Below are 56,419 nucleotides of genomic sequence, written 5' to 3' on the forward strand. Positions count from 1 at the left end.
TCTTGGCCTGTAAACATTCTTTTACTCAACAAGACCATCCCCCATATATTTAGTTAATTCTAAGTATACATAAAAGTACCCTATAGAGAGACTTTTTTTAAGTGTCTACTCTATAGGGTACATTTTAGAATGGAAAGGGAGCTATTTTGCTAGTATTCACTTAACAGTCTAAAGGCAGCCATCAGGTGTCTTTAGCAGTGTTGATTGTAGGCGTTTGTTAGGTTAGCAAGTATTTCTTCTGGCTCATGATCTTCAATATCGTCGCGAGGGATGAAATGAAGTACTTTTCCATTTTCCACAAGGGCCATAGAAGGGGAGGAAGGTTCATATCCTTCGAAGAATTCCCTCATTCTATTGGTTGCCTCACGATCTTGCCCGGCAAAGACGGTAACGGTGTTTGCTGGTACCTTTTCATTACGTAATGATTCAATGGCAGATGGACGAGCCAATCCAGCTGCGCAGCCGCATACAGAGTTTACTACTACAAGAGATGGACCCTCTGCTTTTTCCATAAATTGATCGACGTCTTCTGGAGTAGTTAGCTCCTGAAAGCCGGCGTTTGTCAGCTCATCACGCATTGGCTGCGCCATTTGCCTCATATATTCTTCATATGCGTTCATGAATGTATCCTCCTTAAACCGATTAGGAATCGGTGTTTTTTCTTGCCTGAGTCATTTGATGCCAGACAGATCCTTTTGCTTCTTCGCCGCCTTCAATACGCTGTAAGGCCATTTTTGCTTGCATCCGCACTTCAAATTCTGGATCCTCAATGGTTTCTTGTAGTGCCGGAATTGCGGTTTCATCTCCAGCTTCATATAGAAACATGGCAGCCCGCCAGCGGACTAGCTTATTTTTATCGTATAAGGATTCTATCATCTGCGGGGTAGCTTCCGCCAGCCCAATGTCTGAGATGCAATCTCCTGCCGTTCTTCGCACAGTTACTGATTTATCCTGAAGAGCCTTATACAAATAAGGGAGTACTTCAGGCTCTTCAATCATGCCTAAATATGCTGTTGCAAGTCGTCGGATAGAAGCTTTTTCATCCTCTAATGCTTTATCTAATATAGGCAAATCCTGAAATGTAGGCTTCATTCGATCAAGAGCTGCGTATCTAACCTTCCAGTCTGGGTCATCCAACGTCGATAAGGTGATAGGTTGGTTGTCCAGAGAAGAGGTCTGGTGATCTCCAGGGTCTACTTCGAATGCTCTGGAAACTAACTCCTTCAGTCGTTTCTCATCATAACTTGCCGCAAGTTCCTCTGAAACTTCTTCTCCTACTTCTTCCATCTCTCCATATCGTGGATTTTGTTCCAGCCATTGGCGCTCCATAACCATATTAGCTGATGCATTCGAAGCTTCCAATGCAGCATTCATAAACCTTTCTGGGAGACCTACTCGCTTTTCTTCCTCTCCCTTTTCGAGCTTTACCTGCATAGGAATCCCTCTGAACATTTGAATGAAGACCTTCACTTCGCCGAAACTATCGTCTTCTGTTTCTTGACTAGATTCGGAGCTATCCCCATTTATCTCTGATGTTCCAAATACTTCTCGAGCAGCTGGGAGAATTGCTTCCCATGCAAATTTCGGATTACGATCTAAGGCGATAAAGTCCATAACATGATAAAGACTTTTTACTCCTTCAATAGCAAGTAGGTGCACTACATGTTCCGGTGCATTGTCTAAATTGTCACCCTGTTTATAGTTGTGTGTTTGCCCGTCAGGTAACGTTTCACTCAAATTAATTTTCATCGAGTTGGGGCTTGGTGTTGGTTCAATCGATACAATATTCATCTAGACCCCCCTTTAAACTGATTTCTACTTGTGATTTTAACAAACTATGCCATCACATTCCATTACAATGAATGGCAGCTAAATTGTCTAACCATTATGTGGTATAAATACTCAGCATGCAACAGCCTATGTTGGGCAGCATGCTGTTATAGATCGGAAGAAAAAATCGTGTTCTGATGCTCATCAATCACTTGGCAGCAGCATTTTTATACGAATTGGAAATGTATGGACCAAAGTTAAAACATATAATCTAAGTTCTAAAAAGTCCCTGATCCACTTGAGAAATGAAAGAGTTTTATTATCATAATAGTACTTGTTAAACAGTCTGAATTAAAATCCTTCTTCTGAAAGGCATGTTTATACAAGGAAAAGGAACGGGAACAAATGGGAATAACTACTAACTTAGGAGGCAAAGGATGACAGAGAAACGCTTAAACACTTTAAAACCTGGAGAACATTATACAGCTCAAGAATTGGACAGCTTTGTAAGCACGACAGATGTTGTTCTTCTATCTAGTAACGAGAATCAGCTATTCACTGAGCCTGATAGGGAATATAAAGTTACTATGGAATTAGACGGATTCTTCGAGCATTCCTCTGAGGATGGAGAAAAGTATTTCCGTGATAAGAAAACATATGTAGTAGAAAAAGCATAACAGGATTCACTTATCAAGATAAGCGCCACGGATTTATCCCGGGCGCTTTTTTTGTTTCTATAATCAAGTAGATAGATGGGTATGACATCTACCTAACATTGAAAAATTTTTTAGGATAATATATCCCCTGTTAATAGGGGGTTACTCTATAGATTATGCTGCTAAGCATATAGAACTATGTCCTTTTTCTGATAGTTTTGAATTGATTATTTTGGCAGATTACGTTAGTATCATGTTGTATCAACTTTTTATGCAGATTGTTTACTGTGTACAAAAAATATTGTATAATTTTTGTCGGTTGTAATGAGAATAATAACCTCAAGGGTTTTTATTGTAGTTACTAAAATTATTAGGAGGGACATAATGAATAAGTGGAAAAAATGGATTCCAGCTTTATTTTTAGGAATGCTCTTATTATTAGCAGCTTGTGGCGGTGACAGCTCCGGAGAAGGAGAAAGTACAAGTGGTGATGGTAGCGGAGAAGGATCTGAGGAAAATGCAGATTCTGGTGAAAAAGGCGAAATTAACATAGGCTTAAATAACTGGGCGGAAAACGTAGCCGTCTCCAACATGTGGAAAGTTATTTTAGAGAACAAAGGATACACAGTAAACCTTACCCAGGTAGAGAAGGGTGCCCTATATACAGCACTAGAAAGTGAAGATTTAGATGTAGGATTAGAAGTTTGGTTACCAAATACGGATAAACCTTTCTATGACAAATTTAAAGATGATTTAGCTTGGCATGAGGATTGGTTCGAAGGAACTGAGTTAGGGTTATATGTACCTAGTTATATGGAAGACATCAACACGATGTCAGACCTTAAAGGCAAAGCTGATCAGTTTGACGGTAAAATCGTAGGAATTGATGCTGGATCTAGTCTTGTATCACTGACACAAGAAGCGTTACCACTATATGATTTAAAAGATAGCTATGAACTTCAGACCTCTTCTGGTCCGGTAATGACACAGGAGTTAGGGAAAGCAGTAGAGGATGAAGAACCAATTGTGGTTACGCTATGGAAGCCGCATTGGGTGTTTGCAGAATATGATGTAAAACTATTAGAAGACCCAGAAAAAGTATATGGTGAAAAGGAGAACATTAATTGGGTTTCTCGTAAAACCTTTGAGGATGATTTGCCTGAGGTAACCAAAACCTTGAACAACTGGATGATGGATGACGAAAGTCTTGGAAGCCTAATGAACATGGTAAAAGAAGAAGGCGAAGAGGCTGGAGCTAAGAAATGGGTCGAAGAAAACCAAGATAAGGTTGATGAATGGACAGCACCTCTTAGCGAATAATGCTACATTGATAAAGGTAAAGCCTGCTCTTATTAAGAGCAGGCTTATTTATTGTAGAAATCAAATTTTCGTTCCAGGTATTCCTGGAATGTAGCGATAAGAACACATAAAGGCCAATAAATAAAGGCAACGAGTAAATATAGGGTCATGGAGTCCGCTGTTCTGCCAATAACGGTTTGTGCTTTTTGAATCATTTCTGGTACAGAGATAACAGCTGCTAAAGAAGTCGCTTTTACTAGGTCCAGAAAGACATTTGTAAGAGGCGGCATCGCTACTCTTACTGCCTGAGGAACGATAATGTACCAAAGCGTCTGCCATTTACTAAACCCTAGTGCACGTGCTGATTCCCATTGCCCCTTAGAAACGCTTCCTAAGGAGGATCGAATAATTTCAGCAATATAAGCTGCGCTATTCATCCCGAATGCTATAATCGCTGCGGTGATAGCTGATAGAGTGAGACCAATAAACGGTAACCCGAAGTAAAGGATGAATAAGAATACAAGAATCGGAGTGCCTCGCATGAAAGAAATATATAGTCTTGTTGGCCATCTGAGAAACAGACTGGAAGAGGTTCTTCCTAAAGCGAGAAAGAAACCAAGTATTAAGCCAATTGCCATCCCCGCGAAAGAGATGGCAACAGTTAGAGGCAAACCTTCCAGTACTAAAGGGAGACTTTCCCAGGCAAGCTTTGGATTGAATAGCTTATCAAATTCTATTTCTTGGAAGATAGTGAATGTAAGCATAAGCTACCCTTATTCGTAATTTACTTCTTCAAAGTCGCCTTCAGGTTTTTTAGAGGCATCTTGACCATTAAAGAATTTCTTCGATATTTCTGTAAGAGTTCCATCCTCATGCAGCTCCGCAATGGCTTCATTTATTTTCTTCTGAAGCTCCTGATCCTCTTTCCCCATCATGATAGCTTGCTTAGAAGGATTCATCTTAATGTCCGGATGGAGAGTTAAATCAAATTGCGGCATCGCTTCTAGTGCTAAAGACTGTAGGTAGTAATCATTAATAATTAAATCTGTTCGCCCATTATCTACATCACGAAGGTACACATCATTCGTTGCATTACCATAAGTAACGACCTCTGCGCCATAATGCTCCGCTAGCTGGCTGTAGCCTGTGTTCGCTGCTCCCCCGGCTTTTTTACCTTTCACATCTTCAATAGACTCAATACCACTTAAGTCTTCTTCCCGAACAATCATTGTTGTATAGGAATATTTATATGGATCACTGAAGGAATATGTTTTCTTTCTTTCTTCCTTAATACCAATGTCGTTTATTGCAGCGTCAATTCGACCGCTTTTAAGTGCTGCGAAAATGCCATCAATACCGATCTCTTCAAATGTAACTTCAATATCTAATTTTTTTGCAACCTCGCGCATTACTTCAATGTCGTACCCGGTCAATTCATTGTTTTCTTCTTTATGATAGGAAGTAGGGTAAAGGGTACCAGATGTACCAACTACTATCTCGCCCTCTTCATTAATCTTATCCCAGGTCGTTTCCTTTTCTGATTCCTTGTCCGCTGCTGATTCAGAATCAGTTTCGTTGTTGCTTCCACATGCTGATAGAATAAGTACTAATGCTAGTGCAACAACAGAAACCCAATTAAAATTTTTGTGCATCTTTTATTTCCCCCTTATATCTTGATGTCAATACCTTCATTACTATAGCAAGCCAAAATAGTTATTTCAAGTACATCCGTTTATCTATTGAAAACTATTATCAATGGTAGAGAAGACAAAAAAAGAAAGGCAAGCCCATACATCAAGGGCATGCCTTTCTTTCTTTTATGCCTCGGCGTATTTTTTCATCCGCCTATCATCTTTCCTGTCTTTTACTACGAGTACCGCATGGATAGCTCCAGGAACCCAGAAGATTATGGTTAATATAAGATTTAATAACGCTTGAAATGGTCTGCCTACGAATAGGACAGCAATCGGCGGAAGAATAATCGCTAATAAATATAACATGGTGTTTAACCTCCTACTCTAAGTTGTCCATTATACCATACCCTCTCATAGGCTTTTTTAAGCTTCCAGCATTAAATTCCTCTGTATCAAGGCGTAATGGAATGTTTTATTTATATATAGTCATTTAACCAAGTGTTCCCTTTAATAAGTGAAAGACTATTATTACACTCCGGAGCTTATCCTCCCTCTCCAGGAGAGAATTGCAAAAAATTCAACCCCACCAAAAAAATCCATTATATGAATATATGTTTTATCTCTGTCAATCCAGGTTACATACATACCAGTAAACAAATTTATTCCCTTCTAAAGGAGTGGCACATATATGTCTATGGAAAAAGAATTAAAGAAACTAGAAAATTATTATGTAACAAAACCGGATGGTATTCTCACTATGTATCTAAATACCGACTTAGCCGACCCTGAACAGCAGGGAGGAGAATGGAAAATCCATTTTAAAAACGGAATGAATAACTTCGACCATTATTTAATGGAGAGTGGAGACAAAGACGAAAAGCGTAATTTCCGTGCAATTAAAGAGAAATTAGAAACCTACATTCAGGATTACGAACGTAACCTATCTAAAAGTCTGATTGTATTTGCATCAAGTGACGGGGAGCTATTCTTCGCACAGCCTGTACAAATGCCGGTGAAGACAGAGTTTTTCTGGGAGGATCATCCTGTTTTAGATCAATTACACCAACTAACAGAACAGTTCCCTAAAACTGGTGTGGTACTAGTGCAACAAGAAAACGTGAAAATACTAGAAGCCGAGCTTGGTGCTCTTCAAGATACAACCCACTATGAACTAGACCTTAATACAGAGGACTGGAGAGAAGCGACTGGACCTCACCAAGCTCAAGCTACAATGGGCAAAGGCGGTAAAAATCCTCAAAAAGAAGAATTTGAGGACCGGTTTAGAGCACACCAGCAACGTTGGTATAAGCGTTTAGCACCAACCTTGGACAAGATGGCCAAGGATCGAAATTGGCAGGAGATTTATCTAGTTGGTGCTAGAGAAGAAGCAGAAGAAATTGAATCCAATATGAATAAACCAGTTAAAGAAGTTGTTAACAAGAACTTATTAGAGCATGAAGAAACGAAAGTGTTAAATGAAGTAGTATTATAAAGGTATCGTAATAATAGTAAAAGGGACTCGATGCAACCTAGGATCGAGTCCCTTTTTATGGCTTAGAATCTATCATTTAGGACGTATTATCAACAATTCCTTTTATATTACACAACGATTCTAACTATGTTAAGATGATAATACTTATTATATAACAAAAATGAGCGAGGAGTATGACATGTATATTGTAGACTCTACCGTAGTCGTTCCTGACCATAAGGCAGATGAGCTTATTTCTATTTATCAAAATCGTTCCAGAAGCGTAGATCAGTGGCACGGATTTCGTTCGTTTCAATTACTGCAAAATGACAAAAAACCCGGAGAACTGACGGTGCATATGGAATGGGAGTCTAAAGAAGACTATCTTCAATGGGCAATGAGCGAGGAATTTCAAAAGATTCATGAATTAGAGAAGCATTATCCTGATAAGGAATTAGCTAACATTCCTCCCAAAGTATCGAAATATAAGGTAGTGGCAAAATGAAGCAGGCTTTACAAGACAAAATAGTGGAAGCTGTAGTGGCAGAAATATATGCAGCTTATCCACAATTACAGGAGGCATTTGGAGAGAGAGGTCGGCGGAAGACTATAGAGGATAACTATCACCATTTGCATCATCTTGAAACATGCTTCGAATTAAGGGACTATACATTTTTTCAGGATTATACTGCATGGCTTCAACGTGTACTGACCAGTAGAGGAGTCAGTACAGAGCTTATTATTGATAATTTTGAGAGGCTATCTCGTCATATGGAAATAGAGACAGCACTATCGAAGGAAGAGAGCACTCTATACCAGCACTATTTGGAGCAAGCTATTAGCTTTCTGCAACATCAGGGCAATAGCGAACCTCATTCGTAGCATGCAGCCATACGTGGCTCATAATGGATTAGGACAGTAGAGGAGGCAGATGATGGACCATTCGAACACGATAGCCAGACTTTTTTTGGATGGTAAGGAAGAGGAGGCCTATCATTTTTTACAAACAGCGCAAACTCCGTTCGATCGGCTGCAATCTTTTGAGCAAGTATTGACCCCTGCCATGTATTATATTGGTGAGCTATGGGAGAAAAATGAGATTACAGTTGCTGATGAACATCTTGCAACAGCCGTGTGTGATTTTCTATTATCCAAACTAGATAGTAGAGTAGAGAGTGCTGGACGCGAAGGAGACAAGAAGGTTCTGTTATTCGGAGTAGAGGAAGAGCAACATTATCTTGGTTTAAAAATGGTTGCTTCTGTATTCAGGGAGTATGGGTGGAAAGTGAGATATTTAGGACCAAACTTGCCCATAGATCATGCTAAACAGCAGATAGATGTATATAAACCAGACGTAATTGGTATTTCCGCTTCTTTATCCTATCGGCTGCCCACATTGAAAAATGTAGTGGCTTCCCTCATAAGCCTAAACTGGAAACCAACCATCTTACTCGGGGGAAGAATGACAAAGGAATATGATTTGTCAGCTATGTTTGCTAACGAAGTACTCATTATGGATGGGCTGGAAACGTTACAATATTGGCTGGAAGAGGAGCAGACGAAAATTGATGCGACTAGTTAACAATCAGATGCCATTACCGTACTTTAAGATTGATAAAAAATATCATATTATTGATTATTCTCCAGAAGCAATGGAAGCCTTCTCCTTTCAATCCTCTATCCTCGATTTTGTTGAGGAGGGGAGCAAATCAAAAGTGGAGAAATGGGTTACGCACACCGAACCTAAACACGCTATTGAATTAAATGTTGTAATGAAAGATGGAGGGATTTCCCTTGCTGATGCGTATGTGAATTGGATGAACGATTTACATGCCGAGGTTATTCTTATGGAAAAGCAAAAGCAAAATGAAGGTGTACAGAGCATGCTGCAACGTTTACAGGAACGTTTAAACGAGACAGATTTTGCTCTTTTAGAAGAGAAGGAAAAGGTAGAAGAAACGTTACGTGAAAACTATCAGTTATCTGCTCCCTGTATAAGGCTAACTAACCAAACATCCTTCGTTCCCTTGTTTGGAAATTTAAATGAGCAGAAAATGTCGTTTGTTAAAAATCAAATTCTTCATAGTGCCCACAGTAAAGAAAGTGAGCGCATGTTATTTGATTTTACTGCCGTAGGAGAAATAACATCAGAAGGCTTTACTCAGCTTCAGGATGTATTCACCAGTATTGAATATATGGGAAAATCGATAATAGTCATTGGTGTAAAGCCACCCCATGCGAGACAAATTCATCAATTTAAGATGCACACCACCACTACATTTCTCCATTCTCTAGAGCAAGCGATTCATCAATACTGCACGTAAAAAAGCCTTTATCCAGCACACTGTGGATAAAAGCTTTCTTACTTATATATCCATGAAAAGTAATAAGATAATCATCACGGTAGCAAGCCCAATTAACAGGGAAGATAAAACATACCATAGGGCTAATCGATATTGACGATTCTCTACTAGGTGAATGGTTTCTTTACTAAAGGTGGAGAACGTAGTATATGCTCCACTAAATCCAATTCCACCTAAATACCATATATGAGAAGGGATCATCTCCTTATCGTACAGAACAAATAAGATAGCTAGCAGAAGAGAACCGAAAATATTGGACATCCATGTACCAACTGGTAATTGAGCCTTTCCTGTGTTCCATTTTTGTCCCATAAGGTATCTAGCTAATGATCCCAACCCTCCGCCTAAAGCAACTAAAAGGAAATTCATACGCTTTTTCCTCCTATACGTGCCATTCTGAACCCAGCCCACGCTAAGGAAATTCCTCCAAAAATACTAAGGAAAATATATAATAGTGCCTGTCCACCTAAGCCGTTAATCCACAAATCAATCGTTTCTATGGTAAACGTAGAAAATGTAGTAAAAGCACCAAGTAACCCAGTGCCAAGCCCAATTCGAGTAGAAGTCGATAGACGGGAGGACAAGTATGGGTGTGCCATCAAATATGTTAATAAGAAGCATCCTAACCAGTTTGCCGTTAACGTTTCATAAGGGAAACGGTAAGTAGTAGATATAGACAAAGAGAGTCCATATCTAGCAATTGCTCCTAGGCAGCCTCCTACAAACACGCTGACATAAGCATTCATTCTGGTCATCCTCCTCTAGTTGCAATATTTCTTATTCTAGTTCGTTTATGCCTGTGATTGAATGCAAGCAGGACATGTGCCATATATCTCAAACTTATGATTTTCAATAGCGAAATTAGTAAGCTCTTCGCCAACCTGCTGCATCGGGCAAGCATGGACTTCTTTCGTCAAGCCACATGTTCTGCATATAAAATGATGATGGTGATCTGACACACATTTTATACGGAAATGCTTCTCTCCTTCTAGCTCTGTTTCTTCTAGGATGTCTAATTGGACAAAGAGATGAAGGTTGCGATAAATAGTATCAAAGCTAATGGTATTATAGGTTTTCCTTAACTCAGATAACAGATCCTTAGCTGTACGATACCCATCTTGTTCCTCAAAGTAATGGAGTATATCCTCCCTCTTACCTGTGTACTTATACCCCGCTTGCTTTAATATATCGATCCCGTGCTTTCTATTCATGAGGTCACCTTCTTTAAGGAAAGTTGTTTTACCTTTCGTACGCTCAAAGTGATAATGAGAATAAGAATGGCTGTTATTACTATCGTACCACCAGGTGGTATTTCAAAGTAATAGCCAGTAACTAATCCTGTTACAACGGAAATTTCGCCAAATATAATAGAATACAGTATAGACTGTTTGAATCCTTTAGCTATACGGATGCTGGCAGCAACTGGTAAAGTCATGAGTGCTGAAACGAGTAATACTCCGACAATCCGGATGGAGGCTGCAATAACAAGTGCTGTTAAAATAATAAATAGAAAATGAATTCTTCTTGCATGAATACCTGAAACAACCGCATGTTCTTCGTCGAAGGAAAGCATAAATAACTCTTTAAAGAACATGATAACTAGTAGTACAACTAAAATGGATACTCCTAATATAGTCCACAAATCCTGACGGCTTACGGCGGATACAGAGCCAAAAAGATAATTAAATAAGTCTGTATTAAACCCATCTGCAATGGAAATAAATATAGCGCTTAGACCTACCCCTCCTGATAAAATAATAGGGATAGCCAACTCTTGATAGGCTTTATATACCCTCCGCAGTTGTTCAATGAATATAGATCCTAATACAGAAAACCCCATCCCTGTATAAAATGGAGTAAGAGCAAAGCCACCCATCTTCTTATCTAGCATTAGGCCAAATGCGATTCCTGACAACGTTACATGGGACAAAGCATCAGCAAGCATGGACAGTCTTCTAACTACAACAAATGTACCTAATAAAGGTGCAATTAATCCTACTAATAGCGCTGTGAAAAATGCGTTTTGTAAAAATTCATACTGCAAAAAGCTTGAAATCATAGTGGGCCTCCTAGTGCTCGTGCTTGACGATGTTTACCTCATGTCCGTATATATGAGAAAAATCATGATCATTTAATTGATTAAAGGATTCGGTGTCTCCATGAAAGTGTATATGTTTATTTAGACAAGCTATATCGGTTGCATAAGAAGTCATAGTGCCGGTGTCATGCGTAACAAGGAGCAAGGTAATTCCTTTATTGTAATTTAATTCAGCGAGCATTTCATAAAAACGCTGAACGTTCTCAGAGTCTACTCCAACAGTGGGTTCGTCTAAGATAAGAAATTCCGGTTCGCTCACAAGTGCTCTCGCAATAAACACTCGTTGTTGCTGTCCCCCAGATAAATCCCCTACATTTTGATGCATATAGGCCGACATATCAACTAAGTCTATTGCTTCTTTAATTTTATGCTCATGTTGTTTCTTGAAGAAACGAAGGTATCCAACTTTTGAAGTTAAACCCATAGACACTACTTCATATACCGTGGCAGGAAATCCACTATTAAAGCTATTCGCTTTCTGAGAGACAAACCCGATTTTGTCCCAATTTTTAAATTTCTCAATAGGTGTGCCGAACAGGTGAATAGAGCCCTGTTTATAGGGTAATAAGCTAAGGATGATTTTAATTAATGTAGTCTTACCAGACCCGTTTGGTCCAACCAAGCCTACAAAGCTTCCTTTTTCAATAGTGAAGTCGATGTTTTCTAGTACTCTTTTTTCCTGGTATGCATAGGATAAATCCCTTATGGTTAATATCGAGTCTTTTTCCATGCTGGTACCTCCTTTATTAAAACAACTACAGTTACAGAACGCTTCATAATGGAACTATGTAATTCTACCGTAATCATTCCGGTTTGTAAATAAGAATCGTTCCGATTTATGTCCGGAACGTTTATTGTTCTTTTGGGATATGTGTGAATAGGAGGAAACTTATTCGTATCAGGATTTGCTAGAAAAGCAGTAGATGTTAGGTTGATTTTTATAGCGGGTGCTAATGAATGACTTGGCTGCAAGTAGGTCCGATTGGTTTAGTAAAGCAAGGTTTGGCCAGCTTTTGTTCAATACGATGTGGGGTTGAAGTGAAGCAAAGCAGAGCAATTTCCCACTAATCAACTCGTCTTTTCCGCAAGGGTATTTAACACTTTACATTCAATTTTCCTGATAGAGGAAATCGTGGACATGCCATTTCACTTTTAGCTAAGCGGATTAATTTAAGGAAGAGAGTGGGAATGGGAACAACCAAATTAATACTAATGCGAGCGGAACGGAGAGTATGATGGCAATGAATGGACGTTTGAAATGGACAATCAGCATCGTAAACATGAGCAGGTTAAACCAAAAAGAATGGAATAAACTCCAGCCATGATCATAGACAAACATATCCCATAACGAACTAACCCACTCGAGTGCAGTAAAACACACACTCCAGGCGAGTACATACATTACAGCTGGAAAAAGGTGGTTTGGGAAGTAGCCGATAAATATAGTAATAGCGATAGGCATTACTATAAATGTAAAGGCTAATTCAATAAAAGTATGATTCAAAAAGGACAAGCTTTTACCCTTATAGGACCACAACACATAATCATAATAAAGAAAGTTGTACACGAGATTTAAAAGAATGTAATACTGCACAGTTGTGTATGCTTGATGAATATATTCCTTGTTTAAGAGAAAGAAACCTGTGACGACCCACACGAATATAATTCCAATTACATACATAGCAACTGCTCCTTGTTTTTATAGGAATAATCACCATAAATTACATAAAAAATACATGTAGAGTTCAGGGAGCGATAGAAAAGGTGCTAACTACCTATTTCCTTTTACGAATCCATAAATAAATAGCCATTGATAGATAGGTGCCATGTAAAAGAAGTAAAAAATACAGTACTTTCATAGACGACTCCTTACTTCAGCTTGTCCAGTGGAATGGGGAAAAACTGAATTAACACGATTGTTATGATGATGGACATCAAAAAAGCCACCATAGGTTTAAGGAAGTGAAGCCTTATCATGAAGAACATTAGAACATTAAACCATAAGGAATCTAGTACCCCCCACCCGTTATCGTACACAAACATATTCATTCTATAAAAAAGGAATTCAATAAAGGTAAAGAATACGACCCACCAGCCCAAGTACCAAATCTGATGCCCTCTGGAGACTGGAAAGTATTTCAGGTACACTACCACTGCAATAGGAAGAATGATAAACGTAAAGGAGAGTTCAATAAAGGTGTGGTTTAGGACAGGTGTGGTAATTGCCTGATATTCCCACAATGTATGATTATAATAAAGAAAATTATAGACTAAATTGAAAATGATGAAATATTGTACGGTTTGATATGTTTGTTGAATGATAGCTTTATCAAGGAAAATGAGTGCAAATAATATCCAAACCATTACAACCATTAATAAGTACATGAATTTGCCCCCTTAACTCCCTTTTCTTCCCATTTAATTAGTATGGACATGCATAAGCAGGTAAATACCCATAATGCTGAAATGCAAAGGGGGAAGGGGAAGCTTTCGTCTACATTTATGTTTCACTTATACCAACAAGGGTATGCTGTTACAGAAACCAAGGTTAGGAGGGTTAGAGTGTTTCATTATACTGTAGAAACATCTAAATCTGTGCAGGTTGCAGTACAGGACGTTCAAGAAGAGCTTCAAAAAGAAAAGTTTGGTGTTCTTTGGGATTTTGACGTGCAAGATACGCTGCAGCAAAAGGGCTATGAATTTACAGATTCCTACCGCATTTTAGAAGTTTGTAATCCAGGAGAAGCTAAGCGTGTGCTGGAGCAACAGCCTCTGGTAAGTTATTTTCTTCCTTGTAAAGTAGTTGTATATGAAGAGGATGGAGTGACAAAGATCGGAATGCCTAAACCTACAGCACTGTTTAACTTACTGGAGGATGAAGCGATTCAGGCTATTGGTAGAGATATAGAAGAAAGAATGACATCATGCTTAAATAAAGCTTGCTAACGTATGAAAAAAATCGTCACTACTGGTGGCGATTTTTATATACCCCCTAATTATAAAGTGTATATATATTGTTAAACATATACATATCAATTAGTTGACTAAATATACATAACGGGGGTATAGTAAATATAACAAATAAAACAGGAGAGTGACTATAATGGATGAAGAGCTACTTCCAGAGAATAGTGGCAAACAGCCTGTACAACCTAGAACGGACCAAGAAAAGGAACAGGTGCTTAATCGCCTTAAACGAATAGAAGGTCAAGTAAGAGGCATTCAGAAAATGATTGAAGAGGATCGATATTGTGTCGATGTATTAGTTCAAATATCGGCTATTAATGCAGCTCTTAAGAAAGTTGGCTTTTCCTTAATGGAACGCCACACTAATCATTGTGTTGCTGATGCCATTCATAAAGGGAACGGGGAAGAAGCTATCGATGAATTAATGAAGGTAATGCAGCAGTTCTCCAAATCTTAAGGAGGGGATACCATGAACCATTCTAAAGATATGAAAATAGGTGTAACTGGCATGACTTGCGCAGCATGCTCCACTCGTATTGAAAAAGTGTTAAACAAGATGGATGGAGTAGAGGCGCAAGTAAACCTGACCATGGAAAATGCACACGTTAGGTACGATACAGACCAAGTGCAGCCAGAGGATATAAAAGAAAGAATTGAAAAATTGGGATACGGCGTAGAGGAAGAAAAGCTTGAATTGGATATACAGGGTATGACTTGTGCAGCATGCTCCACCCGTATTGAAAAAGTGTTAAACAAAATGGATGGAGTTCAACATGCGACTGTTAACCTTGCTAACGAGACCGGGCAAATATCGTATTATCCAGGCCTTACCAATAGCTCTGAAATGATACAGAGAATTCAGAAGCTTGGATACGATGCTTCTGAACGTCAAGATAGAGAAGCAAAGCAGAATCAAAAAGAGAAACAATTACAACAAAAACGGTTAACATTAGCGGTCTCCGTGCTTCTATCCTTCCCCTTGCTTTATACGATGGTAGGACATTTGTTTGGTTTATATGTGCCAGCCTTGCTCATGAACCCGTGGTTTCAAATGCTACTGGCAACGCCTATACAATTTGTAATTGGTTGGCCTTTTTATAGGGGTGCGTATAAAAACCTAAGAAATAAAACCGCAAATATGGATGTGCTCGTCGCCCTTGGTACTAGCGCTGCTTACTTTTATAGTGTGGCAGAAGCAATAAGAACAATCGGTCAACCTACTTATGAGCCTGAGCTTTACTTTGAAACAAGCGCCATTCTAATAACATTAATATTACTAGGGAAATACTTCGAAGCCCTTGCCAAAGGGAGAACAACACAAGCTATCTCCTCCCTCATGCAGCTTCAGGCTAAAGAAGCCGTAGTTATCCGCGATGGAGAAGAGGTGCGCCTGCCTATTGAGCAGGTGGCTGCAGGAGATACTCTACTCGTTCGCCCAGGTGAGAAAATACCCGTAGATGGTGTGGTTACAAGAGGTCAATCTTCGGTAGATGAATCTATGATTACAGGGGAGTCTATTCCAGTCGACAAGAAAGCTGGGGAACGAGTCATTGGTTCTACGATTAATAAAAATGGCACGGTATATATAGAAGCAGTCCACGTCGGCGAGGATACTGCTTTAGCAAATATAGTTAAAGTGGTAGAAGAAGCACAAGGCTCTAAGGCACCTATTCAACGGATGGCTGATATCATCTCTGGTATATTCGTACCTATTGTTGTAGGAATTTCGTTGGTGACATTTATGATATGGATTATGTTCGTTTCTCCCGGTAATATTGCCTTAGCACTAGAGGCAACCATTGCAGTTCTCGTTATAGCATGTCCTTGTGCTTTAGGTCTTGCTACACCAACATCTATAATGGTGGGAACTGGGAAAGCTGCAGAATCGGGTATTCTATTTAAAGGTGGAGAATATTTAGAAGCCACTCGAGACATTGATACCATTGTGTTTGATAAAACTGGTACGATCACAAATGGAGAACCGGTGGTAACAGATGTCCTGGGGGACGAGGAGATATTAACCTATGTGGTTAGTGCAGAACGTTCCTCAGAGCATCCACTAGCACAGGCAATTGTTCAATATGGAAACGATAAAGAAATACCATTTATCGAACCAGCTTACTTTGAAGCAATCCCTGGCCATGGCATTAAAGCAGAAATAAATGAAAAAACAGTATTAATTGGCACAAGAAAGTTATTATCTGACCATAATGTGGAATACAAAGAATATAATACACAGCTTGAACAATTGGAGCAGCAAGGTAAAACAGCAATGCTGATCAGTATCGCTCACCAATCAAAGGGTATTATTGCGGTTGCCGATACGGTGAAGGACGATGCGGCAGACGCCCTGCAACAGTTGAAAAATAAACAGGTGGAACTTGTCATGCTGACTGGTGATAATGAGCGAACAGCTCAATCTATAGCTAAGCAAGTCGGCATTGATCGAGTAATTGCTGGTGTTGTTCCAGAGGAAAAGGCTGATGTCATTAAACAGCTGCAGAACCAACAGAAGAAAGTAGCTATGGTAGGAGATGGCATAAATGATGCTCCAGCATTGGCAACAGCCGATATTGGTATTGCCATCGGTACAGGAACAGATGTAGCAATGGAAGCTGCAGACGTTACCATATTAGGCGGAGATCTGACTCTAATTGATAAAGCACTGACTATTAGTGAATGGACTATGAGAAATATTCGTCAAAATCTCTTTTGGGCCTTGGCGTATAATAGTGCTGGTATTCCAGTCGCTGCACTTGGCCTACTGGCTCCGTGGATAGCAGGAGCTGCCATGGCTTTCAGTTCTGTAAGTGTAGTTACCAACTCCCTTCGGCTGAAGCGAGTGAAACTCTAAATAGATAGAAAGGATGTAAAAAATGGAAATAACACTTAGTGTACACGGAATGACATGTGATCATTGTGAAAAAGCAGTAAAAGGTGCTATTGAAGAATTAAATGGTATTCAAGGCGTGGAAGTATCGGTGAATACCAACAAAGTAACGGTCATTTATGATGATGTATATGTTTCCAAGCAGCAAATTGAATCAGCTATTGAAGAACAAGGGTACGATGTTGTTGTAAATTAATGTAAAAACGCCAAATCGATTTCGATTTGGCGTTTTTTTTAAAAAAGACGACCGTTCATTTGTAAGTCTTATTATTCCATGAAAATTATAGGGAGTAGGGAATCCCTTAAGTACAAAATGTTAATTCATATAAGGAAGCTGATTGGAATACCCGCTAAATTGCTGATAGGATTGCTGTAATTTTTGTTGATCTGCTGCCTCAATACCATACCAGCCATTCTTAAACATTAAATTGTACATATGACGCTGACAATCCTGGGACTCGGTGAAAAGAGCCATTACATCCTGGTAAAGATGTTGGCAGCTAGCCTCGTTTAATGCTGTACAATAGGCGTCCGTCATGTATTTTTCCATGGCTAGCATATCATTTACAAAATCCCTCTCATTCATTTGAGGGTTTTTTGGAACGTTCGTTTCCGGATTTTGTACTTTTTGATTCTGGTTCATCCGATGCACTCCTTTCTTAATTTAGGTTGGAATTAGTACCGTTAACCGGGGATGGATTTTCTTTCAGATGCTTTAACATTTTCTCGTAATGCTGCTGGTGCATTTGTCCAGCCTGCTCCAATGCAGATTTGATCTCTGGATTTTGGCAGAAGCCAGCATAGAAATGAGCTTTCTTCGTCGCAAGCAGATTCCAGGAAAGCATATCAGAAATGTACAAGTGATCTTTCGTGCTAACCATTGTAGGTGGTTCTGGCATAACATTGGTTTGATTTTGTCCTGCTGGTTGATTTTGTTGCATAGAAGTGACCTCCTTTTAGAAATAGTCATATTCTTTAATAGAGTTCCAAAAAGAAACAGCCTTATGCTTCATTAGAAAGAACATGAAACTTTGTATTTTTCTAAAATTTCTGTCAAAATATAAATATAATATTATTGCTGTTTTTTATTTCTTTGGTGGAGGGGTTTCCGTATGGAGAGAGTGTTAAGAAATTTCTTTCTATTTTTGTCGAAAAATAAATTGTTTACTAAATTAGCAAGAAAATATGGATTGCGATTTGGCGCAGGTCGCTTTGTAGCTGGGGAAACGATGGAAAACACAGCAAAAGTAATTGAAGAGCTCAATCGAAAAGGCATGGATGTTACGATAGATCATTTAGGAGAGTTCGTCGACAATGAAGAAGAGGCAAAGCAAAGAACGGATGAATGTATAGAAGCGGTTCATGTAATCGCGGAGAAAAACCTACATTCGCAATTGTCCTTAAAGCTAACCTCCATGGGATTAGATATATCTGAGGAATTAGTTGTGGAGAATATGAGAAAAATATTGGAAGCTGGTAAAAAGCATAGCGTTTTCATTACTATTGATATGGAGGATTATGAACGATACGAACAAACATTAAGGATATTTCAGCAATTAAAAGAGGAATATGATTTAATTGGAACCGTTCTACAAGCTTATTTATATCGAGTCGAGGAAGATGTTGCAAATCTTAATGAATACAGTCCAAACCTTAGACTCGTTAAGGGAGCGTATAAAGAGTCGCCAAAAGTTGCGTTCCCGGAAAAGAAAGATGTAGACGAAAATTTCAAAAAGATTATAAAGATGCACATGCTGAACGGAAATTATACCGCTATCGCTACGCATGATGACGCCATTATCGAGTACACGAAACAGTTGGAAAAGGAGCATAGCATTTCAAGAGAGCAATTTGAATTTCAAATGTTGTATGGAATTCGACCAGAAAGACAAGAGGAGCTGGTAAAGGAAGGGTACAGAATGCGGGTGTATGTACCTTATGGAGACGATTGGTATGGGTATTTTATGAGAAGATTAGCAGAGCGTCCAGCCAATGTAGGCTTCGTCCTGAAAGGAGTATTTGGTAAATAAGCTGCTTCCATTGCAATATAATTAGAAAGAGGTACAATGAGCATGTCCTACGTAGTGAATACAGACGTGCTTATTTTTTTATTGCTAAAAAACTACCGTCCTAAATCCCACATATATAATTAGAAGGAAGAAGAGGTGTGAGTGATGAAGCCTTTCACAGCAGAAGTAATACGAATTATTCAACAAATTCCAAAGGGAAAAGTAATGGCTTATGGGCAAATCGCCAAATTCGCCGGAAATCCAAAAGCAGCGAGGCAAGTAGTACGAGTGCTGCATAGTATGGGAGAGAAGTATCAATTACCATGGCATAGAGTCATTAATTCTAAAGGGGAAATTGGGATAACGGATGAAGAAGCGTTTCAAGAACAAAAACTGACTCTTCAGGAAGAAGGGGTGGACTTTCTGAATGATAAAAGAATAGATATGGCCCAATATCAGTATTGGCCAGAGCGAGAGAACGATATTTAGTTGCCTCAAAGCGGGCACTTTCGCTTTTCATGATCCAGCTGCAGTGGGCAGTGACTAGAAGGGTTCTGTCCCCTCCTTGCGATAAGTCAACATCAATTCGCGTTGCTCATTGTGTTTCCTTTATCTCATGCGGGGCCATCCACCCTTTACGTCACTAAACGCCCACTTCCGCTTTTCATGATCCAGCTGTGGCGACCAAAGACTAGTGGGCTTCCTCCCTCTCCTTGCGATAAGTCAACATCGATTCGCTTTGCTCATCGTGTTTCCTTTATCTCATACGAGGCCGTCCAGCCCATACGCCGCAAAGCGGGCACTTTCGCTTTTCTAGATCCAGCTGCAGTGGGCAGTGACTAGAAGGGTTCTGTCCCCTCCTTGCGATAAGTCAACATCAATTCGCGTTGCTCATTGTGTTTCCTTTATCTCATGCGGGACCATCCACCCTTTACGTCACTAAACGCCCACTTCCGCTTTTCTTGTAAAAAAAGATTGCGAAATGTCTGAATTTATTTTATAGTATAAGTAGAATATGGATTGCGAGTTCTATATATTTTTTTGATGTAAAATGAATGAGCATTCATTCAAAAGTAAGGGGGATATGGTATGAATCGATCAATCAAGCGAGCGGCTGTTTTGGGCTCTGGGGTTATGGGAGCTGGAATTGCTGCCCACTTGGCAAATGTAGGGATTCCAACAATTATGCTGGATATTGTACCAAAGGAATTAACGGACAAGGAAAAGAAGCAGGGGTTAACGCTTGAGGATTCTATTGTTCGCAACCGTATTAGTGAATCATCTAAAAAAGGGTTGCTGAAACAGAAGCCTTCTCCATTAACGAGTAAAAATAACTTGGATTTAATTGAAACCGGTAACATGGAAGATGATATGCACAGACTGGAAGAGGCAGATTGGATTATTGAAGTTGTGGTGGAACGACTAGATATAAAACAAAAGGTGTTTGAATCTGTCGACCAGTATCGAAAAGCAGGATCTATTGTCAGCTCTAATACATCCGGAATTTCGGTTGAGAATATGAAAGATGGCAGGTCAGAGGATTTTAGAAAGCATTTCCTTGGAACTCATTTCTTTAATCCGCCTAGATACTTAAAGTTATTAGAAATTATCCCAACTGCTGATACGGATAAAGGTGTACTGCAGTTTATGAAGCAATTTGGTGAAAATGTACTTGGTAAAGGGGTAGTCGAAGCAAAGGATACACCAAACTTTATTGCCAATCGTATTGGGACCTATGGGCTCCTTGTGACGGTGAGAGAGATGGTGCAGGGTGGTTATAGTGTTGGTGAGGTTGATTCTGTAACCGGTCCGATGATAGGACGGCCAAAAAGTGCAACGTTTCGTACATTAGATGTTGTTGGTTTAGACACATTTTTACATGTTGCAAAAAATGTCTATGATCAAGTAGAAGGGGAGGAGCAGCAGGTATTTGATCCACCTGCCTTCATGAAAACAATGCAGGAAAAAGGCTGGTTAGGCTCTAAAACAGGTCAAGGCTTTTTCTTTAAACAACGTGGATCACAAGGGAGCTCCATCTTAGAAATTAATCCTGAGACACTTGAGTATGAGGAACGTAAGAAATTAAAGACAAAAGCCACAGAAGCTGCTAAGCAGGAGAAGGGGTCCAAACGGAAGCTAAAGACTCTCATATCTGCTAAAGGAGATCGAGCTGGTGATTTAATTTGGAATATTGTTCAGCCTGTGCTGGTGTACGCAGCAGAACTAACAGGTGAAATCGCAGACGATATTCCTTCTATAGATGACGCAATGAAGTGGGGATTCGGCTGGGAGATAGGCCCATTTGAAATGTGGGACGCTATCGGTCTCAAAGAGTCTGTTACTAGAATGAAGGAAGAAGGACATACAATTCCTGGCTGGATTGAAGACATGATTTCTAATGGTCATGATTCATTCTATCAACAGGAAAATGGAACCGTTTACTACTACCATAATGGAGAGTACGTCCAACGTTCGTTTAACGAAAAAGAAATTCACTTAGGGCGTTTGAAAGAACAAAAGGGAGTTATTAAGAAGAATAAGGGTGCTAGTCTAATTGATATTGGTGACGGGGTTGCCCTGCTGGAATTCCACTCTCAGAACAACGCTATTGGTGTAGACATTATGCAAATGGTCGAATATGCGATTGAAGAAGTTCAGCACAATTATGAAGGGCTTGTTATAGGTAATCAGGCGAAGAACTTCTGCGTTGGTGCGAATCTGGCGATGATTTTAATGGAAGCACAAGACTATAACTTTGTTGAAATTGATATGGTAATAAAGAAATTTCAACAAGCTATGATGAAAATCAAATATTCAGAGAAACCAGTTGTGGCAGCTCCATTTGGGATGACGTTGGGAGGCGGAGCGGAAATTATTCTACCTTCCAGTGCGATTCAAGCTTCATCAGAAAGCTATATCGGACTAGTCGAAGCTGGAGTTGGACTTATCCCTGGTGGAGGAGGCAACAAGGAATTATATCTAAAGCATCTCCGAAATATTCCTAAAGGAGTAGACATTGATTTACAGAAAGTGGCGAATGATGTGTTCCAAAAAATCGCAACAGCACAAGTGTCTACATCTGCAGAAGAAGCTAAAGAATCGGGATTCCTGGATCAAATGGATGCCATTAGTGTAAACGGGGATCATGTCATTCATGATGCCAAGCAAAAAGTATTAGGGTTAGCCAGAGCTGGGTATCAACCACCGAAACGGACTACGTTCCCAGTAGTTGGAGAAGCGGGTTATGCTACGATGCTTCTTGGTGCGAAAACAATGGGCTTTGGAGGATATGCTTCAGACCATGATATAAAGATTGCGCAAAAGCTTGCTTTTGTTCTTGCTGGTGGCAATATTCCACAGCACTCTTATGTGGATGAAGACTATTTATTAGACCTGGAGCGAGAAGCCTTCTTAAGTCTTGTAGGAGAACCAAAGACCCAGCAACGAATGCAGCACATGCTAATGAAAGGGAAGCCACTACGTAACTAATATGCAATAAGGGGGAAGAAGCGTGAAGGAAGCCGTCATAGTTTCAGGTGCTAGGACACCTGTAGGGAAAGCAAATAAAGGATCACTTGTAAATACTAGACCAGATGATTTAGCTGCATTAACTGTTCGTGAAACGTTGAAGCGTGCTAATGGGTACGAAGGAAATATAGATGATGTCATTATTGGATGTGCAATACCTGAAGCAGAACAAGGTACGAACATGGCAAGAAGTATTTCGGCATTAGCTGGCTTGCCTAATACCGTACCAGGCATAACCATTAACCGTTATTGCTCTAGTGGTTTACAAAGTATTGCTTATGCTTCAGAAAGAATCATGCTCGGCTATAGTGATACTATTGTCGCTGGTGGAGCGGAGTCTATGAGTCTAGTACCTGTTCCAGGACATGTGGTCAAACCGAATGTCAAGCTAGTGGAAAATGCACCGGAATATTATATGGGAATGGGATACACTGCTGAAGAAGTCGCAAATCAATTCGGTATTAGCAGAGAGGAACAAGATGCTTTTGCAGTTAGAAGTCATGAAAGAGCTGCAAAAGCTATTCAGGAGGGGAAGTTTCAAGATGAAATTGTACCTGTACCCGTTACTCATCGTTCTGTAGGAGCAGATAACAAAATCATGGAACAGCAGTTAGAGTTCTCTACTGATGAGGGAGTTCGAGCTGGGACAAATATGGAAGCGCTACAAAGGCTAAAACCAGCTTTTACATTAAACGGCTCTGTAACCGCGGGCAACTCTTCTCAAATGAGTGATGGGGCTGCTTCTGTGCTGGTAATGGATCATGACAAGGCTAAAGCAGATGGGCTAAAGCCATTAGCTAAATTTCATTCTTTCGCAGTAGCTGGTGTAGCTCCAGAAATAATGGGAGTTGGGCCAATCGAGGCGGTCCCTAAAGCATTAAAATTGGCTGGCCTTACCATAGAAGATATAGGCTTATTTGAATTAAATGAAGCATTTGCCTCTCAATCCATTCAAGTCATTAGACAATTAGGCTTGGACGAGGACAAGGTGAATGTGAACGGCGGAGCAATAGCGCTTGGGCATCCCCTAGGGTGTACTGGCACAAAACTTACGCTCAGTCTCGTTCATGAAATGAAAAGAAGAAATGAGCAATTTGGTGTGGTAACGATGTGTATCGGCGGCGGAATGGGTGCTGCTGGAGTCTTTGAACTATTATAGAGGAGGAAACGAAAATGAGTGAAACGAAAGAAAAGGTGTTTAAAGGCGGAGGCTTTCTAGTTGAAGATTTAACAGCAGAAGATGTGATTACACCCGAGGATTTCACAGATGAGCATTTGATGATTGGGAAGACAGCAGAGGATTTTGTGCTAGGGGAAGTTGTACCAAAAATTGATAACCTAGAGAACCATGAATTTGAGCATTCTGTAGCATTGCTTAAGCAAGCGGGGGATCTTGGTCTTTTAGGCGCGGACGTTCCAGAAGAGTATGGAGGACTAGGATTGGATAAAATTAGTTCTTCACTTATCACAGAAAAATTCTCCCGTGCTGGTGGTTTTTCTGTAACGCATGGGGCTCACGTAGGTATTGGCTCCTTACCGATTGTGTTTTTCGGTAACGAAGATCAAAAACAAAAGTATCTGCCTATTTTGGCAACAGGTGAAAAGATTGCTGCTTATGCGTTAACAGAACCAGGATCAGGATCTGATGCACTTGGAGCGAAAACCACAGCAAAGCTTAATGAAGCAGGTACCCACTATATTCTCAATGGTGAAAAACAATGGATTACTAACTCCGCTTTTGCTGACGTATTTGTAGTATATGCCAAAATCGACGGAGATAAATTTACCGCATTTATAGTGGAACGAGAGTACCCTGGAGTTTCTACTGGACCAGAAGAGAAAAAGATGGGGATAAAGAGTTCCTCCACTAGAACATTAATATTAGAAGATGCGGAAGTACCGGTAGAGAATGTCTTAGGTGAAATTGGCCGCGGACATGTAATTGCCTTTAACATTTTAAATGTTGGTCGTTATAAGCTGGCTATTGGAGGAGTTGGCGGCTCTAAACGCGCACTTGAGCTTGCGGTAAAATATACTAATCAGCGTAAACAGTTTAAGACACCAATTTCTCAGTTCCCGCTTACTCAGGAAAAACTAGGGACCATGGCGTCTAACATTTATGCTAATGAAAGCTCCGTTTACCGGACAGTGGGATTGTTTGAACAGCGCATGGGTAAATTATCAGATGAAGAACTAAAAGATGGTAAAGAAGTTGCCAAAGCTATTGCTGAATATGCTATTGAGTGCTCCCTAACGAAAGTATTTGGAACAGAGCTCCTTGACTATGTTTCTGATGAAGCAGTTCAACTACATGGCGGCTACGGTTTTATGCAGGAATATGAGGTTGAGCGCCTTTACAGGGATTCACGTATCAATCGGATCTTTGAGGGTACGAATGAAATTAATCGTATGATTGTGCCTGGAACGTTAATGAAGAAGGCAATGAAGGGTGAACTTCCGTTACTTCAACAGGCTCAAAGTCTGCAAGAGGAACTAATGATGATGATGCCTGAAGAGCCTGGTGACGGAACGTTAGAGCAGGAGAGATACTTGCTAAGAAATGCGAAAAAAGTAGGGTTATTAGCAGCAGGTCTTGCTGCACAGAAATTCGGCGAGAAGCTAGAAAATGAGCAAGAGCTTTTAGTAAATATTGCAGATATTGTAGGTGAAATATACAATATGGAATCTGCCCTTCTTCGTACAGAAAAGGCTATCCAAACGTCTGGAGAAGAAAAGAGCAAGCAGAAGATTCTTATGACAGAAGTGTATATTCAAGAAGCCTTTAACCGAATTGAAGGCCATGCGAAAGAAACGTTAATTGCAAGTGAAGAAGGTGACACGCTTAGAATGATGCTATCCGCTCTTCGAAAGCTGACACGTCATACTCCAATCAACGTAATCGCGAAAAAACGCCAGGTTGCTGCTACGGTTATTCAGGAAGAGAAATACGTACTGTAATTGAAGAAAAGGGCAGTCTTCCATAGGAGGACTGCTCTTTAGTTTAACCTAAGCAGGGAGTGGACCGGTGACATGATGGGGTGCATTTTGGGAAAATGAACATAAGGGTGTTTGAAAAATAATAGCTATGATTAGGACGGGCGGTGTGAATATGATAAAATAATTGCAAATAGATAAAAGGAGGGGTATTAGGTGGCATTATCCTTTTACTGGTACCCGCAATGTGGTACATGTAAAAAAGCCAAGAAATGGCTCGATGAGCAAGGTGTAGCGTATGAATCAATACATATTGTCGATCAACCACCTACGAAAGACCAACTACTCACCTTCATGAGAGCGAGTGGTATTCCTGCTAAGAAGTTCTTTAATACAAGTGGAAAGAAATACAGGGAACTTGGAATGAAGGATAAACTGCAAGATGCCTCAGAGGAACAAATGGCTGAATGGCTCGCTTCAGATGGAATGTTAATAAAACGTCCAATTGTGACAGATGGTAATGAGGTAACGGTAGGTTTTAAAGAGGAAACTTTTGAGAATACATGGAAGTAGCAAGCATAACATTTGGTTTCTAAAGTTATGTTTAATACATTAATAATGTAATAAGAAAATGGAGGGTTTTAAGATGAGTTTACCAAAAGAGCTATATTATTCCGAGGAACACGAATGGGTTAAAGTAGAAGGAGATAAAGTACGAATTGGTATTACCGACCACGCACAATCTGAGCTAGGAGACATCGTATTTGTTGAACTACCAGAAGTTGGAGACACAATTGAAGCAGATGAACCTTTTGGTAGCGTTGAATCTGTTAAAACAGTTTCTGAACTTTATGCTCCATTAAACGGTAAAGTTGTTGGCGTAAACGAAGAATTAGACGACAGTCCAGAATTTGTAAACGAAGCTCCCTATGATAAAGCATGGATGATTATCGTTGAACCAAATGATATGGGAGAGCTGGAACAGTTAATGAACTCTGATCAGTATCAAGCAATGGTGGAAGAAGATTAATTCATACATTTGCTACTTAGGGACACCCTATAAATAAGGGGTGATTACCTATGGACTTAAAAAGTCGCCGTCTTCATGAGCAGAAGAAGACGAAGAAAAATAATCAATTACACCAGTCACAGCCATCTCTAGATTCTAAGCTTGGCCAGAATCAGGAAAGCTTTAGAGGAACATCAGATCCAGCAAAAGTTCGTCAATATGTAGATTGTGATGATGAGAATGGTTGGTGCTAATATTCTGAAGGTGGCAGTGGGAAATCCCACTGCCCTTTCTGTATAATGAAGTGAATACTCTGCATTCTCGTTTAAGCTTCTAATTTTTGGTCCAATAATATGTAATTTCTAATGGAATAATTGCGCTAGCTATCATAAACTAAAGAAAAGAGAATGCAGGAACAGGTGATGTATATGGCAGATGTGGAGAAAGTCATTATTGTGGAAGGTAGAACCGATAAGCAGCAGATTAAGAAAGTAGTTAATGAAGATGTGGAGATTATATGCACGAATGGCACATTAGGAATTGAACGTTTAGAAGAATTGATCTTCGAACATGATCTCGATAACAAGTATGTGTATATTCTAGTAGATGAAGATGATTCCGGTCACAAATTAAGAAAACAGCTGTCTTTCGAGTTACCACATGCTGAACACATTTATGTTGATAAATCATTTAGAGAAGTAGCAGCAACACCTGAGCCAGAACTAGCTTCTGCGCTTGTAAGCAGGAGCATATCTGTTGATCCAATCTTTTTAACGTAAATAGGTGATATAGAATGCAGGAAATGGAAGATAATCCTCTTCAAATATTAGATGAGCAGTCCTCTACTTATACCATGACGTTTATATACAGTCCGTTTTGTGGGACGTGCCATGTAGCCAGAAGGATGTTGGATACATTAGAAGCAGCTAAGCAGCACACGTTATTTAACGAGTTGAATGCATCGTACCATCCCGCATTTATGGGAGATTTTCAAATAGAAAGTGTCCCTTGCTTGTTAATCACAAAAGGAACAGAACTGCAGGAGAAAGTATATGCGTTTCAATCTGTACCGTACCTGTTAGAGATAGTATCTAGATATAAGTATTGAGAACACCCCCATGCGAAATATTGCATGGGGGTGTTCGACAATATTTATTATTTCTCGGGAAATACTTCGACAGAAATTGTGTCTATTACCTGTTACCATAAGAGAAAATATTGCTCTATGAACACAGGGGGTGTGTTGATGGATAAAGAAGTATTACAGAATTGGGTTGAGCGTATAGAATCACGATCTGACCTTTTTCCTCTAGTTATGGATAAAACATTATCTGTAGCCTTCTTTAGTGGTGAAGAACAGCTGTTTGTTATATTTACAAATGGTTCTTGTATTACATCCACATCTGCACCAAATCAATTAGATATCATGATTGAAGCAAAACCATTCATTCTTAAAGACATATGGCAGGGGACTTGTAGGTTATTGAGTGTCCCTAATCATTTAATTAAAATGAATGGCAGTTATAAAAACTTACTGTGGATAGAATCTCTCTTCCATTTGGCTAGACCATTATAATAATTTATTTCCAATGGCTTGGACAATATCCATCATGTTGGCTTTGTCACCAAACTGTTCTACGAGTTCTCCTTGCTTATTAATGAGGACTGTAGTCGGAACACCTTGACACTGATACACATCATACGTTTTTCTCCCATCATCTAGCAGTGTAAGTTGTGACAAATACTTATTAGCATAAGTGATGCCAGCCTGCTCATCTCGTTCTCGTCCTACTACATTTATTGTTATCATTTCGACGTTGTCATGATCCATGGAATCATACAATTGCTCCTTTTTCGGTAAATCACGAGCACTGTCTGGACACCAGGAGGCCCAAAACGTAAGGATTACATGCTTGCCACGGAAGTCCTCTAAATGGTGAAATCGCCCATCTATAGATTGCAGCTCAAATGTCGGTGCTTTTTTCATGTACACCACCTTCCTTCCATTAAATATACCTATACATGGCATCATAGCACATGTATCTTTGTATGCTAAATAATTCATATTTTCTTATATAGTGCTAATGCATATGTACTATAGTATATAATGTGTACAAATTGCTAAGTGGTTATAAAATTTTTAGGTAAAAGGATTGACCGTTCCAAAGTACCATGCTAGAATGTGAAATAGAAATCGACGGATTAGTACGTTAATTGAATAAAGAAAGCTCTTATTACGAGAGGCGGAGGGACTGGCCCTATGAAGCCCGGCAACCATCAAACCTAGTTTGAAAGGTGCCAAATCCTGCTAAGTTGGATGACTTAGAAAAATAAGAGGACGAATCTACGCTTATATAAGCCTTTCTGTCCTCTTGACAGAAAGGTTTTTTTGTTAGCAAATACCGTTGATGGAATAGATTGAAACAAAAAACCAAGTATAATTATGAGTTTAGTCTATAAAGGAGGAAGGTCAGCCGTGATATCTATTAAGAATCTACAAAAGGTATTTACATCTAGTAGCGGCAGCGTCCAAGCGGTTGATGACGTAAGTCTTGATATTGAGAAAGGCGAAATTTATGGGGTAATAGGATATAGTGGTGCAGGTAAAAGTACCTTTATCCGTTTATTAAATCGTCTAGAGGATCCAACTAGTGGGGAAGTTATCATCGACGGTCAAGATATCGCCAAGTTGAGAAATGGACAGCTTCGAAAGGCAAGACAAGAAATTGGCATGATATATCAACATTTTAATTTATTATGGTCAAGAACGGTAAAAGATAATATTGCTTTTCCACTGGAAATCGCAAAGGTTCCCAAAGCCGAGATAAACAAACGCGTTCAGGAGCTAATTGATCTTGTAGGACTTTCAGGCAGAGAAGACTACTTTCCTTCTCAATTGAGTGGAGGGCAAAAGCAAAGAGTTGGTATAGCTCGTGCCCTTGCCAATAACCCCAAGGTGCTGCTTTGCGATGAAGCTACTTCCGCGTTAGATCCTGAAACAACAGATTCCATTCTGAACTTGCTGACTGATATTAATAAGCAGCTAGGTTTAACCATTATACTCATTACGCATGAAATGCATGTCATTAGCAAAATCTCCAATCGAGTAGCCGTCATGGAGGGTGGGCAAGTAGTGGAAGAAGGAGATGTTCTAGAAGTTTTTCGTCATCCGAAACAGAAGGTGACTAAACGATTTGTCCAACAAGTTATGGGAGATAAGGAACAGGATGACGCTTTAGAAGCAATTGTAGCCGAATATGAGAGTGGTACAGTATTGAGATTACATTTCGTTGGCGAGAAAACTAACCAAGCTGTTATTAGTGAGGTCGCCAAACAATACCCTGTCGCTGTTAATATTCTTCAAGGTAAAATAACGCAGACACAAAAAGGCGCATACGGTACGCTTGTAGTTCACCTTACAGGGGACGATGATGATATACAAAAAGCAATTCAATACATCTCAGAAACATCGGTAGAAGTAGAGGTGAATCCAAATGTGGAGTAAGTTATTTCCTAACGTAGTTGGTCAGGAATTGTGGGATGCGACGAAGGAAACCCTGTATATGACTGGGATTTCAGTGCTAGGAACTTTCATTTTAGGTATATTATTGGGGTTATTATTATATTTGACAACGAAGAACGGAATTTGGGCTAACAAGCCACTTCATTTTATTGTTTCAACCATTGTCAATGTTTTTAGAGCTATCCCGTTTATCATTCTCATTTTGCTGTTATTCCCATTCACTGATTTCTTAATAGGTACCATTAGAGGTCCAAATGCTGCTTTACCGGCGTTAATTATTGGAGCTTCTCCGTTCTATGGAAGGCTTGTAGAAATCGCCTTGCGGGAAGTGGATAAAGGAGTCATCGAGGCAGCGAAAGGGATGGGTGCGAAAACATCAACGATAGTTTTCAAAGTATTACTCCCAGAATCTATGCCAGCTCTTATTTCAGGAATCACGGTGACAGCTATTAATTTAATTAGCTTCTCCGCGATGGCAGGTGTCATCGGTGCTGGTGGACTTGGTGATTTAGCCTATCTAAAAGGCTTCCAGCGCTGGGACTTTGATGTAGTACTTGTAAGTACGTTCCTTATTGTGCTTATAGTGTTTTTATTTCAATTCATCGGAGATTCTATTTCTAATAAATTAGATAAACGATAATAAAAGGAGAGAGTATAGGATGAAAAAAATTCTTACCGTATTGATTAGTTCCTTATTCATTTTAGTCTTAGCAGCTTGTGGAACATCTGGAGAGTCCTCAGAAGGAGGAGACAGCTCTTCAGAAGAAACAAAGAAGGTGACTGTTGGCGCATCCAGCACGCCACACGCTGAAATTCTGGAAGAAGCAAAACCGGTGCTTGCAGACAAGGGCGTGGAGTTGGACATTCAAACATACCAAGACTATATTTTACCGAATAAAGATTTAGAAGGTGGAGAAATTGATGCTAACTTCTTTCAGCACACTCCATATCTAGAGGATCAGAAAGAAGAGTTTGGATATGAGTTTGTAAGTTTAGGTAAAGTGCACATCGAACCTATGGGAGTATATTCCAAAAATATTGAAAGTGTAGAAGACATAAAAGAAGGAACAGAAGTGATCATGAGTCGTTCCGTCGCAGACCATGGTCGAATCCTTTCTTTGTTTGAATCCAAAGACCTTATTGAATTAAAAGAAGGCGTAAGTAAGAAAAATGCAAAAATAGAAGATATCGCTAAAAACCCAAAAAATCTTCAGTTCTCGGCTGATGTTGATGCAGGGCTGCTTCCTCAGAACTATGAGCGTGAAGAAGATTCCTTAGTTGCCATCAACACAAATTATGCTATCGAAGCAGGCCTTAACCCGAAGGAAGATTCCTTATTTATGGAAGGCTCTGAGTCTCCGTATGCAAACCTATTAGTTACGACTTCTGACAACAAAGATAATGAAGCATTACAGAAAGTATTAGAAGTGCTTCAATCGGAGGAAATTGCTTCCTTTATTGAAGAAAAATATAACGGGGCCGTAGTCCCGGTTAGTGAATAAACAATTTTTCCCTCTATGGATAGAAGATGGTGTGCTGGTCATACTATCGTTAGATAAATTCTATCCTGGAGGGATTTTTTTATGGAACAACAACATCAACCAAAAAGTACAACAGAGCAGGCTTTATTTCATTACAAACATGGCATGGGAGTATTTGAGAAGCAAATGCCGGATGTAGCGCATCAATTTAATCAATTTACAGAAGCATGTTTTACAGAAGGTACATTGTCCCAAAAGGAAAAACAACTCATTGCACTAGGTATAAGTGTAGTTGCTCAGGATGAGTATTGTATGATTTATCATACAAAAGGATGCTTAGATCAAGGGGCAACACAAGAAGAGATGATGGAAGCATGTGGAGTAGCGGCTGCATTCGGTGGCGGTGCTGCATTAAGTCAAGCAGTTACCTTAGTACAGGAAAGCATCGACGAAATGCAACAATATAAGCAATAATCTGAAATCATGAATAATAAGCAGTAAATGAGAGTATTTGCGATGAATTGTAGGAAGGGAAAAGGTAATAGTTCAGTTGGAAATATTTCTCTTGCGCAGAGGGGAAAATAGGTTTAAATGCCTTTTGTAGGGGTAATTCCTCTGTGGTAGACTAAAAGGCGTAAATAATTGATATTAATTCTGAAGGGAAGGATTCACTATTAGTGACCAACTGAACTTGAATTACACAAGTGAAATGGAGAAAGCAATGCATCAATCGCATGGCATTGGCTACGAGCAGTATAGCCGTTGTGTTGACTCCCGTTTGAAAGTGGAGCAGCGTCGTCAAGAGGACTTTAAAGCAGGCCAACGGATCGTAGCAGAAGTGGACCGACTCATTCATCGTTAATTAATACAACAAAGAGAATAAAAATATAAAAGCTAGGCGAAATGATTATTCATTTCGCCTTTTTAGCTTGGTTATAAAAATTCACCTGATCTTAAACAAAATGCTATTAAGATGTAAGTGCTATCTCCTTCTTATATGAATGAATCTAGCATCAAGCTTGATCTATAACAGGGCTTATTATTTATATTTATTTTACATTTAGGGCATGATGTTGCAGGAGCTGTTTTCATGTAGTACTGAACTTGTTATCATATGGAAGTAGGGTATTAGGAGATAATAATAATGAAAAAACCCGGATACATTCTCATAAATTCACTTTGCTCCTCTTCTCAAAAGTAAAACAGTTGATAATAATTTTAATTTGATATAAGATTGTGATTGAGAATAAATTGAGAATGGTAGCACCAGGTCCTCAAGTCGAAGCACATATTAGAAATGAAATTGGAGGTATTGAGATGGCAGGATCAACTCTAGAAATTAAAGATCTTCACGTAGAAATTGAAGGAAAAGAAATTTTAAAAGGTGTTAACTTAACGATAAATGGTGGTGAATTCCACGCCGTTATGGGACCAAATGGAACAGGTAAGTCTACGCTTGCCTCTGCTATTATGGGACACCCTAAATATGAAATTACTAGTGGAACTATTACTCTAGACGGAGAAGATGTTCTGGAGATGGAAGTAGACGAACGTGCGAAGGCAGGTCTATTCCTTGCTATGCAATATCCGAGCGAAATCTCCGGAGTTACAAACTCTGATTTCTTACGCTCTTCCATCAACTCCCGTCGTGAAGAAGGCGACGAAATTAATCTAATGAAATTCATTAAAGAAATGGATAGCAATATGGATTATTTAGATATCGATAAGAATATGGCGCAGCGCTATTTAAATGAAGGGTTCTCCGGCGGTGAGAAGAAACGTAATGAAATCCTTCAGCTAATGATGCTTAGACCTGAAATCGCAATTCTTGATGAAATCGATTCTGGTTTAGACATCGACGCATTAAAAGTAGTTGCAAAAGGTATCAATAAAATGCGTGATGAACAGTTTGGCTGCTTAATCATTACTCACTATCAGCGTCTTCTAAATTACATTACTCCAGATAAAGTACATGTTATGATGCAAGGACGTGTCGTTAAATCTGGTGGTCCAGAGCTTGCGCAACGCCTTGAAGCAGAAGGATATGACTGGATTAAACAAGAGCTTGGCATTGAAGATGAAACGGTAGAAGCGTAATCAGTTAGGAGGAATAAGATGACTGTTGAAATTCAACAACTTCCATATGATAAAGAATATGTTACTCAATACTCAGAAAAGCGTAATGAACCCAAATGGATGACAGAATTACGTTTAAATGCTTTAGAGCAAGCTGATTCGCTACCAATGCCTAAGCCTGATAAAACAAAAATCGATAAATGGAACTTTTCTCGTTTCCAACACGAGGTTGAAGGGCAAACTATCGATTCACTTGATGATCTGCCTGAGTCCATTACCAATTTCTTGGACGAGGAGACAACAGTAAATAACTTAGTTATTCAACGTAATCATACTGTTGCTTATAAGACACTTTCTAAAGAGCTTGAAGATAAAGGTGTTATCTTTACGGATATCTTCACAGCAATGGCTGAGCATAGCGAATTAGTGAAACAATATTATATGACAGATGGTGTTCATGCGGATGAAAACCGTTTAACGGCTCTTCATGCTGCGTTAATGAACGGCGGGGTTTTCTTGTACGTACCGAAAGATGTGCAAGTAGATCAGCCTATCCAATCTATTTTCTGGCAGGAAGATCCTGAAGCAGGTTTAACTAACCATGTTCTCGTAGTAGCAGAGCAAGGAAGTTCTGTAACCTATGTAGAAAATTACATTTCTCACAACCAGACTGAGGAAACGGTTGCCAATGTTGTTACTGAGGTAATTGCAAAGGATAACGCTAAGGTTTCCTTTGGCGCTGTGGATAATTTCGCTCCAGGGACTACTACGTACATGAACCGTCGTGGGGTTGCTTATAGAGATGCACGAATAGAATGGGCACTTGGGCAGATGAATGACGGGAATACGGTAAGTGAGAACGTTACCTACCTTATGGGCGACAATGCATATGGAGATGCAAAAACTGTTACGGTAGGCCGCGGTGAACAAAAGCAAAACTTCACAACCAATATTATTCATTACGGTAAAGACTCAGAAGGCTATATTCTTCAGCATGGAGTTATGAAGGATAAAGCAAGCTCTATCTTTAATGGTGTGGGTAAAATTCACAATGGTGCTACAAAATCCAATGCAGAACAGGAATCTCGCGTACTAATGTTAAGCAAGGATGCGCGTGGGGATGCTAACCCTATCCTTCTTATTGAAGAAGATGATGTTACAGCGGGGCACGCAGCTTCTGTAGGGAGAGTAGATCCTATTCAGTTGTTCTATCTTATGAGTCGCGGTATTCCAAAACATGAAGCAGAACGCTTAGTCATTCACGGCTTCTTAGCACCTGTTGTAAAGCAATTGCCGATTGAAGCGGTTAAGAACCAACTTCGTGAAGTAATTGAAAGGAAGGTTTACTAATGGATGTGAAACAAATTCGCCAGTCCTTCCCTATTCTTCAACAGGAAGTAAACGGCCATCCATTAGTGTACCTGGACAGTGCAGCTACCTCTCAAAAGTCAGACCGAGTAATAAATGCGGTAGATCAATATTACCGAGAATACAATTCTAATGTTCACCGAGGTGTTCATACACTTGGAACAAAGGCAACAGACGGCTATGAGGGTGCTAGAGACAAAGTAAGAAGATTTATTAATGCGAAGAGTACTCAAGAGATCATCTTTACTAGAGGTACCACTACTTCCATTAATACAGTTGCTTATAGCTATGGACGTAATAATCTCCAAGCTGGTGACGAGATTGTCATTACACCAATGGAGCATCACAGTAATATTATTCCTTGGCAGCAAACAGCTAAAGCGACTGGCGCAACACTTAAGTACATCCCTCTACAAGAGGACGGCTCAATTTCTCTTGAAGACGTGAAAGAAACTATTACAAACAACACTAAGATTGTTGCTATGATGCACGTTTCTAATGTCCTGGGAGCTATTAACCCTATTAAAGAGGTTGCCCGTATTGCTCATGAACACGGTGCTGTTATGCTCGTGGACGGAGCGCAAAGTGCTCCACATATGAAAGTGGATGTACAGGATTTGGATTGCGACTTCTTTGCCTTTTCAGGGCATAAAATGGGTGGTCCAACTGGAATAGGTGTTCTTTATGGCAAGAAAAAGCTTCTTCAAGAAATGGAGCCAGTTGAATTTGGCGGCGAAATGATTGATTTCGTCGGCTGGTACGATTCAACCTGGAAAGAGCTTCCCTGGAAATTTGAAGGCGGAACGCCGATTATTGCTGGGGCAATCGGTTTAGGAGCTGCAATAGATTTCCTTGAGGAAATTGGACTCGATGCTATAGAAGAGCATGAGAAAGAACTGGCACATTATGCTATCCATCGACTACAGTCCATGGAAGGTGTTACAATATATGGACCAGAGGAAAGAGCTGGTATTGTTACCTTCAATCTAGATGAAGTACACCCACACGATGTGGCTACCGTTCTTGATGCTGAAGGCATAGCAGTTCGTGCTGGTCACCATTGCGCTCAACCTTTAATGAAGTGGTTGAACGTTTCGGCCACAGCAAGAGCAAGCTTCTATATGTATAATACAAAAGAAGATGTAGATGCTTTTGTGGATGGATTACAAAAGACGAAGGAGTTTTTCGGAGATGTCTTTTAACAATCTCGATCAACTTTACAGACAAGTAATAATGGACCATTATAAGAACCCTCGTAACAAAGGTGCATTAGAAGGGGACCATTTAACCGTAAATATGAACAACCCAACTTGTGGAGATCGAATTGAGCTACAACTGCAAGTGGAAGATGATAAAGTGGTAGATGCTAAATTTGATGGAGAAGGCTGTTCCATCTCCCTTTCTTCGGCATCTATGATGACTCAGGCTATTAAAGGTAAAAGTGTAGAAGAGGCCGTGAAAATGTCTGGCATCTTCTCTGACCTTATGCAAGGAAAAGAAGTAGATGTGGATATGGATGATCTAGGAGATATTCAAGCTTTGCAGGGGGTAGCTAAATTCCCTGCCCGCATTAAATGCGCTACACTGCCATGGAAAGCTATGGAACAAGGTGTAGAAGAGGAAGAAGCCGAATAGCTTTGGGTTAATTACTTGAAGGAGGTTATATAGTATGGCTAAAAAAGAACCGGAAATTGGCGAATATCAATATGGTTTTTCGGATAAAGACGTTTCTATTTTCCGTACAGAGCGTGGCCTTACAGAAGCAGTAGTCCGTGAGATTTCTCGTCAAAAAGAAGAGCCTGAATGGATGCTTGACTTCCGTTTGAAAGCGCTGAAGCAGTTCTATAAAATGCCTATGCCTCAATGGGGCGGCGATTTAAACGAGCTGGATTTCGATGAGATTACGTACTACGTAAAGCCATCTGAAAAATCTGAACGCTCTTGGGATGAAGTACCGGAAGAAATTAAACAGACGTTTGACAAACTCGGTATCCCAGAGGCAGAACAGAAATATCTAGCAGGTGTTTCTGCTCAGTACGAATCTGAAGTAGTGTACCATAACATGCAAGAGGATTTGGAAAGTCAAGGTATCGTCTTTAAAGATACAGACACAGCATTGAAGGAGAATGAAGAACTATTCCGTGAGTACTTCGGTAAAATCATTCCTCCAGCAGATAACAAGTTTGCTGCCCTTAACTCTGCAGTTTGGTCTGGTGGTTCCTTCATCTATGTACCTAAAGGTGCAAAAGTAGACACGCCGCTACAAGCTTATTTCCGTATTAACTCTGAAAATATGGGACAGTTTGAACGTACGTTGATTATCGTTGATGAAGAAGCATCAGTACACTATGTAGAAGGTTGTACAGCACCAGTTTATACGACCAACTCTCTACACAGTGCAATTGTTGAGATTTACGTGAAAGACAACGCTTATTGCCGTTATACTACGATTCAGAACTGGGCTAACAACGTTTATAACCTTGTAACTAAGCGTGCTAAGGCAGGTAAAGGTGGTACTATGGAATGGGTAGATGGTAACTTAGGTTCTAAGCTTACGATGAAATACCCATCAGTTATTCTAGCCGGCGAAGGTGCACGTGGTATGACACTATCCATCGCACTTGCTGGTAAAGGACAGCATCAGGATGCTGGGGCTAAAATGATTCACCAGGCTCCAAACACATCTTCTACCATCGTTTCTAAATCCATCTCCAAGCAAGGTGGTAATGTAACGTATCGTGGAATAGTACAATTCGGGCGTAAAGCAGAGGGAGCACGCTCTAACGTAGAATGTGATACCCTCATCATGGATAATAAATCTAAATCTGATACGATTCCTTATAACGAGATTATGAATGAAAACATTTCTCTGGAACACGAAGCGAAGGTTTCTAAAGTATCAGAAGAACAATTATTTTATCTAATGAGCCGCGGTATTTCGGAGGAAGAAGCTACAGAAATGATTGTAATGGGCTTCATTGAACCATTTACGAAAGAACTTCCTATGGAATACGCAGTTGAAATGAACCGTCTAATCAAATTTGAAATGGAAGGTTCTATCGGTTAATAATTGACTAACTCCTGACATGATTCGTTCATGGCAGGGGTTTTTTTATTGGACGATTGAAATCTATATTTGATATAAAATCAGATGAAAATGGCTCCCATCCTCACTTTTTTTAGGCTTTGCATAGGTGACGCAGAGTATGGTGCTATCTTTAATTGGTAAACGAATTGCTGCCTGAATTATACTTCTTGAAGAACTACATTCAGTTCTCATACAAGTATTAATAATATTTTGAATAATAACAAAAAATCTGATAAGTTAGAACAGTAAATGATCACTAGGCAGAATGTAAAACACTATTTTGAAAGCGCTTAATTAAAGGGGAGTGTACATGTTAAAAGGAGCTATTCATCTTTCAAACAAATTAATGCAGCGTTACTTACCTGACCCGTTCGTCTTTGTTATGGTTCTTACAATGGTTGTTATGGGACTAGGATTACTTGTTACGAATAGTACACCTGTTCAGATGGTTCAATACTGGGGAGAGGGATTTTGGGATCTTCTTTCCTTTTCCATGCAAATGGTGCTTGTGTTGGTGACGGGTTATGTATTAGCGAGCAGCCCGTTTTTTAACAGGGTGTTACAGGGGCTTGCCAAGCTCCCAAAAACTCCGGGAAAAGCAATTGTACTTGTAACAATCGTGTCAATGGCTGCTAGCTGGATCAATTGGGGTTTTGGTCTTGTTATTGGAGCGTTATTTGCTAAGGAATTAGCACGACACGTGAACAAAGTAGATTATCGGCTGTTGATTGCAAGCGCCTATTCTGGATTCCTTATATGGCATGCTGGCTTAGCGGGCTCTATTCCTTTAACCATAGCTACTCCAGATCACTTTACAGCTGATGTAATAGGTGTTTTACCGACAAGTGATACAATCTTTGCCTCGTTTAATCTTATTATTGTGGCTGTCCTATTTCTCATTTTACCATTGTTAAACTGGTGGATGGCACCATCTGAGGAGGAAACAATACATATTGATCCTGCTACTCTTCAAGAGGAACCACGCGCTGAAGCAGCTACAATGGAAGCGAGTGAGTGGACACCTGCCGATCGCTTAGAGAATAGTACCATCTTAGCAGTAGTGACCGGTGGGTTAGGTATAGCTTTTCTCGTTTATTATTTTGTCCAAAATGGATTTGCTTTGAATTTAAATATCGTAAACTTTGGTTTTTTATTTCTTGGTTTGGTGTTCCATGGTACACCAAGACGATTTATTGACTCGGTAAAGGATGCTGTAAAAGGAGCCAGCGGCATTATCATCCAGTTTCCATTCTATGCGGGAATTATGGGGATGATGGTGGCCTCCGGTTTAGCTACGGAAATGTCTCAGTGGTTCGTCAGTATATCATCTGATTTTACCTTCCCTTTTTTTGCATTTCTTAGTGCGGGTATAGTTAACTTCTTTGTTCCTTCTGGCGGTGGTCAATGGGCAGTTCAAGCGCCTATAATGTTAGATGCAGCAAAAGAGCTCGGTGTTCCGACTCCGAAAACAGCCATGGCTGTGGCATGGGGAGATGCCTGGACGAATATGGTCCAGCCTTTCTGGGCTTTACCTGCTTTGGCCATTGCAGGCTTGAAGGCAAAGGACATAATGGGATTTTGTTTTATTGTACTTATCGTGAGTGGAGTCATTATCTCGTTAGGATTATTATTTTTATAATAAAAAGCATGCTGATTCTATTTACTGGGATTAGCATGTTTCTTTTTTTTCTATCGCATAATACAACTAATAGTATTGCATTTCGAATAATGTCATTCCGCATATATAGATGGTAAGATAGAGGGGGAGTAAAGTTAACTATAGAGAGGAATTGTGGAATTGGTTACGCTATTTATTATTATAGTTGGTTTTATGACAGCCTTTATAGGAAGCATTGCAGGTATTGGCGGTGGTACGATCCTTATACCGAGCCTTTTATTTTTAAACCATTTTTTCGATTCCTTTTCCTGGGTAACACCTCAAAAAATGGTTGGAATATCCTTGGCTGTTATGGTGTTTACAGGATTATCTTCCACGATTTCTTATGGAAAAAGCAAACGCATAGACTACAAAAGTGGGTTACTCTTTCTAATTGGCAGCATCCCAGGCGGCGTTCTTGGCTCCTGGCTAAACCAATTTATCAATGCAAAGTCATTTAACCTCTATTTCGGAGCAGTAATGATTCTGGTTTCCTCTATTTTATTTATCAAGGTAAAGAGAGACACCTCTGTTCCTGCAAAAGGTAGTATAATGAGACAAGCACGTTCTGTGGAATTAGATGGGACGACGTATCATTACTCTATACCTGTTCTATGGGCCGTTTTACTCTCTTTTGGGGTAGGCATTTTATCGGGGTTATTTGGAATAGGTGGAGGGTCGCTTATGGTTCCAGCTATGATGCTGTTATTCGGTTTTCCTCCACACATAGCTACGGCGACGTCCATGTTTATGATATTGTTTGTAAGTATAATAAGCTCTGCCACGCACATCGCTCTTGGGCATATAAATTGGTATTATACTATGCTGTTTATACCTGGGGCATTTATTGGAGGCAGAGTTGGAGCGAAAGTGAACCAGAAAATGAAAAGTGAGACAGTTGTCTGGATTTTAAGGATTCTTCTTATCTTAATTGGTGTACGATTGATTTGGGAAGGGTTATCGTAAGGAGTCGATTGTATGGATGAAAAAATATTTCTATACTATACTAACGATTTACATAGCCATTTTGAAAATTGGCCTAAAATAGTTGGACATTGGAAAAAAAGAAGAAAGCATCACCAGGAGCGTGGGGAAACCATGTTCCTTATTGATATTGGTGATCATGTGGATCGATTTCATCCTATTGCCGAAGCGTTACATGGGAAAGCAAACGTTCAATTATTAAATAATGCTCAGTATGATGTTGCAACCATTGGCAATAATGAGGGAATTACTCTAACCCATGAAGATTTATATTCGTTGTACGAAGAGGCGGATTTCGATTTAGTAGTAGCTAATTTAAATAATCAAAATGGACCAAATCCTAAATGGTTGAGGTCGTATTCTATTCAAACCACAAATCAAGGCACAAGAGTAGGAATGATAGGGTTAACTGCACCATTTCAGGCCTTTTATGGACTTCTAGGCTGGGACATATCCTCCCCATTTGATGAGCTAGACCGTCTCTTAGAGGATCTTCAAGGGAAGACAGATATTATTGTTCTGCTATCTCATTTAGGCATTAATGATGATCAGGAGATAGCCAGGAGGTACCCCGGGATTGATGTCATTATCGGGGGGCATACTCATCATTTGTTTAGGGATGGAGAATGGGTCGAGAACACCCTTCTAACGGCAGCAGGGAAGCACGGAGTATATATTGGAGAGGTTATATTAGACTGGGATGTAACTGCAGAACAATTAAATAAGAAACAAGCATATGCTTATGAGATAACAGATAAAGCAGAAGATGAGGAAACAACCAAGCAGTTAGAGCAATACTTAGAAGAGGCCAATTCCATACTGAATCAGCCAGTTACCCATCTTACTGCCCCTCTACCGGTTCATTGGTTTCAAGAAACTATTATAATGAAAGAGCTAGTAGAGACATTAAGAACTTGGACAGAAGCGGATTGTGCCATGCTAAATGCAGGGGTATTGCTGGAAGGTTTCCATCAAGGAGCAGTTACTAGAGGGGATATTCATAGCATTTGCCCTCATCCAATGAATCCGTGTAAGGTATCTTTAAAAGGAGATGAATTGCTTGAAGTAATTCGTCAGGCGCACACTAAGCGATTTATGGAACTTAAGCTAAAAGGGTTTGGCTTTAGAGGAGAGATACTCGGCCGGATGGTCTATGCTGGGTTAGAGGTATCCGTAGCTCGTGATGATGAAGGAAATGAATTCGTTCGAAAAGTACTTCTTCAGGGAGAGCCTGTTGATTTTGATAAAACCTATTATGTAGCAACAGCAGACACCTTTACGTTCGGAAAGATTTTACCTGAGATTGCGAACAGTCGAGATAAAACCTATTATATGCCAGAGCTCCTTAGGGACCTGCTAGCAGACACGTTAATGAGAATTTCGTAACTATCAAAGGACACTAGACTATCATCAGTCTAGTGTTTTTTTATTGATTCCTCTATGCTTAAATAAGCGTGGTTACTGTTCATTCTCTAGACATGTAGTGAAGGTATTTTTATGTAAAGAGGGGTATCTCCCTGTTATATGGAACAATCTAGAACAGAGCTTTTGCATAACTTAAGCTTCTTCCAATACACCATGAACTTGTCTCTTACATACTGTGTAGGGGAAAGGAGTGGTAGTAATGATGCAAATGGAACCAATTTTTATTGATGGTCATCCTTTTACTGCTATTTCGGTGCAAATCCCTAAAACAAATCTGTTAGTTGTCATGAACGAGAACGGCTATATTATGTGCGGTGCACTAGACGTGGATTTATTAAATGAAAAGCTGGCAGACAGAGATATAATAGCAGGGCGAGCTGTAGGAGTTAGGAGTATTCAGGATCTCCTCCATGCTCCTCTGGAAAAGGTGACAATAGGATCGAAAAAATGGGGATGGCAAGAAGGAATGGTTGGGAAAGATGCACTGTTAAAACTCGTTGAAAAAGCTTGAGCAGTTTAATGTTATTCGTTATATGAAGGCATAGTGGAGAAAGAGCCTGATTGCAGAAAAAGCAATAGGTTCTTTTTCTGTTTTCCCTATCGTTTAGAAAAACATGTAATGAATTTAAGTGACTTTAATTAATGTACGCATTTACGCTTAGAGGATTATTATCAATAATCACTCTATAATTATGCTTTTTAAAAAAGGATTTACAATGAAGAAGGGACTCATTTAGTGCTAATGTAATTAGACATTTCATACATTTACATGAATTGTGTGCAAAGATGGAAACCTGCAGAAACGAAATAAAAAGATAGGACAAATTAAATAATTAAGGCAACCCCTCTCTTTCTTTAGCATACGTTTTAGGAGAGGGGGGTTTTTTATGAGGAAGTATAAAGGAAGTCATAAACCAATGGCACCACCTCCGCCAGGTCAAATCGTGTTTATTACGTTTCTTTTTTTTATTGTTAGTACGTTTGGAAGTCTATGGTTTATTAACCGTAGTATTGAACCAAAAATAATGGAAATAGCACAATTTAAAACAGAACAGCTGGCTAGAAAAGCGATTATTGAGGCAGTAAATAAAAAGGTTGCAGAAGATTTAGACCCAAGGGAAATGGTTAATATTGATAAAGATTCGGAAGGAAACCCAGTCTTTGTGACTTGGAATCCAGTAACCATAAATAAAGTACAAAGGGATACATATTTTCGAGTGCAGCAGTATTTAGAAAGACTCGAAAATGGAGAGCCTGTAGATAGTAGTCTGGACATTGATATTAATGAAGAAGAGAAATCCACACAAGAGGAAGTAAAGGAGAAGCCTACCCTTACTACAATACCGTTAGGGCAGGCCACCAACAATGCATTACTTGCAAACCTAGGTCCTGAAATTCCTGTTCACTTTCAAACAATTGGAGATGTAGAAACCAATGTCATTAAAAAATTCCATGAATGGGGAATTAATAACCTTGCATTTGAAGTGAATGTACAAGTAGAAGTAAGGCTAAGAATTGTTTTACCTTTTTCCACTGAAACTACCCATGTGAAAACGGACATACTAGTTGCGAAGAATTCTATTCAAGGTAAGGTCCCATATTTTAATGGGGGATCGGGGAGCGGGGGAATAGATCCATCTATAGAAATTCCGTCAGGGCCCTTGTCTTCTCCTTAATTAATTGATACTATTATATACGTCTTAATACAATTGAATTTGCGTGACCTTATCATATCGATGAGGTAGAGGTGCGTATAGCAAAAGTAACCAATCGGAGGATGACAACGAAGAGGATTGGCGAAAGGGCTATATGCCGAAGTGTAATAAGGTGTCTTTCTTATTATGCTGGTATATTCCTGAACAGGGAAGATACTGTCATGCATGCCGAACGAATGGATTGCATGATGCGCTACTGATCGTAATGGAGGATAACACTTATATTTGCTATAGAAGATAAAAGCAGGTATGGATAGGTTATTGACTCTATCATGCCTGCTTTTTTTTATTCCTCTTTTTCCACACCTTACACGTCTCTCTGGATGTGTACTTCAGTAACTGCATCTTCATGTCCATCGTTCCTTTCCTTCTCATCATAAACATAACAAAGAAGGATAACACTAACCACAGGAGGGAACAAAGATGGAAGGAACGATTTACTCACTATTACCACCACTCATAATGCTTGTCCTTGTTCTAGCAACTAGGCAGGTATTAATATCCCTTGGAGCTGGTATTCTAGTCGGGGCATTTATGCTGAACGATTATGAGTTCTTAGCTTCTATTAATCAAATCTGGACTACCTTTTACACTATATTTTACTCTGATGGAGCAGTACAGTGGGGAAGCCTCTATTTGTTAAGCTTTCTATTGTTACTTGGCATCACCACTGCTTTCATGACTGCATCTGGTGGGAGCAGAGCCTTCGGAGAATGGGCTATAGGGCGTATCCGCACCCGTAAAGGTGCCCAAATGATGCCGGCTATACTTGGAATTATTATCTTCATTGATGACTACTTTAATAGCTTGGCCATTGGGCAAGTAGCACGACCACTTACAGATCGGTATAAAGTGTCTCGCGCCAAGCTCGCTTATTTAATTGACTCTACCTCTGCACCTATTACCGTTATATCCCCTATTTCCAGTTGGGGAGCTTTCATTATTGGTACACTAGGCAGTATTATTACAGCTCAGGGGCTTACAGAAATAGGAGAGCTAGAAGCATTTATAAAAATGATTCCATTGAATTTCTATGTGTTTGCCGCTATTTTCTTAGTGTTTTTAACCATACTAACGAAATTTGATATTGGTTCTATGAAAAGACATGAAATTCGTGCTGAGCAAACCGGGGAACTGTTAACAAAGGGCAAAGAGGTGCCTGGAGATTTGGATAGTGAATTTACAGACCATAACAATGGAAAAGTTCTTCAACTAATCGTTCCAATAGCTGTCCTTTTAGTTGCTACTGTATCTGCTATGGTTATTACCGGTATTCAAGGATCAGAAGGGGAAGTAACTATTTTGTCTATCTTTGCTTCCACCAATGTGAATAAATCATTATTCTTTGGCGGGCTATTTGCTGTGATTAGTGGACTTATATTATATCTGCCTCAGCCTTCCCCGAAATCCTCTTCCGGTAAGGTTATTTTCGAGGGGATGAAATCAATGCTTCCAGCCATCTATATTCTTTTACTTGCCTGGATGATTGGTTCCGTTATTGAAGCATTGGGTACAGGAACCTTCTTAGCTGAACAAGTGGAGGCAGCTAATATTCAAGCTTCTTACCTGCCTGTTCTAATCTTTCTTGTTGCCGGCATTATGGCATTTGCTACTGGTACTTCTTGGGGAACATTTGGTATTATGCTTCCTATTGCCGGGGAAATTGCCGTAAATACAGACGTCCAGATGTTCCTGCCAGCACTGGCTGCTGTTCTAGCAGGAAGTGTATTTGGAGATCATTGTTCTCCGATATCGGACACATCCATTCTTTCTTCTACTGGTGCTGGATCTAACCATATTGATCACGTAATGACCCAGCTGCCATATGCGTTTATAGGAGCGCTTGCTTCAGGGCTAGGGTACTTGTTATTTGCGCTTACGACTAGTACTATTCTTTCCTTGGCTGCAACGCTAGCTGTTGTACTAGTAATTGTGTTAATGGGGAGACCAAAATCGAGAATAACATCATAAGGGAAGGACCAACACAGACTGGTGTGTTGGTCTTTTTTTACACTTCTTGAAATTACTGAAAAATCTAAAAATTTATTTACATTTAGAAGGCCTTGTGGGTATAATACAAGCAACCGAACAAATATTCAGAAAAAAAGAAAAATTAGTACATTCTCTCATGATACGAGCATACGTTTATAGCATGGGAGAGAAGTGAAAGGGGAGGTTCACATGGAAAATCGCTCACAATGGGGAACACGGTTAGGGTTCTTGCTGGCTGCTATGGGCTCGGCGATTGGACTAGGAAACATTTGGAGGTTTCCTGCAACAGCTTATGAAAATGGCGGCGGTGCATTTTTTCTTCCGTATCTGTTTGCCCTGCTGACTGCGGGTATTCCTATTCTTATTATGGAATATACCATCGGTCACAAACTAAGAGGATCTGCTCCAAAGTCCTTTAATAAAATGAACAAAGGTTTTGAATGGATTGGCTGGTGGCAAGTCGCCATTTCCTTTGTCATTTCTACGTATTATGCTGTGATTATCGCCTGGGCGTTGATGTTTGCCTGGTACGCAATTGGCTTAGATTGGGGAAGCGATACACAGGGATTCTTTTTATCCGATTTCCTGAACATGGCTGATCCAGGTGTCTTTGGAGATATGGTGCCTAAGATATTAATACCGCTTCTTCTAGTATGGGTTATTGTCCTTGGTGTTCTATCTCGAGGTGTAAAGAAAGGTATAGAGATTGCCAATAAAGTTTTCATTCCGACGCTTGTGGTATTATTCTTAATTATTGTTATTCGCGCGATTACATTGGAAGGTGCCGTTAACGGTTTGGATACGTTCTTTAAACCAGATTGGAGTAGAATAGCAGATGGAAGTGTATGGATTGCGGCCTATGGACAAATATTTTTCAGTTTATCCATCGCATTTGCTATTATGATTACCTATTCTTCCTATCTTCCGAAGAAATCAGATATAACCAATAATGCATTTATAACGGGATTTGCGAACTCTTCCTTTGAATTATTAGCTGGTATTGGAGTCTTCGCTGCACTTGGATTTATGGCAAGTCAGGTTAGTACCCCAGTTACTGAAATTGTCGACGGGGGAATCATTTTAGCCTTCGTGGTATTCCCTGAAATTATTAACCAGATGCCTTTAGCTCCATTTTTTGGATTTTTATTCTTTGCTTCCTTAGTACTTGCTGGATTGTCATCACTCATTTCTATTTCAGAAACATATGTAGCCTCTGTTTCTGAAAAGTTCAATATTTCTAGGACTGCCGCTGTTGTGTTTGGAGGGGGACTTGCTGCACTGATATCCCTCGCATATGCAACACAAGGAGGTCTGGTGCTCCTTGATACAGTAGACCACTTTATTATGAGTTATGGTGTGGCGCTCGCTGGTTTATTTGAAGTAGTAGCAATTGCCTGGTTCTTCAAAGGGCTTAAGGATCTTCAAAATCATGCCAACGAAGTGTCTGATATCAAGCTTGGACTGTGGTGGAGAGTCTGTCTAGGTGTTATTACACCAGCTGTCCTTGGATATATGATGATTCAAAACTTAAGTACAGAGCTTACAAATAGCTATGAGGGATATCCGTTAGACTTCCTATTTACGTATGGATGGCTCGTAGCAATTGGAGCAATGGTTGTAGGGGCATTATTTACTGTTAAGGAGTGGCCATTAGAAGCAACAGGCTCCAGTAATGATCAATCAAAAGAAGATCAGGAGGTGGCGCAATAATGACAGGGAGCGCTATAGTAATGATGGTTGTCGGTATGCTCATCATTTGGGGAGGCTTAATTGCAAGCATTACAACCGCCATCAAAAAAGCAAAAGCAAATTAAATGGAAACATCCTGGTAGGCTTCTACCAGGATGTTTTTTTACTTTTTATTTTTCAGCTTATGAGTTTCTCTTTCCCAAGATTTCAAGGACGGATAGGGGTCAAAGGAAAATTCACTATACCCATTATCCTTATACATCCCATAGTGCAGATGAGGAGGGAATTTACCGGAGGTACCCGGAGGTCCATACCCTGTCGCGCCTACATACCCTATGACATCCCCAGGTTTGACGACTTGACCTACCTTTACTCCTTTTTCAAATCCATTTAAATGTGCGAAGTAGTGGTATATGTTATGAATGTCCCTCACCCCGATGCGCCAGCCTCCATATCGGTTCCAGCCCTTCATTTCCACCACACCATAGGAGGTAGAACGGACAGGAACGCCATAATTAGCAAAAATGTCTGTCCCTTCATGAATTCGTCTGCCGCCAAACCCTCTAGGGTCCCCCCACGTATTCCGATAGCTGTAATTGTGAAATAATGGAACAGGGAATATATGGTCCTTTAACTCAATGGTATTGTATGCTTTATATACTTTGGCTGTATTCATAATGGATTGAACGGTCAAATCGCGTTCATACAATTTCCATAAAGCAATCTTTACATCCTGCTCCGTGCTTCCATATTCACTAATCCAGTTAGCTACCGTGTACAGTATATCAGCATCGTTAGAACGGTCGGCGACTCCATCCCCGTTTCCGTCCTTTCCAATTCCATTAAAGAGGGTAGCTTCTTCCTTGGAAACGACATTGGTTTGATTTGGATTGCCTGCTCCCTTCCAAATCTCTGGTGGAATGGTAATGGAAATTAAGTCTTTAGAAGCAGGCTCTTTTTGAATGTTTCGTTCATACTGATCGACAGCAGCTAAATAATACCAAGGAACATGAGTGAGTGCCTCCATATTGTGATAGAGCACCATGCGTTCTTCGTATGGATTGCCCTCTTCTTTCGCATTAACATGGAATGGAATAAGTATAAGTGCAGCAACTGCTAGTAACGCTTTCATAAACAATTCCATTCACCTCCATTTCATAGTCCTACCTATATTGTGCGACATGAGGAAGAAATCATAATTGGTAAATATATTTAGCAGAGCACAAAAAAATCCCTGAGACATTAAATGTACCCAGGGATTAGGCTCTTATTTATCTTTATTCATTTCATAGGATTTCTCTTGCATATCACTCATTTGTTTTTGTTTAAGATCACGCTTATCTTTTTTAGACATGGTTTCATCATTGTACATTGCTTCTCCCTGTGGAGATTTGCGCATTTGTTCAATGGTCTTTTCAAGGGATTTACGGTAATTGTTATCATCGGTAGTTAAATTACTTAAGGAAGCTAAATCCTTGTGAGCGCCTTCTTCATCTGTTACATATACTTCATAGTAACGAGGAAGAACAGACATTGCTGTTTTCTTTGCAACGGTTGCTGCTTCATTTCGATTTACTTCTCCATTTGGGGTATAAGCTATTAAAGCTTCTGCGTCAGTAATTAACGTTGCAGCATCTTTAATACCTTGACCTTGCAGCATCATGCGAGTAATTAAATCGGATACATTCTCCCGATTAATGACAGCATACCGAATTTCATCTTCACTTTTTGCTACCTGATCTTCATTGTAGCGGGAATAGCCAAAACGATCTGCAGCTGCATTATTATTGTTATCATTCTTCACTGAAGTATAGTTGGCATTGTCATAGGAATTAGGGTCATTTTCACCTGTATTAATTTTGTTCATTCCCATGCCATAGCGTTCATTTTCAGTACCATTGTTCATGTTCTTGCCATTATTATAGCCCCATGAGTTATATTGATCAGCATCATCTACATCCATTGCCGATTCATTATTATTGATCCCACAGCCGCTAATAAATAAAGAGGCTGAACAAGCTGCAGCTACCATCCAGGATTTATAGTTCAATGGAAAAACCTCCTATGAAATTTGTATAGACCTCTCCCTGTTCTTTAGCTTTAGTCAATATAAAAACTTCATGCTAGAAAATGTTGTACAGATCTGAAAGATGAAAGTAAAAAAATCCAAAATATGATACACTGTATATAGCTAAGAGGTGATGAAGATGGTTGAAATTCAAGGGAAAACATATAACATTCTCCACGATGAAAAAGAAGGTTTTCAACAGGAATCCGTGGAACAACGGTTTAGTGATATATTAAGCAAATATGATTTTATTGTTGGGGATTGGGGTTATGGACAACTTCGTCTTCGCGGTTTTTTTGATGATCAAAATCCAAAGGCTACCTTTGATACCAAAATAAGTACATTAGAGGATTATCTTTTGGAGTATTGTAATTTTGGCTGTGCGTATTTCGTTATGAAAAAAGTAGACCAATAACAAAGGGTTTCATGAAGAAAACCCTTTGTTTTTCTGTATGCTGTCTTATAAATGGTGATATGTGGGTTGGTTTTTTGAATGTCACGATTTATGGTCCTATTTTTGCCATTTCAAAAAGCTCCTTATCCTTTAAGAGGAAAGGGAGCTTTTTTCTATGATGGAATACGCTTTAGACTTTCTCGACAGCTTTATTGATTCTGTGTTTCTTGAGAAGGTTTTACATCTTCATCTGGATGGTCGTGAGTTGGATGAGATGCTGGATCCTGTCGTGGTAAGTCTTCGTGCAATGATTTATTCTCATAGTTAAAGGCACTATAATAGCGTTGACCTTCACGCCACGGTGTGCTTTTATTCTCAACGGGTTTATCTTTATTCCGAGGAGCTCCATAAGGCCCTTCCGGAAGCTGTTCTGGTGTAACATAATTTCGCATTGCTTCCACATTTGCAAAATCAGAATAGCGTTTATCTTTGGCCATGAAAAAAACCTCCTTTCCGTTAGTGTGAACGGATGGAGGTTTTTTTATGTTGCAAGGAGGGGAATCAAATAATTTCTCTTAGAAATTCCCTAAGTTCTTCTGCTTCTACTTCTGTCAGGTTGTAGGCGTGCTCTAAGTATCCTTCTTCCTCTACATCATCTTGTCCAAGGATTGCGTAATGGCTGCCTTGAAGGTCGATGACAATCTTCTTCCCATAATACCTATCCGAAGTCATCACAGCTAAATCGTAACGATGAGAAGAGCCACTAAAGCTGACAAATCTAGTTTTTGTATCCTCTGTGTCATCATATAGAAAAAAACGCTCATCTGCCAATTTAAATATCCCCCTTTACTTATTTGTTAAATAAGTGAGATTTGTTCTCCAGGTGATGATTTGCTTTAATAAAACGAACCGTTCCTGTTTTAGCTCGCATAACGATGGAATCTGTCTCAGCCAAGCCGCCGCCTAAGAATTTAACTCCACGTAACAATTCGCCTTCTGTAACTCCAGTAGCTGCGAATATAGCATCGTCGCCTTTTACAAGGTCATTATGAGTGAGGAGCTGACTCGGGTTTGTCAAGCCCATTTCACGGCAGCGCTCTGCTTCATCTTCGTCTTGAGGCACTAGTCTTGCTTGCATATCTCCACCGAGGCATTTAACCCCAGCAGCTGCGATAACACCCTCTGGAGCACCGCCAGTACCAATGAATAAATCAATACCTGTATGAGGTAGGCAGGTAGCAATAGATGCCTCTACATCACCATCGCCAAACAATTTAACTCTGGCACCTTTGGCACGAATGCGGTCAATTAATTCCTGGTGTCTTGGACGTTCCTGAACTATGACTGTTACATCATGCACGCGCTTATCATTAGCCTTTGCAATAATATCAATCGTTCTCTCAATAGGGTCTTCTAGATTTATTTTACCTCTTGCGTATTTACCTACTGCAATTTTTTCCATATACATGTCAGGTGCATGCAAGAGTGAACCTCTATCTGCAGCTGCGATTACGGTCATTGCGTTATTATGTCCCTTAGCAACTATATTGGTACCCTCTAAAGGATCGACAGCAATGTCTACGGCAGGACCTTCTCCTGTCCCAAGCTTCTCTCCTATATATAGCATAGGGGCTTCATCAAGCTCGCCCTCCCCAATGACTACTGTTCCTTCCATAGCAATAGAGTCAAACATGGAACGCATGGCAGTCGTTGCTGCATCATCCGCCTCGTTCTTCTTTCCTCTTCCCATCCAATGGGCTGAGCTCACTGCTGCTGCTTCTGTGGCACGTACTAATTCTAGAGCTAATTCACGATCCATATAGTTTCCTCCGCTTCTCTAAATTCCATGTATAACTATAGCAAAAAAATCACAAAAACTTAAATGGTTAATATAAATTTGTGTAGCAAGAGAGTATGATATCATATTTTTAGGTATTATTTTATGTGTAATAGAAAGGGAGCGGATAAGATTGTATTTTGTGGAACGATCCAAAATAGAAAAAATTTTACAATATATGGACCGGCTATTAGCCCATTATCAAGAAGAGAATTTTGATTCGCCTATAAAGCAATTGGCACTGGAGAGACTTGCTCACATGTCCATTGAGTCTATTGTCGACGTTGGAAACATGATGATAGATGGGTTTATCATGAGAGACCCTGGCAGTTATGATGATATTATCGATATCCTAATAGATGAACAAGTGCTGCCACATCAAGATGAAAAAGCGTATAAGGAAATCATTGGCTTGCGAAAATTATTGGTCAGGGAGTATTTTGATATCGATGACACTCATCTTACATCTACTATAGATGCACATTTAATTACTTTAAAGCAATTTAGCACACATATCCGCCATTATTTAGACAATGAACTAGGACCCGTATCCGCATTCACCAACGAATAGTTATCCCATTATGAAGGAGAAACATGATATGAAGCAATATAAAGGATATCTCATCGACTTAGATGGAACAATGTATAAAGGGTCAGAACCCATAGATGCTGCTTCTGCATTTGTGCAAGCCCTAAAGGAGAGCCAAATCCCTCATTTATTTGTGACAAACAATTCCTCCAGAAAACCAGAACAGATTGCTGACAAGCTGCAAACATTTCATATTCCAGCTGAAAAAGAGCAGATCTTTACAACCAGTATGGCAACGGCAAGCTATATATCTGACCAAACGTCGCAGGCACGGGTTTTTGCTATAGGAGAAGAGGGGCTTCATTCTGCATTAGAACAAGAAGGTCACCTCCTCACGGAAGAATATTGTGATTATGTGGTAATAGGAATTGATCGTGACATAACCTATGAGAAGTTAGCAACGGCATGCTTACAAGTTCGAAATGGAGCTGCTTTCTTATCAACTAATAGTGATGTAGCCATACCGACCGAGAGAGGAATGCTGCCAGGTAACGGGTCACTTACTTCTGTAATTACTATTTCAACCGGAGTACAACCTATATTTATCGGCAAGCCTGAACCAATCATAATGGAGCAGGCAATGGAACAAATTGGTCTCACCAAGGATGAAGTGTTAATGGTGGGGGACAATTATCATACTGATATAATGGCAGGAATTAAGGCAGGATTTGACACACTTCATGTTCAAACTGGTGTAACGCAAAAAGAGCATTTGTCCCATTTTGATGAACAACCAACCTATTCTATAAAGACTTTGGAAGAATGGACAAGCTTCTTATATAACATGAAGGGGGAATAGAGTAACGCTCTATTTTTCCTTTTCCATTCCCATTTTCCCAGATTATGCTTCAACACTATCATTACTCTTTCAACAGCCACTGTGAGCTTTTGAAAGAGTAATTTGTATGTCCTAGTGTTAATTTTATCATTACCCTTCGTTAATGGCTTCTAATATCCTCTTCTGTAGCTTACGTGTTTTTTTCTCATTGCTTAATGATTTCTTTACCTTTGCCCATCCAACGATATATCGCAGATTCTCATCTTTCTTAAATAATTCTTCATTCTGAGCATAAATACCCTCAAACCATTCTGTTTCTCTCAACAGTTCAATATTTCTATTAACCTTCTCATCTTTTGGATTATCACGGATAAACATAACCATAGACATACAAATATTCGAGAATATATCTAGAATCATGTAATCACCTCTCTTCATAGGGAATTGCTCTTGATTTTAATGTATTGGTAAAACTAAATATCCCTGTTAAAGCGCCCATATGTGGAAGACTTGAAGTCGAGATAAGGTTGGTTCCTTGCTGAAAGGCGAGTTGATTGATTAGAAATAGCTCCGCTTTCCTGTGGCCCCACACGACGTGGGGGCGTTCACCGTTGCTACAGGATGTAGCGCTTTTAGGTGAACTTCCTTATTTGCGGCTGAGCCTCCTCGGACAGCAAAGGACGCTTTCTGCGGGTGCTAGGCTCATCCATTTTTTAGACCATACCTTTTCCGTATTGGGAGAAACGGACCATATATCAGATAAGATGCTTCTATATTAATGTTTAGATGTCATTTACTCTTTATTCCGTTTCTTGCACTTTTCATCTTGAGCCTATTTGAGTGGTTCTCGAAGCTAGAGAAAGAAAGCTCCTTTTAGCGTTGATTGGGCTGGAATCACGGAGACTCCCTCGGAAAAACGAATGAGCAGAGACCCCGGAAGGCGGCGTTCTTTGCCGACTGAGGAGGCTCAGCCGTTCGTCCGTAGGAAAGCGGAGTGATTCCAGCCCAATCAACTGCTCTTTATATACTCCTTCCAAATTATCTCGAATCCGGGTCTTCCACTATCTCCCCATAATATGGAACAGCGTTAATGTAAAGAGTAATCGTTAAAACATTATGACGTATGGTCCTAAGATAAAGACCACTAAGGTGATATGAACTCCAATAAAATAAGTAGCCTTCAGTGCTGATCCCCATTCTTTACTAGTTAACTGCAGACATAAATACGATATAACTGCAAAGAAAAGGAGGAGGACATAGGAGCTCCCTGTAAAGGTGAAGATATCAGGAGCATATCGTTCAAAGGAAGGCAGGAAAAAGTGATTCTTCCACATGAACGAAGCAGCCATATATATCCCAATCGCTGCATATAATACCCATCGTTTATCCTCATCTGTAAATCGTTTAAAAAATAAAAACAGTATAGCAAAAAAGACAAGAGGCCAAACGAACCAATGGGTAACAAGAGATATGGTTAATACACCTCTAGAATACATACTCATTGCATTTCCCAGCGCTATGAGAGCGTCATCCTTTGTGTACCCTTTTGCTGCATCAATAACTTCTTTCTTGGAAGAAGAGACATACATAGTGCGGGGGTCTGTCATTTCGTTCCACACTATACTATTTTCATTGATATATACTGGATTGGATACAAGACGGTATGAATGACTTCTTCTGCCTACCTCTACTTCGTTATCTTTTTTACTTAGTTCATACACATTAAAAGAAGAAGTAGACGTATTGCTCCTTTTTGTATTCCCATAGCCCTTAAACAGTACATGAAATCCATCTTCTTTATAGATAGAATGTACATCTCTTATTTCTTCAAGCTGATCATGTGTAATTGGGTCTGGAAGTGTTATTTCCTCATATTTAAAGGAAGGGTTAGAGCGTTTGGTTTGGGAAAGGTAGTGTGATTCGCTGATTAGATTATTGAATTTCCTTTTTTCCGTTTGAACCAACACCGATATATTATCCTCATCGTACGCCATGCTGACCTCTGAAACTTCTTCCGTCCCTTCAAACTGCATGTCTTCATTGTGTACGTTAGAATAGGTGCTTTCATTAAGTTGGTATAAGGAGGTTTCTAATGTATTTCCCTCGCTACGATACGTAAAAATAAGAGAAGAAGGTTCTTTATACTTCTGGATCGGAAGTAATGTATGTCCTTTTGGTAAGGTAAATAGTTTTGTGGTCTCAAAATTGTCTGGGTCTAAGGAATAAATATCACCTTGATGTTGATACACTACGCCATTAGGAGTAGGGTGGAACTCCTCTGCATCTGTAATGACATCACCTTGACCACTTTTTATTTGTTTGTTGTCAAAGTAAAGGAGAGCATCTCCCTGATAGTAAAATGAACGCCACTTCTGAAAAGGGGAAGGAATGGAGTCTTGGCCAATAATATGTAGGTTCTTATCCAAAGTAGTAGTCACCAGCCTGCCATCCACTAGCTGTACGAGATGATGTTCATTATTATTCTGGTACTGATAAGGGGGCTGACTTGTAGCTGTTTCTCCAAGCGGAATCTTTCTGCTCCAATCCGCAGCGGGCCCTTTTGAAATAGCTTCTATTTGTTGAAAGAACACAAAACCAAAGGATAGCAATACGATACACAGGGGTACTATCCAAAACAGCCGTTTCTTAAAGAACTGTTTCATAATCTCCTCCTAACCATTAAAGAGTGTTAATATAAAAAATTTTCTTACATATTGATACGCTTTACTATCTTATAACGTTTCACTAATTAATGGAAGGGATTTAGATGGGATTTCCTTTCGTTCCTTGTAGAATTCTTAATGACATTCTGTTATAAGCTACTGTTGATGGAAAGTAAATCTATTTAATGGGGAGATAGTGGAAGATTGGAAGTTCAGTTAGAGAGTGGCCTATTACGTTTATTAGAGGAGATATGGCCAGAGAAACACTCGCTTTCAGGACAGTGTCTTTACCTTTAGTCATTTCAGAGTAGAGCTAGCTAAAAAAAAGATGCCTAAGGGAATACCCTTAAACATCCTCGTTTTCTACACTATGGGCTAATCTGCTGGAGGCAGCTGCTGCGATGGCACCAACAATATCGTCTAAAAATGTATGACAGCCATTTGACTTATCATTCAATTTTTGT

66 protein-coding genes and 2 riboswitches (1 of these 68 cut by a window edge) are annotated in these 56,419 nt (G+C 39.7%); of the genes, 43 read left to right on the forward strand and 23 right to left on the reverse strand.

All coding sequences use genetic code 11. The features are described from left to right. Positions 1-191: 191 nt before the first annotated feature. Together ACFFGV_RS09535 and ACFFGV_RS09540 are read right to left on the reverse strand one after the other, a co-directional pair. A complete protein-coding gene (locus tag ACFFGV_RS09535) occupies positions 192-620 on the reverse strand; it encodes a BrxA/BrxB family bacilliredoxin (protein WP_377347093.1) in 429 nt (142 codons plus the stop codon). Between the two features lie 22 nt (positions 621-642). Beyond that, positions 643-1,791 (reverse strand): conserved virulence factor C family protein, encoded by a 1,149-nt coding sequence (locus tag ACFFGV_RS09540; RefSeq protein ID WP_377347095.1) that lies wholly within the window; start codon positions 1,789-1,791, stop codon positions 643-645. 416 nt (positions 1,792-2,207) lie between these two features. Here ACFFGV_RS09540 and ACFFGV_RS09545 point away from each other — a divergent pair, with 416 nt between their 5' ends. Together ACFFGV_RS09545 and ACFFGV_RS09550 are read left to right on the forward strand one after the other, a co-directional pair. Further along, positions 2,208-2,447, forward strand: a complete 240-nt coding sequence (locus ACFFGV_RS09545) for a hypothetical protein (RefSeq protein ID WP_377347097.1) — start codon at positions 2,208-2,210, stop codon at positions 2,445-2,447. 363 nt (positions 2,448-2,810) lie between these two features. Continuing rightward, positions 2,811-3,746, forward strand: a complete 936-nt coding sequence (locus ACFFGV_RS09550) for a glycine betaine ABC transporter substrate-binding protein (RefSeq protein ID WP_377347099.1) — start codon at positions 2,811-2,813, stop codon at positions 3,744-3,746. Between the two features lie 44 nt (positions 3,747-3,790). Here the strand turns inward: ACFFGV_RS09550 and ACFFGV_RS09555 are convergent, their stop codons facing one another. The 3 genes from ACFFGV_RS09555 to ACFFGV_RS09565 all read right to left on the reverse strand — a co-directional run bounded on the left by ACFFGV_RS09555 (position 3,791) and on the right by ACFFGV_RS09565 (position 5,725). Then, entirely contained in the window at positions 3,791-4,489 is a 699-nt protein-coding gene (locus ACFFGV_RS09555; RefSeq protein ID WP_377347101.1) for an amino acid ABC transporter permease, read from the reverse strand. 9 nt (positions 4,490-4,498) lie between these two features. Continuing rightward, a complete protein-coding gene (locus tag ACFFGV_RS09560) occupies positions 4,499-5,377 on the reverse strand; it encodes a transporter substrate-binding domain-containing protein (protein WP_377347103.1) in 879 nt (292 codons plus the stop codon). A gap of 165 nt (positions 5,378-5,542) precedes the next feature. Continuing rightward, entirely contained in the window at positions 5,543-5,725 is a 183-nt protein-coding gene (locus tag ACFFGV_RS09565) for a YqaE/Pmp3 family membrane protein (protein ID WP_377347105.1), read from the reverse strand. Positions 5,726-6,047: 322 nt separating this feature from the next. Between ACFFGV_RS09565 and ACFFGV_RS09570 the strand changes: the two genes are divergently transcribed. The 5 genes from ACFFGV_RS09570 (at position 6,048) to ACFFGV_RS09590 (ending at position 9,154) form a co-directional block, all read left to right on the forward strand. Then, positions 6,048-6,851 (forward strand): VLRF1 family aeRF1-type release factor, encoded by an 804-nt coding sequence (locus ACFFGV_RS09570; RefSeq protein ID WP_377347107.1) that lies wholly within the window; start codon positions 6,048-6,050, stop codon positions 6,849-6,851. 178 nt (positions 6,852-7,029) lie between these two features. Then, positions 7,030-7,335, forward strand: a complete 306-nt coding sequence (locus ACFFGV_RS09575) for an antibiotic biosynthesis monooxygenase family protein (protein ID WP_377347110.1) — start codon at positions 7,030-7,032, stop codon at positions 7,333-7,335. Beyond that, on the forward strand, positions 7,332-7,712 hold the full coding sequence (locus ACFFGV_RS09580) for a hypothetical protein (protein ID WP_377347111.1): 381 nt from the start codon (positions 7,332-7,334) through the stop codon (positions 7,710-7,712). The genes ACFFGV_RS09575 and ACFFGV_RS09580 overlap by 4 nt, the downstream gene beginning before the upstream one ends. Positions 7,713-7,764: 52 nt before the next feature. Further along, entirely contained in the window at positions 7,765-8,412 is a 648-nt protein-coding gene (locus ACFFGV_RS09585) for a cobalamin B12-binding domain-containing protein (protein ID WP_377347113.1), read from the forward strand. Then, positions 8,396-9,154, forward strand: a complete 759-nt coding sequence (locus ACFFGV_RS09590; protein WP_377347115.1) for an STAS domain-containing protein — start codon at positions 8,396-8,398, stop codon at positions 9,152-9,154. Before ACFFGV_RS09585 ends, ACFFGV_RS09590 begins: the two co-directional genes overlap by 17 nt. Positions 9,155-9,196: 42 nt before the next feature. Here ACFFGV_RS09590 and crcB (ACFFGV_RS09595) read toward each other — a convergent pair whose 3' ends face one another. From crcB (ACFFGV_RS09595) to ACFFGV_RS09625, 7 genes are all read right to left on the reverse strand, one after another. Next, positions 9,197-9,562 (reverse strand): fluoride efflux transporter CrcB, encoded by a 366-nt coding sequence (gene crcB, locus ACFFGV_RS09595; protein WP_377347118.1) that lies wholly within the window; start codon positions 9,560-9,562, stop codon positions 9,197-9,199. After that, entirely contained in the window at positions 9,559-9,939 is a 381-nt protein-coding gene (gene crcB / locus ACFFGV_RS09600) for a fluoride efflux transporter CrcB (protein WP_377347120.1), read from the reverse strand. The genes crcB (ACFFGV_RS09595) and crcB (ACFFGV_RS09600) overlap by 4 nt, the downstream gene beginning before the upstream one ends. A gap of 45 nt (positions 9,940-9,984) precedes the next feature. Then, entirely contained in the window at positions 9,985-10,404 is a 420-nt protein-coding gene (locus ACFFGV_RS09605; protein WP_377347123.1) for a Fur family transcriptional regulator, read from the reverse strand. Beyond that, positions 10,401-11,252 carry a metal ABC transporter permease gene (locus ACFFGV_RS09610; RefSeq protein WP_377347125.1) on the reverse strand — a complete coding sequence of 284 codons (852 nt, stop codon included), beginning with the start codon at positions 11,250-11,252 and terminating at the stop codon, positions 10,401-10,403. Before ACFFGV_RS09610 ends, ACFFGV_RS09605 begins: the two co-directional genes overlap by 4 nt. Before the next feature lie 10 nt (positions 11,253-11,262). Continuing rightward, positions 11,263-12,021 (reverse strand): metal ABC transporter ATP-binding protein, encoded by a 759-nt coding sequence (locus ACFFGV_RS09615; RefSeq protein ID WP_377347127.1) that lies wholly within the window; start codon positions 12,019-12,021, stop codon positions 11,263-11,265. A 435-nt stretch (positions 12,022-12,456) separates the two neighbouring features. Beyond that, on the reverse strand, positions 12,457-12,972 hold the full coding sequence (locus tag ACFFGV_RS09620; RefSeq protein WP_377347129.1) for a CBO0543 family protein: 516 nt from the start codon (positions 12,970-12,972) through the stop codon (positions 12,457-12,459). Positions 12,973-13,160: 188 nt separating this feature from the next. Then, positions 13,161-13,676, reverse strand: a complete 516-nt coding sequence (locus ACFFGV_RS09625; RefSeq protein WP_377347131.1) for a CBO0543 family protein — start codon at positions 13,674-13,676, stop codon at positions 13,161-13,163. A 177-nt stretch (positions 13,677-13,853) separates the two neighbouring features. Between ACFFGV_RS09625 and ACFFGV_RS09630 the strand changes: the two genes are divergently transcribed. The 4 genes from ACFFGV_RS09630 (at position 13,854) to ACFFGV_RS09645 (ending at position 17,344) form a co-directional block, all read left to right on the forward strand. Continuing rightward, entirely contained in the window at positions 13,854-14,237 is a 384-nt protein-coding gene (locus ACFFGV_RS09630; protein WP_377347133.1) for a DUF302 domain-containing protein, read from the forward strand. A 157-nt stretch (positions 14,238-14,394) separates the two neighbouring features. After that, positions 14,395-14,715: a metal-sensing transcriptional repressor gene (locus ACFFGV_RS09635; protein ID WP_377347135.1), complete on the forward strand. Its 321-nt coding sequence runs from the start codon at positions 14,395-14,397 to the stop codon at positions 14,713-14,715. A gap of 12 nt (positions 14,716-14,727) precedes the next feature. Beyond that, positions 14,728-17,112, forward strand: coding sequence for a heavy metal translocating P-type ATPase (locus tag ACFFGV_RS09640; RefSeq protein WP_377347137.1), 2,385 nt, complete (start codon positions 14,728-14,730; stop codon positions 17,110-17,112). A 22-nt stretch (positions 17,113-17,134) separates the two neighbouring features. After that, complete coding sequence (locus tag ACFFGV_RS09645; RefSeq protein ID WP_377347139.1) at positions 17,135-17,344, forward strand: copper ion binding protein; 210 nt, start codon at positions 17,135-17,137, stop codon at positions 17,342-17,344. Positions 17,345-17,464: 120 nt separating this feature from the next. Here ACFFGV_RS09645 and ACFFGV_RS09650 read toward each other — a convergent pair whose 3' ends face one another. Beyond that, positions 17,465-17,791, reverse strand: a complete 327-nt coding sequence (locus ACFFGV_RS09650; protein WP_377347141.1) for a spore coat protein — start codon at positions 17,789-17,791, stop codon at positions 17,465-17,467. Positions 17,792-17,807: 16 nt separating this feature from the next. After that, positions 17,808-18,089: a hypothetical protein gene (locus tag ACFFGV_RS09655; RefSeq protein WP_377347144.1), complete on the reverse strand. Its 282-nt coding sequence runs from the start codon at positions 18,087-18,089 to the stop codon at positions 17,808-17,810. Positions 18,090-18,260: 171 nt separating this feature from the next. On the opposite strand from ACFFGV_RS09655, the gene ACFFGV_RS09660 reads away from it, so the two are divergent. The 11 genes from ACFFGV_RS09660 (at position 18,261) to ACFFGV_RS09710 (ending at position 28,204) form a co-directional block, all read left to right on the forward strand. Beyond that, positions 18,261-19,178, forward strand: a complete 918-nt coding sequence (locus tag ACFFGV_RS09660) for a proline dehydrogenase family protein (protein ID WP_377347146.1) — start codon at positions 18,261-18,263, stop codon at positions 19,176-19,178. 144 nt (positions 19,179-19,322) lie between these two features. After that, the gene (locus tag ACFFGV_RS09665) at positions 19,323-19,646 is read left to right on the forward strand and encodes an MGMT family protein (RefSeq protein ID WP_377347148.1); all 324 of its coding nucleotides are present in this window, start codon (positions 19,323-19,325) and stop codon (positions 19,644-19,646) included. A 600-nt stretch (positions 19,647-20,246) separates the two neighbouring features. After that, positions 20,247-22,646 (forward strand): 3-hydroxyacyl-CoA dehydrogenase/enoyl-CoA hydratase family protein, encoded by a 2,400-nt coding sequence (locus tag ACFFGV_RS09670; protein WP_377347150.1) that lies wholly within the window; start codon positions 20,247-20,249, stop codon positions 22,644-22,646. Positions 22,647-22,668: 22 nt separating this feature from the next. Then, positions 22,669-23,844 (forward strand): acetyl-CoA C-acetyltransferase, encoded by a 1,176-nt coding sequence (locus tag ACFFGV_RS09675; protein ID WP_377347152.1) that lies wholly within the window; start codon positions 22,669-22,671, stop codon positions 23,842-23,844. 14 nt (positions 23,845-23,858) lie between these two features. Then, entirely contained in the window at positions 23,859-25,643 is a 1,785-nt protein-coding gene (locus tag ACFFGV_RS09680) for an acyl-CoA dehydrogenase FadE (RefSeq protein WP_377347155.1), read from the forward strand. A gap of 192 nt (positions 25,644-25,835) precedes the next feature. Next, complete coding sequence (locus ACFFGV_RS09685) at positions 25,836-26,192, forward strand: arsenate reductase family protein (RefSeq protein WP_377347157.1); 357 nt, start codon at positions 25,836-25,838, stop codon at positions 26,190-26,192. A gap of 73 nt (positions 26,193-26,265) precedes the next feature. Next, the gene (gene gcvH, locus ACFFGV_RS09690; RefSeq protein WP_377347159.1) at positions 26,266-26,649 is read left to right on the forward strand and encodes a glycine cleavage system protein GcvH; all 384 of its coding nucleotides are present in this window, start codon (positions 26,266-26,268) and stop codon (positions 26,647-26,649) included. A 50-nt stretch (positions 26,650-26,699) separates the two neighbouring features. Continuing rightward, on the forward strand, positions 26,700-26,882 hold the full coding sequence (locus tag ACFFGV_RS09695) for a hypothetical protein (protein ID WP_377347161.1): 183 nt from the start codon (positions 26,700-26,702) through the stop codon (positions 26,880-26,882). Between the two features lie 168 nt (positions 26,883-27,050). Then, on the forward strand, positions 27,051-27,407 hold the full coding sequence (locus ACFFGV_RS09700; protein ID WP_377347436.1) for a toprim domain-containing protein: 357 nt from the start codon (positions 27,051-27,053) through the stop codon (positions 27,405-27,407). A 14-nt stretch (positions 27,408-27,421) separates the two neighbouring features. Then, a complete protein-coding gene (locus ACFFGV_RS09705) occupies positions 27,422-27,736 on the forward strand; it encodes a thioredoxin family protein (RefSeq protein WP_377347163.1) in 315 nt (104 codons plus the stop codon). 138 nt (positions 27,737-27,874) lie between these two features. After that, the gene (locus tag ACFFGV_RS09710) at positions 27,875-28,204 is read left to right on the forward strand and encodes a hypothetical protein (protein WP_377347165.1); all 330 of its coding nucleotides are present in this window, start codon (positions 27,875-27,877) and stop codon (positions 28,202-28,204) included. Here ACFFGV_RS09710 and ACFFGV_RS09715 read toward each other — a convergent pair. After that, entirely contained in the window at positions 28,199-28,615 is a 417-nt protein-coding gene (locus ACFFGV_RS09715; RefSeq protein WP_377347167.1) for a TlpA family protein disulfide reductase, read from the reverse strand. The genes ACFFGV_RS09710 and ACFFGV_RS09715 overlap by 6 nt on opposite strands. Before the next feature lie 241 nt (positions 28,616-28,856). Beyond that, a riboswitch (SAM riboswitch) is annotated at positions 28,857-28,965 on the forward strand. A gap of 139 nt (positions 28,966-29,104) precedes the next feature. On the opposite strand from ACFFGV_RS09715, the gene ACFFGV_RS09720 reads away from it, so the two are divergent. The 18 genes from ACFFGV_RS09720 to ACFFGV_RS09805 all read left to right on the forward strand — a co-directional run bounded on the left by ACFFGV_RS09720 (position 29,105) and on the right by ACFFGV_RS09805 (position 47,751). Beyond that, entirely contained in the window at positions 29,105-30,133 is a 1,029-nt protein-coding gene (locus tag ACFFGV_RS09720) for a methionine ABC transporter ATP-binding protein (RefSeq protein ID WP_377347169.1), read from the forward strand. After that, entirely contained in the window at positions 30,123-30,791 is a 669-nt protein-coding gene (locus tag ACFFGV_RS09725) for a methionine ABC transporter permease (RefSeq protein WP_377347171.1), read from the forward strand. Before ACFFGV_RS09720 ends, ACFFGV_RS09725 begins: the two co-directional genes overlap by 11 nt. Positions 30,792-30,810: 19 nt before the next feature. Next, positions 30,811-31,653 carry a MetQ/NlpA family ABC transporter substrate-binding protein gene (locus ACFFGV_RS09730; RefSeq protein ID WP_377347173.1) on the forward strand — a complete coding sequence of 281 codons (843 nt, stop codon included), beginning with the start codon at positions 30,811-30,813 and terminating at the stop codon, positions 31,651-31,653. 81 nt (positions 31,654-31,734) lie between these two features. Beyond that, positions 31,735-32,106, forward strand: coding sequence for a carboxymuconolactone decarboxylase family protein (locus ACFFGV_RS09735; protein ID WP_377347175.1), 372 nt, complete (start codon positions 31,735-31,737; stop codon positions 32,104-32,106). A 247-nt stretch (positions 32,107-32,353) separates the two neighbouring features. After that, positions 32,354-32,494, forward strand: a complete 141-nt coding sequence (locus ACFFGV_RS09740; protein WP_377347177.1) for a YuzK family famiily protein — start codon at positions 32,354-32,356, stop codon at positions 32,492-32,494. A gap of 455 nt (positions 32,495-32,949) precedes the next feature. Next, complete coding sequence (gene sufC, locus ACFFGV_RS09745) at positions 32,950-33,729, forward strand: Fe-S cluster assembly ATPase SufC (protein WP_377347179.1); 780 nt, start codon at positions 32,950-32,952, stop codon at positions 33,727-33,729. Positions 33,730-33,747: 18 nt separating this feature from the next. After that, positions 33,748-35,058, forward strand: a complete 1,311-nt coding sequence (gene sufD, locus ACFFGV_RS09750) for a Fe-S cluster assembly protein SufD (protein WP_377347181.1) — start codon at positions 33,748-33,750, stop codon at positions 35,056-35,058. Then, the gene (locus ACFFGV_RS09755) at positions 35,058-36,278 is read left to right on the forward strand and encodes a cysteine desulfurase (RefSeq protein WP_377347183.1); all 1,221 of its coding nucleotides are present in this window, start codon (positions 35,058-35,060) and stop codon (positions 36,276-36,278) included. The genes sufD and ACFFGV_RS09755 overlap by 1 nt, the downstream gene beginning before the upstream one ends. Continuing rightward, positions 36,268-36,711: a Fe-S cluster assembly sulfur transfer protein SufU gene (sufU, locus tag ACFFGV_RS09760; RefSeq protein WP_377347184.1), complete on the forward strand. Its 444-nt coding sequence runs from the start codon at positions 36,268-36,270 to the stop codon at positions 36,709-36,711. The genes ACFFGV_RS09755 and sufU overlap by 11 nt, the downstream gene beginning before the upstream one ends. A 34-nt stretch (positions 36,712-36,745) precedes the next feature. Beyond that, entirely contained in the window at positions 36,746-38,143 is a 1,398-nt protein-coding gene (gene sufB, locus ACFFGV_RS09765) for a Fe-S cluster assembly protein SufB (protein ID WP_377347186.1), read from the forward strand. Between the two features lie 331 nt (positions 38,144-38,474). Next, entirely contained in the window at positions 38,475-39,803 is a 1,329-nt protein-coding gene (locus ACFFGV_RS09770; protein WP_377347188.1) for a short-chain fatty acid transporter, read from the forward strand. 153 nt (positions 39,804-39,956) lie between these two features. After that, positions 39,957-40,787 carry a sulfite exporter TauE/SafE family protein gene (locus ACFFGV_RS09775; RefSeq protein ID WP_377347190.1) on the forward strand — a complete coding sequence of 277 codons (831 nt, stop codon included), beginning with the start codon at positions 39,957-39,959 and terminating at the stop codon, positions 40,785-40,787. Positions 40,788-40,799: 12 nt separating this feature from the next. Continuing rightward, positions 40,800-42,191, forward strand: a complete 1,392-nt coding sequence (locus ACFFGV_RS09780) for a bifunctional metallophosphatase/5'-nucleotidase (protein WP_377347192.1) — start codon at positions 40,800-40,802, stop codon at positions 42,189-42,191. 238 nt (positions 42,192-42,429) lie between these two features. Beyond that, positions 42,430-42,741 (forward strand): YunC family protein, encoded by a 312-nt coding sequence (locus ACFFGV_RS09785; RefSeq protein ID WP_377347194.1) that lies wholly within the window; start codon positions 42,430-42,432, stop codon positions 42,739-42,741. A gap of 376 nt (positions 42,742-43,117) precedes the next feature. Next, positions 43,118-43,906: a sporulation protein YunB gene (gene yunB, locus ACFFGV_RS09790; protein ID WP_377347196.1), complete on the forward strand. Its 789-nt coding sequence runs from the start codon at positions 43,118-43,120 to the stop codon at positions 43,904-43,906. Between the two features lie 58 nt (positions 43,907-43,964). Further along, a riboswitch (Lysine riboswitch) is annotated at positions 43,965-44,149 on the forward strand. 219 nt (positions 44,150-44,368) lie between these two features. Continuing rightward, positions 44,369-45,916, forward strand: a complete 1,548-nt coding sequence (locus tag ACFFGV_RS09795; RefSeq protein ID WP_377347197.1) for a Na+/H+ antiporter NhaC family protein — start codon at positions 44,369-44,371, stop codon at positions 45,914-45,916. Positions 45,917-46,126: 210 nt separating this feature from the next. After that, the gene (locus ACFFGV_RS09800) at positions 46,127-47,647 is read left to right on the forward strand and encodes a sodium-dependent transporter (protein ID WP_377347199.1); all 1,521 of its coding nucleotides are present in this window, start codon (positions 46,127-46,129) and stop codon (positions 47,645-47,647) included. Further along, entirely contained in the window at positions 47,647-47,751 is a 105-nt protein-coding gene (locus ACFFGV_RS09805) for a methionine/alanine import family NSS transporter small subunit (RefSeq protein WP_377347202.1), read from the forward strand. The genes ACFFGV_RS09800 and ACFFGV_RS09805 overlap by 1 nt, the downstream gene beginning before the upstream one ends. A 38-nt stretch (positions 47,752-47,789) precedes the next feature. On the opposite strand, the gene ACFFGV_RS09810 is transcribed toward ACFFGV_RS09805, so the two are convergent. Together ACFFGV_RS09810 and ACFFGV_RS09815 are read right to left on the reverse strand one after the other, a co-directional pair. Further along, positions 47,790-48,758 (reverse strand): M23 family metallopeptidase, encoded by a 969-nt coding sequence (locus ACFFGV_RS09810; RefSeq protein ID WP_377347438.1) that lies wholly within the window; start codon positions 48,756-48,758, stop codon positions 47,790-47,792. Positions 48,759-48,893: 135 nt separating this feature from the next. Continuing rightward, the gene (locus ACFFGV_RS09815; RefSeq protein WP_377347205.1) at positions 48,894-49,676 is read right to left on the reverse strand and encodes a YhcN/YlaJ family sporulation lipoprotein; all 783 of its coding nucleotides are present in this window, start codon (positions 49,674-49,676) and stop codon (positions 48,894-48,896) included. A 157-nt stretch (positions 49,677-49,833) separates the two neighbouring features. On the opposite strand from ACFFGV_RS09815, the gene ACFFGV_RS09820 reads away from it, so the two are divergent. Beyond that, positions 49,834-50,109: a YutD family protein gene (locus ACFFGV_RS09820; protein WP_377347207.1), complete on the forward strand. Its 276-nt coding sequence runs from the start codon at positions 49,834-49,836 to the stop codon at positions 50,107-50,109. 188 nt (positions 50,110-50,297) lie between these two features. On the opposite strand, the gene ACFFGV_RS09825 is transcribed toward ACFFGV_RS09820, so the two are convergent. The 3 genes from ACFFGV_RS09825 to glpX all read right to left on the reverse strand — a co-directional run bounded on the left by ACFFGV_RS09825 (position 50,298) and on the right by glpX (position 51,907). Further along, positions 50,298-50,585: a cytosolic protein gene (locus ACFFGV_RS09825; protein ID WP_377347210.1), complete on the reverse strand. Its 288-nt coding sequence runs from the start codon at positions 50,583-50,585 to the stop codon at positions 50,298-50,300. 64 nt (positions 50,586-50,649) lie between these two features. Further along, complete coding sequence (locus ACFFGV_RS09830; protein ID WP_377347214.1) at positions 50,650-50,919, reverse strand: DUF3055 domain-containing protein; 270 nt, start codon at positions 50,917-50,919, stop codon at positions 50,650-50,652. 19 nt (positions 50,920-50,938) lie between these two features. Further along, positions 50,939-51,907 carry a class II fructose-bisphosphatase gene (glpX, locus tag ACFFGV_RS09835; protein ID WP_377347217.1) on the reverse strand — a complete coding sequence of 323 codons (969 nt, stop codon included), beginning with the start codon at positions 51,905-51,907 and terminating at the stop codon, positions 50,939-50,941. 151 nt (positions 51,908-52,058) lie between these two features. Between glpX and hepT the strand changes: the two genes are divergently transcribed. Together hepT and nucF are read left to right on the forward strand one after the other, a co-directional pair. After that, a complete protein-coding gene (hepT, locus tag ACFFGV_RS09840; protein ID WP_377347220.1) occupies positions 52,059-52,496 on the forward strand; it encodes a type VII toxin-antitoxin system HepT family RNase toxin in 438 nt (145 codons plus the stop codon). A 28-nt stretch (positions 52,497-52,524) separates the two neighbouring features. Then, on the forward strand, positions 52,525-53,313 hold the full coding sequence (gene nucF / locus ACFFGV_RS09845) for a 5' nucleotidase NucF (RefSeq protein ID WP_377347223.1): 789 nt from the start codon (positions 52,525-52,527) through the stop codon (positions 53,311-53,313). Positions 53,314-53,442: 129 nt separating this feature from the next. Here nucF and ACFFGV_RS09850 read toward each other — a convergent pair whose 3' ends face one another. The 3 genes from ACFFGV_RS09850 to ACFFGV_RS09860 all read right to left on the reverse strand — a co-directional run. Further along, entirely contained in the window at positions 53,443-53,712 is a 270-nt protein-coding gene (locus ACFFGV_RS09850) for a hypothetical protein (RefSeq protein WP_377347226.1), read from the reverse strand. A gap of 686 nt (positions 53,713-54,398) precedes the next feature. Next, the gene (locus ACFFGV_RS09855) at positions 54,399-55,955 is read right to left on the reverse strand and encodes a hypothetical protein (protein WP_377347229.1); all 1,557 of its coding nucleotides are present in this window, start codon (positions 55,953-55,955) and stop codon (positions 54,399-54,401) included. Between the two features lie 346 nt (positions 55,956-56,301). Further along, a protein-coding gene (locus tag ACFFGV_RS09860; protein WP_377347231.1) for a phosphatidylglycerophosphatase A family protein crosses the window boundary here: on the reverse strand, positions 56,302-56,419 show its final stretch. Its footprint extends 380 nt past the window's final position; 118 of the gene's 498 nt are visible here — the last part of the coding sequence; its start codon lies beyond the right edge, outside the window — the gene reads right to left on this strand; the stop codon is at positions 56,302-56,304.

Origin of the sequence: Pontibacillus salicampi, from assembly GCF_042434395.1 — a bacterium.
GTDB lineage: Bacteria > Bacillota > Bacilli > Bacillales > BH030062 > Pontibacillus > Pontibacillus salicampi.

Coding starts and splice junctions, on each gene's coding strand:
- ACFFGV_RS09535 (WP_377347093.1), bottom strand. CDS start 620: ATGAACGCATATGAAGAATATATGAGGCAAATGGCGCAGCCAATGCGT.
- ACFFGV_RS09540 (WP_377347095.1), bottom strand. CDS start 1,791: ATGAATATTGTATCGATTGAACCAACACCAAGCCCCAACTCGATGAAA.
- ACFFGV_RS09545 (WP_377347097.1), top strand. CDS start 2,208: ATGACAGAGAAACGCTTAAACACTTTAAAACCTGGAGAACATTATACA.
- ACFFGV_RS09550 (WP_377347099.1), top strand. CDS start 2,811: ATGAATAAGTGGAAAAAATGGATTCCAGCTTTATTTTTAGGAATGCTC.
- ACFFGV_RS09555 (WP_377347101.1), bottom strand. CDS start 4,489: ATGCTTACATTCACTATCTTCCAAGAAATAGAATTTGATAAGCTATTC.
- ACFFGV_RS09560 (WP_377347103.1), bottom strand. CDS start 5,377: ATGCACAAAAATTTTAATTGGGTTTCTGTTGTTGCACTAGCATTAGTA.
- ACFFGV_RS09565 (WP_377347105.1), bottom strand. CDS start 5,725: ATGTTATATTTATTAGCGATTATTCTTCCGCCGATTGCTGTCCTATTC.
- ACFFGV_RS09570 (WP_377347107.1), top strand. CDS start 6,048: ATGTCTATGGAAAAAGAATTAAAGAAACTAGAAAATTATTATGTAACA.
- ACFFGV_RS09575 (WP_377347110.1), top strand. CDS start 7,030: ATGTATATTGTAGACTCTACCGTAGTCGTTCCTGACCATAAGGCAGAT.
- ACFFGV_RS09580 (WP_377347111.1), top strand. CDS start 7,332: ATGAAGCAGGCTTTACAAGACAAAATAGTGGAAGCTGTAGTGGCAGAA.
- ACFFGV_RS09585 (WP_377347113.1), top strand. CDS start 7,765: ATGGACCATTCGAACACGATAGCCAGACTTTTTTTGGATGGTAAGGAA.
- crcB (WP_377347118.1), bottom strand. CDS start 9,562: ATGAATTTCCTTTTAGTTGCTTTAGGCGGAGGGTTGGGATCATTAGCT.
- crcB (WP_377347120.1), bottom strand. CDS start 9,939: ATGAATGCTTATGTCAGCGTGTTTGTAGGAGGCTGCCTAGGAGCAATT.
- ACFFGV_RS09605 (WP_377347123.1), bottom strand. CDS start 10,404: ATGAATAGAAAGCACGGGATCGATATATTAAAGCAAGCGGGGTATAAG.
- ACFFGV_RS09610 (WP_377347125.1), bottom strand. CDS start 11,252: ATGATTTCAAGCTTTTTGCAGTATGAATTTTTACAAAACGCATTTTTC.
- ACFFGV_RS09615 (WP_377347127.1), bottom strand. CDS start 12,021: ATGGAAAAAGACTCGATATTAACCATAAGGGATTTATCCTATGCATAC.
- ACFFGV_RS09620 (WP_377347129.1), bottom strand. CDS start 12,972: ATGTATGTAATTGGAATTATATTCGTGTGGGTCGTCACAGGTTTCTTT.
- ACFFGV_RS09625 (WP_377347131.1), bottom strand. CDS start 13,676: ATGTACTTATTAATGGTTGTAATGGTTTGGATATTATTTGCACTCATT.
- ACFFGV_RS09635 (WP_377347135.1), top strand. CDS start 14,395: ATGGATGAAGAGCTACTTCCAGAGAATAGTGGCAAACAGCCTGTACAA.
- ACFFGV_RS09640 (WP_377347137.1), top strand. CDS start 14,728: ATGAACCATTCTAAAGATATGAAAATAGGTGTAACTGGCATGACTTGC.
- ACFFGV_RS09645 (WP_377347139.1), top strand. CDS start 17,135: ATGGAAATAACACTTAGTGTACACGGAATGACATGTGATCATTGTGAA.
- ACFFGV_RS09650 (WP_377347141.1), bottom strand. CDS start 17,791: ATGAACCAGAATCAAAAAGTACAAAATCCGGAAACGAACGTTCCAAAA.
- ACFFGV_RS09655 (WP_377347144.1), bottom strand. CDS start 18,089: ATGCAACAAAATCAACCAGCAGGACAAAATCAAACCAATGTTATGCCA.
- ACFFGV_RS09660 (WP_377347146.1), top strand. CDS start 18,261: ATGGAGAGAGTGTTAAGAAATTTCTTTCTATTTTTGTCGAAAAATAAA.
- ACFFGV_RS09665 (WP_377347148.1), top strand. CDS start 19,323: ATGAAGCCTTTCACAGCAGAAGTAATACGAATTATTCAACAAATTCCA.
- ACFFGV_RS09670 (WP_377347150.1), top strand. CDS start 20,247: ATGAATCGATCAATCAAGCGAGCGGCTGTTTTGGGCTCTGGGGTTATG.
- ACFFGV_RS09680 (WP_377347155.1), top strand. CDS start 23,859: ATGAGTGAAACGAAAGAAAAGGTGTTTAAAGGCGGAGGCTTTCTAGTT.
- gcvH (WP_377347159.1), top strand. CDS start 26,266: ATGAGTTTACCAAAAGAGCTATATTATTCCGAGGAACACGAATGGGTT.
- ACFFGV_RS09695 (WP_377347161.1), top strand. CDS start 26,700: ATGGACTTAAAAAGTCGCCGTCTTCATGAGCAGAAGAAGACGAAGAAA.
- ACFFGV_RS09700 (WP_377347436.1), top strand. CDS start 27,051: ATGTATATGGCAGATGTGGAGAAAGTCATTATTGTGGAAGGTAGAACC.
- ACFFGV_RS09705 (WP_377347163.1), top strand. CDS start 27,422: ATGCAGGAAATGGAAGATAATCCTCTTCAAATATTAGATGAGCAGTCC.
- ACFFGV_RS09710 (WP_377347165.1), top strand. CDS start 27,875: ATGGATAAAGAAGTATTACAGAATTGGGTTGAGCGTATAGAATCACGA.
- ACFFGV_RS09715 (WP_377347167.1), bottom strand. CDS start 28,615: ATGAAAAAAGCACCGACATTTGAGCTGCAATCTATAGATGGGCGATTT.
- ACFFGV_RS09725 (WP_377347171.1), top strand. CDS start 30,123: ATGTGGAGTAAGTTATTTCCTAACGTAGTTGGTCAGGAATTGTGGGAT.
- ACFFGV_RS09730 (WP_377347173.1), top strand. CDS start 30,811: ATGAAAAAAATTCTTACCGTATTGATTAGTTCCTTATTCATTTTAGTC.
- ACFFGV_RS09735 (WP_377347175.1), top strand. CDS start 31,735: ATGGAACAACAACATCAACCAAAAAGTACAACAGAGCAGGCTTTATTT.
- ACFFGV_RS09740 (WP_377347177.1), top strand. CDS start 32,354: ATGCATCAATCGCATGGCATTGGCTACGAGCAGTATAGCCGTTGTGTT.
- sufC (WP_377347179.1), top strand. CDS start 32,950: ATGGCAGGATCAACTCTAGAAATTAAAGATCTTCACGTAGAAATTGAA.
- sufD (WP_377347181.1), top strand. CDS start 33,748: ATGACTGTTGAAATTCAACAACTTCCATATGATAAAGAATATGTTACT.
- ACFFGV_RS09755 (WP_377347183.1), top strand. CDS start 35,058: ATGGATGTGAAACAAATTCGCCAGTCCTTCCCTATTCTTCAACAGGAA.
- sufU (WP_377347184.1), top strand. CDS start 36,268: ATGTCTTTTAACAATCTCGATCAACTTTACAGACAAGTAATAATGGAC.
- sufB (WP_377347186.1), top strand. CDS start 36,746: ATGGCTAAAAAAGAACCGGAAATTGGCGAATATCAATATGGTTTTTCG.
- ACFFGV_RS09770 (WP_377347188.1), top strand. CDS start 38,475: ATGTTAAAAGGAGCTATTCATCTTTCAAACAAATTAATGCAGCGTTAC.
- ACFFGV_RS09780 (WP_377347192.1), top strand. CDS start 40,800: ATGGATGAAAAAATATTTCTATACTATACTAACGATTTACATAGCCAT.
- ACFFGV_RS09785 (WP_377347194.1), top strand. CDS start 42,430: ATGATGCAAATGGAACCAATTTTTATTGATGGTCATCCTTTTACTGCT.
- yunB (WP_377347196.1), top strand. CDS start 43,118: ATGAGGAAGTATAAAGGAAGTCATAAACCAATGGCACCACCTCCGCCA.
- ACFFGV_RS09795 (WP_377347197.1), top strand. CDS start 44,369: ATGGAAGGAACGATTTACTCACTATTACCACCACTCATAATGCTTGTC.
- ACFFGV_RS09800 (WP_377347199.1), top strand. CDS start 46,127: ATGGAAAATCGCTCACAATGGGGAACACGGTTAGGGTTCTTGCTGGCT.
- ACFFGV_RS09805 (WP_377347202.1), top strand. CDS start 47,647: ATGACAGGGAGCGCTATAGTAATGATGGTTGTCGGTATGCTCATCATT.
- ACFFGV_RS09810 (WP_377347438.1), bottom strand. CDS start 48,758: ATGAAAGCGTTACTAGCAGTTGCTGCACTTATACTTATTCCATTCCAT.
- ACFFGV_RS09820 (WP_377347207.1), top strand. CDS start 49,834: ATGGTTGAAATTCAAGGGAAAACATATAACATTCTCCACGATGAAAAA.
- ACFFGV_RS09825 (WP_377347210.1), bottom strand. CDS start 50,585: ATGGCCAAAGATAAACGCTATTCTGATTTTGCAAATGTGGAAGCAATG.
- glpX (WP_377347217.1), bottom strand. CDS start 51,907: ATGGATCGTGAATTAGCTCTAGAATTAGTACGTGCCACAGAAGCAGCA.
- nucF (WP_377347223.1), top strand. CDS start 52,525: ATGAAGCAATATAAAGGATATCTCATCGACTTAGATGGAACAATGTAT.
- ACFFGV_RS09850 (WP_377347226.1), bottom strand. CDS start 53,712: ATGATTCTAGATATATTCTCGAATATTTGTATGTCTATGGTTATGTTT.
- ACFFGV_RS09855 (WP_377347229.1), bottom strand. CDS start 55,955: ATGAAACAGTTCTTTAAGAAACGGCTGTTTTGGATAGTACCCCTGTGT.